The organism is Cupriavidus sp. WS (assembly GCF_000395345.1).
Classification (GTDB): Bacteria; Pseudomonadota; Gammaproteobacteria; order Burkholderiales; family Burkholderiaceae; genus Cupriavidus; species Cupriavidus basilensis_B.
In genome coordinates, this window is the sequence record NZ_AQPL01000130.1 from 1 (window position 1) to 44,776 (window position 44,776).

Sequence of the window (44,776 nt, forward strand, 5' to 3'; positions counted from 1 at the left end):
CGGCGGCGGCCTGGGCGCCGAGCCGGAACACGGCCACCGTGTCCTTGAGCTTGCCGGCCTGTTCCTCGAGCGACTGCGCGGCCGCGGCCGCTTCCTCGACCAGCGAGGCGTTCTGCTGGGTGACTTCGTCCATCTGGCTCACCGCCCGCGCGACCTGGTCGATGCCGCTGGTCTGTTCGACCGAGGCGGCCGAGATCTCGCCCATGATGTCGGACACGCGCTGGATGTCGCGGATGATCTCGGTCATGGTGGCGCCGGCCTGGTCGACCAGCGTGGTGCCGGTGGTGACGCGCGCCGAGGACTTGTCGATCAGGTCCTTGATCTCCTTGGCCGCGCTCGACGAGCGCTGCGCCAGCGTGCGCACTTCGCCGGCCACCACCGCGAAGCCGCGGCCCTGCTCGCCGGCGCGCGCCGCTTCCACGGCGGCGTTGAGCGCCAGGATGTTGGTCTGGAAGGCAATGCCTTCGATGATGCTGATGATGTCGGCGATGCGCGCCGAGCTTTCGTTGATCTCGCTCATGGTCGAGACCACGTTGCGGATCACCTCGCCGCCGTGGTTGGCGGTTCCCGACGCGGTGGCGGCCAGCGAGGCGGCCTGGCGCGCATTGTCGGCGTTCTGCTTCACGGTGCCGGTGAGTTCTTCCATGCTGGCGGCGGTCTGCTCCAGCGAGGCGGCCTGCTGCTCCGTGCGCGACGACAGGTCGACGTTGCCGGCGGCGATCTGCTTGGTGGCCGCGGCGATGGTCTCGCTGCCGGTGCGCACGGCCAGCACGGTCTGCGCCAGCCCGTCCTGCATGCGCGCGATGCCCGCCAGCAACAGGCCCATTTCGTCCTGGGAGTGCACGTGGACGGTGCGGCTCAGGTCGCCGGCGGTGATGTACTCGAAGTGCTCCAGCGCGGCCTCGAGCGGCCGCGCGATGGCGCGGCGCAGCGCCAGCCAGCTGTAGACGGCAAGCGCGAGGCCGCCGAGCAGCGCGACCACGGTGATGGTGCGGAAGCGCGAGAAGGAAGCCTCGGCATCCTCGTAGCTGGTGCGGGCGCGCTCGGTCTGCAGCTTGCTGAGCGCCTCGGCGCTGGACTGCAGCGCGGCGTAGAACGGCGTGTGCGCGACGCCGGTGGCGATGATCTTCTCATGGTCCCCCGACCTGATCGCGTCGGTGAAGGTATCGAGCGCGCCGTACAGCGCCTTGCGCTTCGCGCTCACTTCCTGGGCCAGGCGGTCTTCCTCCGCGTCGCGCGGCAGCGCCAGGTAGCGCTGCCACGCGGCATCGGCGTTGCTGAGGAATTTCACGTTGCGCGCCAGCAGCTCGGCGGCGTGGGGCGAGGCCGGGTCCAGGGCGGCGCTGAACAGCGAGGTCCGCACGCGGCCCAGCCAGCTATCGGCCTCGGCGATGGCGATGGCGCTCGGCAGCTGGTTGGCGTAGGTCGCGTGGTTGGCCTCGTTGCTGCGCGTCATGCCGAGCAGGCCGAGCGCCCCGACCACGACCAGGAGGAGGGAAAGCACGAACATCGCGATGGCGAGCCGGGCCTTGATGGTGAGCTTCGATAGCATTGCTTGATCCATGTATTGAGGAAAATCTCAATACGTATTTACGGCAGGGGCAATGCCGGCTGAAGCTGTGCCGCCGCGTGCGCGCAGCGGCGGCACGCGCCCGCGCGCGCCGGCGCTCGCGAAGCGGGTCCGCGCGCTGTGCGTATTCCTGAGGCGGCGGCTGGCGGCGCAGGCGTTGGAACCCAGCAGAATCAAGGGATTGGGGCGCGCGCGGCGGCTCCCGCGCGGGAGCGGCGCGGGCATGCGTCGTTGCCGTTGTCCGTCAGGCCGGACAATGATTCCGCCGCCCGGGACAATAATCCGGCCCGGGCGGGTGCGTCCGGCGCCTCGCCAGGCGCGGTCGTTCGGGCCTATGCTCACGGCTTGTCAGGCACGAACAGCGAAGGAGCACAAATGACGTGGTCAGCCCAGCAGTATGTGAAATTCGAGAACGAACGCACCCGCCCGGTGCGCGACCTGCTGGCCGCCGTGCCGGGGCGCGCGCCGCGCCTTGCCGTGGACATCGGCTGCGGCCCCGGCAATTCGACCGAGGTGCTGGCGGCCAGCTTCCCGGGCGCCAGCGTCACCGGCCTCGACAGCTCGGCCGACATGATCGCCGCCGCGCGCAAGCGCCTGCCCGCGCTGCAGTTCGAAGTGGCCAGCATCGAGCACTGGCAGGCCCCCGGCCCCTACGACCTCATCCTCGCCAACGCGGTGCTGCAATGGCTGCCCGACCACGAGCGCCTGCTGCCGGCGCTGGCCGCCAAGCTGGCGCCCGGCGGCAGCCTCGCCATCCAGGTGCCGGACACGCTCGACACGCCCGCGCACCGCCTGATGCGCGACGTCGCCGCCGACGGCCCGTGGGCGGCCCGGCTCGCCGCCGCCGCGCAGGCGCGCACCACGCTGGCCCGCCCGGACTGGTATTACGCGCTGCTGCGCGCGCACTGCGGCACCGTCGACGTCTGGCAGACCACCTACTACCATGCGCTGGCGGGCGGCCCGGCGGCCATTGTGGAGTGGTTCAAGGGCACCGGCCTGCGTCCGTTCCTCGATCCGCTCGACGAAGCCCAGCGCGGCGCCTATCTCGAGCGCTACACGGCGGAAGTGGCGCGCGCCTACCCGCTCCTGGCCGACGGCTCCGTGCTGCTGCCGTTCCCGCGCTTCTTCATCGTGGCGACGCGCTGAGGCGGGCCGGGCCGGCGCGGGAAAGGGTGCCGAACCGGGGCGCCGGGCTGCGCTGGCGCCGGCATCGAAGTAACATTGCGGACATGGCGCCAGCCCGCACCCGGAGACCTTCCCCATGAACACGAAAACAGTCAAGATTCCCGGCCCCGATCACCCGATCACGATCGCCGCCAATCCCGGGCGCGTCGTCGTCAGGGCCGGCGGCGCGGTGGTGGCCGATACCCGCGCGGCGCTGACGCTGTGCGAGGCGTCCTACCCGGCGGTGCAGTACGTGCCGCGCGCGGACGTGGACATGGCGCGCCTGGAGCGCACCGACCATGCCACCTATTGCCCGTACAAGGGCGATTGCGCCTACTACAGTATTCCCGCGGGCGGCGCGCGCGCCGCCCGCGCGGTGTGGACCTACGAGCATCCCTACGCGGCCGTGGCGCAGATCGCCGGCTATCTCGCGTTCGACCCGGCCAGGGTCGACAGCATCGAAGTCACCGCCGGCTGAGCGCCGGCCGATCAATCTGCGCAGGACCCGCTGCAAGTGCTTGAATGCATGAATGCGCGTGGCGACAGCCACGCACCGACGAACTGATGACAACATGGATGACCATTTTCGGCACGGGGCAGGTGCGCTGCCCATCTTGTTCCGGCTGCTTGCCAGGCTGCCGCTGCCACTGCTGCAGGCCACCGGGCGCCTGCTCGGCAAGCTGGCCTACGCGGCGCCGGGCCGCTACCGCGAGCGCCTGCGCGCCAACGCCGCCATCGCCGGCTATGCGGACCCCGCCTTCGCGCGCCACGCCGCCGGCGAAGCCGGCGCCATGATCATGGAACTGCCGCGGGTCTGGTTCCGCACCCAGCAGAGCGTGGGCCAGGTGGTCACCGACGACTGGCAGGTGGTGCAGGACGCCGTCGACGACGGCCGCGGCATCCTGTTCCTGACGCCGCACCTGGGCTGCTTCGAGATCACCGCGCGCTACACCGCCCAGCGCCTGCCGCTGACCGTGATGTTCCGCCCGCCGCGCAAGGACATCATGGCGCCGTTGCTGGACGCCGCGCGCGGCATGTCGGGCCTGCAGGTGGTGCCGGCCACCTCGCAGGGCGTGCGCGCCTTCGTGCGGGCGCTGCGCCAGGGCAACGCGGTCGGGCTGCTGCCGGACCAGGCGCCGAGCTTCGGCGATGGCGTGTGGGTGCCGTTCTTCGGCCGCCTGGCCTACACCATGACGCTGCCGGGCAAGCTCGCCATGCAGACCGGCGTGCCGATCATCCTGGCCGCGGGCGAGCGGCTGCCGCAAGGGCGCGGCTGGCGCATGCACTACGTGCGCCTGCCCGAGCTGCCGGCCGCGGCGCCGGCGCAGGCGGCGCTGCTCAACGCCGAGATGGAACGGCTGATCCGGCGCTTTCCGCAGCAATACCTGTGGAGCTACAACCGCTACAAGGTGCCGCCGGGCGCACCGCCCGCGCCAGCCGAGGCGGAGCCGGGCGTGCCGGAGGCGCTGTAGGCACTGTAGGCGCCGGGGGAGCCGGGAGAGCCACGGCAAGCGCCGCAGGCGGCACAACCGCCGCGCCGACGGAAATTTCCGCTCCCGACATGCGTTTGACGTGGGTCAATGGCCGCCGCGAGCCGTCCCGCTAAGATGGTTTCCGTCATGGAGATGCGGGGGCGCTCTTCATGACTTGTCTACCCGTTTCCAAGTACGGAAACTTAGCCCGCGCCACGCAAGTGGGGCGGGCTTTTTTCTTTGGCGGTCCATCTTGTGCGGTCTAGTCAGGTGTGGCGCGCTTGCGCGGCCTGCGCGCCGTCGCGAAACGCCGCGGCGACGGCTTCGACGATCGCCGGCCATATGCCGGGTTGCCGAAGCACGGGAATTTCCTTAGCGAGCGCGTTGCTGAGCTGGCCCTGGTTCTGCTCGATCGAGCGCAACACGCGGTCGGCCTGGTGGTCCGGCATTTCGACGATTTCCTTGAGCGCGCGGCGGGCCTGCGCGTGACTGCGCAGGTAGCGCGATTCTTCGCGCATCTGCTCGGTGAGTGTGCGTGCGATGAGGTCGGACAAGTACAACACATGGGGGCCGAGATCGGGATAGCGCCACAGGGGCCTGGCCGGGTCGGCGCCCGTGAAGGCGAAGTTCGATACGACGCCGTCCGGATACGTGGTCTGCGTGGATGCGAACGATACGTAGTCGCGCACGCCCTGCATGAGCGGTCCGGACACCTGGTCCAGCACCCTGTCGTAGTCGCGGCGGCCTGCCGCATCGTCCAGAATCGCCGCGGATACGGGCAGAATGACCGGTTCGGGAATGACGTTGTCCCGCCGCAGCACGTCGTTGATCAGGAAGCGGTGAACCCGGCCATTTCCATCGGCCAGCGGGTGTATATAGACAAAGCCGAAGGCGGCAACGGCGCTACGCATCACCGGCGACTGGCCGCGCGTGCGCGCCAGGAAGATCCGCAGTCCCTCCAGCATGGCGGGCACATCTTCCTGGACCGGGGCGACGTAATGCACGACTTCATTGAAGCGGACCGTTTCCCCCACGAACACCGGCGACTGCCGCAGGCCGAAATGCGTCAGCGTGGTCGTGTTGCCGAGAATGTCGCGCTGCAGTTCGGCTACGGCGGCGTCCGCCAGGGGCTGCTCGCCCTGAGCGGTGCGCCGCGCCATCACGTCGGCGAAGCGCTGGATGCGGGTCGTGCGATCGGCCTCTCCCTCGATGGCAAAGCTGGCCTTGCTTTCTCTCAAGGTCATCCAGGCGGCGGCACGCATGAGCAGGTCTTCGCCGAACTCGTTGGCCAGATCGTCGAACAGCCGGCGCACGTCCAGTGCCGCGGCCTGCTGGAAGGCCTCGGTCTTCACCAGCGTCGGGCAGAAGTGGCGCGTCCCGGGCAGGTTGTCGTTGATGCGCCAACGCTGGGTCTTCACGATCTGGCCGGCCGACGCGGCGACCAGCTTGGCATCGTCGAGCACGTCGACATAATTGCCGGCCAACCGCTCGGGCACCTGCAGATGGTCGCCGGTCAGCCACTCGTACAAGAAGGCCGCGCGGCGGGCATATTGCCCGGTGGGCTCGGCCATCACCCAGTCCTGGACGAAGCCGGGACCCGAGCGGGTGAACAAGCGCGCGAGGAATTCCAGTTGTGGCACTTCGTGCCGCAGGTGAAACTGCAGGTGCGCCGCGGCTTCGTCCGCCGGGCGCATGGTTTCGGGGTAGGTCTCCAGCCGGTAGCCGTCGTTGGCTTCGCTGGCGCGCCGTCCGCCGATCCGGCTGAGCACGGGCAGCCGTGCCAAGGGCATGACACTGTAGTGCGTGGCCAGCCAGGCGGCACCGGCCGGGTCATCAGGCAGGTCAGGCATGTGCAGGTTCCGGTAGGTTGACGCGTCGGCCTCGGCGCAAAAACGATCATCGGCGGGTCTTTGGGGTGTCCGCCGATTTCGGGTGAGCAAAATGGATTATAAATCCTCGGGTTTGCGCAAATTTGATTTTCTGCGGGGAGGGCACGCATGACATCGAGTGGAAATGTGGCGCCCGCGCCGTTCGCGCCGGACCGGCTCTCGGTCGGCCTGACGCTGCCGCTGCTGGGCGCGGGCCGCATCGTCGCGGATTTCGGGGAGCAGTTGAGCCTGGCCGCGCACGCGGACGCGCTCGGCTTTCGCGCGCTGTGGGTGCGCGACGTGCCGCTGAACAGCGCCGCCTATCCCGATCCGGTCGGGCATCTCGATCCCTGGGTCTTCCTCGGCGCGCTGGCCGCGCGGACCGGGCGCATCGCGCTGGTCAGCGGCGCCATCGTGCTCACGCTGCGCCACCCGCTGCATGTGGCCAAGGCGGCGGTATCGGTGGCGGCGCTGTCGCAGGGCCGATTCATCCTCGGCCTGGGTTCCGGGGACCGGCCGGCCGAATATGCCGCCTTCGGGCAGGACACGGCGGCGCGGCGCGATCTGTATCTGCGCCACTGGCAGACCGTCGCGGCGGCGGTGGCCAGGCCCTCCCGCGTGGTGCCGGACCTCGTTGCCGAAGGCGAGGCGGGCGGTGCCGAAGCCTTCTTCCTGCTGCCGGAACTCGCGCAGCCGATTCCGCTGCTCGCGGTCGGCTCCGGCGGGCAGAGCGTCGACTGGATCGCGCGCCATGCCATCGGCTGGATGACATACCACCGCGAGCCGGCGGTGCAGCGCGAGCGCTACCGCATGTGGCGCGCGGCGGTCGAGCGCGCCGCGCCGGGGCAGTTCCGCGCGTTCGGCGTGGCCATGCAGCTCGACCTCGCCGACGATCCCGGCGCGCCGCCCACGGCCATCCCGCTCGGCTACCGCACCGGTCGGCGCGGGCTGGCCGCCGTGCTCGCCGGGATGCGCGACAGCGGCACGCACCACGTCACGCTCAACCTGGGTTCGTCGCAGCGCGCGCCGCGCGAGGTGATGGAGGAAATCGCGGCGGAGGTCCTGCCGGCATTCCACGCCGGCTGAGGGCGAACGGGGCTGCAGGGGTGGTCGCGAGGCGTCATGGGCGCCATCGGCGGGCACCCCGTATGACGCGCCGGGCATGTCCATATTTCCGCGAAATCTTATGCGGAAAACGTGCAAGGATCGGCGAAACCATTCGTTCCTTTCAGATAGGCCGGTCGGTAGTCTTCTTCCCTGACACAAGCCTTCCCACGAAGGAAGGCCATGAAACGCGGCGCAAAGGCGCCATTTCACGACAGATGACGGGAGCAAGACACATGATTCGCAAGCTGGCCATCGGATTCGCGGCACTGGCCGTGATCGGTTCCACCCAGGTCGCCTGGGCCAACACCACGCTGCTCAATGTTTCGTACGACCCCACGCGCGAGCTGTACGTGGATGTCAACGCCGCTTTCGCCAAGGCCTGGAAGGCCAAGGGCGGCGACGCCGTGACCATCCGCCAGTCGCACGGTGGCTCGGGCAAGCAGGCGCGCTCGGTGATCGACGGGCTGGATGCGGACGTGGTCACGCTGGCGCTGGGCTACGACATCGATGCCATCGCCGAGAAGGGCCTGCTCAAGGCCGACTGGCAAAAGCGCCTGCCGCACAATGCCTCGCCCTATACCTCGACCATCGTGTTCCTGGTGCGCAAGGGCAATCCCAAGGGCATCAAGGACTGGAACGACCTGATCAAGCCGGGCGTGCAGGTGATCACCCCCAACCCGAAGACCTCGGGCGGCGCGCGCTGGAACTACCTGGCCGCGTGGGGCTACGCGCTGCGCCAGCCGGGCGGCAATGAGCAGAAGGCCAAGGAGTTCGTCGGCGCGCTGCTGAAGAACGTGCCGGTGCTCGACTCCGGCGCGCGCGGCGCGACCACCACCTTCGTCGAGCGCGGCCTCGGCGACGTGCTGATCGCGTGGGAAAACGAAGCGATCCTGGCCATCAAGGAACTGGGTCCGGACAAGTTCGACATCGTCGCGCCGTCCATCTCGATCCTGGCCGAGCCGCCGGTGGCGGTGGTCGACAAGGTGGTGGACAAGAAGGGCACGCGCAAGGTGGCCGAGGCCTACCTGCAGTTCCTGTACACCGACGAAGGCCAGGAAATCGCGGCCAAGAACTACTACCGCCCGATCTCCGAGAAGATCGCCGCCAAGTACGCGGCCAACTTCCCGAAGGTCAAGCTGTTCACCATCGACGAAGAGTTCGGCGGCTGGCAGAAGGCGCAGAAGGCGCACTTCGCCGACGGCGGCTCGTTCGACCAGATCTACCAGCCCGGCAAGAAATAAGCGGCGGCGTGAGCGCGGCGCCCACCGAACCCGCCGCGCCCGCTGCGCCAACCAGCCAACAAGGAAAGCCCGATGTCCATCCTGACCCTGTCCGGCAGCCCCTCCGCACCGTCGCGCTCCGGACACCTGCTGACGCATCTGCGCGGCGTGCTCGAAGCCGCCGGCGAGCGTACCAGCCACCTGGCGCTGCGGGAACTGCCGCCCGCCGCGCTGCTGGCGGCCAGGGTGGACGACCCCGAGATCGCCGCCGCCACCCGCGCGGTGGCCGAGGCCCAGGTGGTGATCCTGGCCACGCCGGTCTACAAGGCGGCCTACAGCGGCCTGCTCAAGACCTTCCTCGACCTGCTGCCCCAGACCGGCCTGCGCGACAAGGTGGTGCTGCCGATCGCCACCGGCGGCAGCCTGGCCCACACGCTGGCCATCGACTACGCCTTGCGCCCGGTGCTGTCCGCGCTCGGCGCGCGCCACATCCTGCCCGGCATCTTCGCCGTGGACCAGCAGATTGCCTATTCCGAGACGCAAGGCCTGAGCCTCGATCCCGCGCTGGATGCGCGCCTGGCCGAAGGCGTGCTGCGCCTGCGCGAGGCGCTGGCCCATGCCCGCATCGCGGTGCCGCTGGACCTGCTGCCCGGCACGGCCGCCGGCGCGGATACGTCCACCGCGCCCGCCGCATTCTCGCGCGCGGCGGCGCGCCCGGCCGCGGCCGGGCGATGTTCCGCCTGAGTTGACGCGGGCGGCGCCTGCCGCCCGCCCGCTTGCCTCGCGCCTTGATTGCCATGCCGCCTGCGGGCCGGCAGGCGGGCATGCGCGCGCCGCATCGCCTTGCTTCGCTTCGCACAGGATCATCTTCGTACAGGACCATTCCACATGACTTCGCCCATCTCCACGCCCGCCGGCCACCACAGCGCGCCCGCCGCCGGCGCCAGCCTCAAGCGCCGCCTGCTGCTGGCCGCGCTGGTGGCCGCCACCGGCCTGGCCTATGCGCTGCTGCCCGGCCGCGCGCAGGCGCAGGACACCAGCAACAAGGTGCTGCGCATCGGCTACCAGAAGTACGGCACGCTGACGCTGCTCAAGGCGCGCGGCACGCTGGAAAAGCGCCTCGCGCCGCTGGGCATCGCGGTCAGGTGGACGGAGTTCCCGGCCGGCCCGCAACTGCTCGAAGGCCTGAACGTGGGCGCCATCGATTTCGGCACCGTGGGCGAAGCCCCGCCGATCTTCGCGCAGGCCGCCGGCGCGCAACTGGCCTACATCGGCAACGAGCCGCCCGCGCCGGCGGCCGAGGCCATCGTGGTGCCCAAGGGTTCGGCGCTCAAGTCGGTGGCGGACCTGCGCGGCAAGCGCGTGGCGCTGAACAAGGGCTCGAACGTGCATTACCTGCTGGTGCGCCTGCTGGAAAAGGCCGGCGTGCCCTACAGCGAGATCCAGCCGGTCTATCTGGCCCCGGCCGACGCGCGTGCGGCCTTCGAGCGCGGCGCGGTGGACGCCTGGGCGATCTGGGACCCGTTCCTGGCCGCCGCCGAGAAGCAGCTCGACGCGCGCGTGCTGGCCGACGGCCGCGGCGCCGACGGCAAGAACGTGGTCAGCAACCACCAGTTCTACCTGGCCTCGCGCCCTTACGTGCAGGCCCGGCCCGACGTGGTCAACCTGATCCTGGAGGAGCTCGCCACGCTGGGCACCTGGGCCGAGAAGAACCCCAAGGAAGCCGTGACCGTGCTGGTCCCGCAACTGGGCCTCGACCCGGCCGTGGTGACGCTGGCGGTGTCGCGCTTTTCCTACGGCGCCAAGGCCGTGACGCCGGCCGTGCTGGGCGAGCAGCAGCGCATCGCCGACGTGTTCTACACGCTCAAGCTGATTCCCAAGCCGGTCAAGGTGGCCGACGCCGCCTGGCAGGCGCAGCGCTGAGCGGCGCGCCGGCCGCGCACGATTCCACGAGGCTGTCGCCCAGAACGGCCCTGATCCCATAGCCCCCGACAAGCTCAACAGGTGAAGACATGCAGGTTTTCTGGTTCATCCCCACGCACGGCGACAGCCGCTATCTCGGCACCTCGGATGGGGCGCGCGAAGTCAATTTCGATTACCTGAAGCAGATCGCCACCGCCGCCGACAACCTCGGCTACGAAGGCGTGCTGATTCCCACCGGCCGCTCCTGCGAAGATCCGTGGGTGGCCGCCTCGATGCTGGCCGCGGTCACGCGCCGGCTGCGCTTCCTGGTGGCGGTGCGCCCGGGCCTGATGGCGCCCACGCTGGCCGCGCGCATGGCGGCCACGTTCGACCGCCTGTCCGGCGGGCGGCTGCTGGTCAACCTCGTGACCGGCGGCGACGTGTCGGAGCTCGAAGGCGATGGCCTGTTCCTCGACCATGCCGAGCGCTATGAAGCCTCGGCCGAGTTCATCCGCGTGTGGCGCGACGTGCTGGCCGCCAGCCACGAAGGCGCCGCGGTGGACTTCGACGGCAAGCATCTCAAGGTCAAGGGCGCCAAGGTCCTGTACCCGCCGCTGCAGCGGCCGCATCCGCCGGTGTATTTCGGCGGCTCGTCGGAAGCCGCGCACGAGCTGGCCGCCGAGCAGGTCGAAACCTACCTGACCTGGGGCGAGCCGCCGCAGGACGTGGCGAAGAAGCTGGCCGACGTGCGCGCGCGCGCCGCGCGCCACGGGCGCACCGTGCGCTTCGGCATCCGCCTGCACGTGATCGTGCGCGAGACCGACGCCGAGGCCTGGGCCGCGGCCGACCAGCTGATCAGCCACCTCGACGACGAGACCGTGGCGCGCGCGCAGGCGGTGTTCGCCAAGATGGATTCCGAGGGCCAGCGCCGCATGGCCGCGCTGCACGCCGGCGGCGGCAAGCGCTCGCGCGCGGAGCTGGAGATCAGCCCCAACCTGTGGGCCGGCGTCGGCCTGGTGCGCGGCGGCGCCGGCACCGCGCTGGTGGGCGACGCGCGGACCGTGGCCGCGCGCATGCAGGAATACGCCGAGCTGGGCATCGACACCTTCGTGCTGTCCGGCTACCCGCACCTCGAGGAAGCCTACCGCTTCGCCGAGCTGGTGTTCCCGCTGCTGCCGCGCTCGGTGCAGGACAAGCTGCCGGGCAAGGTGCTGTCCGGCCCGTTCGGCGAAGTGATGGCGACCGGCATCGTGCCGCGCGCGTCGCAGAGCTGAGGAGACACGCCATGAGCGCCCCCTCGACACTCCCGCCGCGCCGCATCGCGTGGCTGCATCAGGCCGCGGCCGCCGCCGCGCCGTGGGCGGTCCCGGTGCTGCTGGTGCTGGGCTGGCAACTGGCCGCGCAGGCCGGCTGGCTGTCCAGCCGCATCCTGCCGGCGCCGCTCGACGTGGTGAAAGCCGCGTGGGGCCTGGCCGTGACCGGCGAACTGTGGCGCCACGTATGGGTCAGCAGCTGGCGCGCGGCGGCCGGCTTCGCCATCGGCGGCGGCTTCGGGCTCGTGCTGGGGCTGCTGACCGGCACCTTCCGCCCGGCCGCGACGCTGCTCGACAGCACGCTGCAGATGATCCGCAACATTCCCACGCTGGCGCTGATCCCGCTGGTGATCCTGTGGTTCGGCATCGACGAGACCGCCAAGCTGTTCCTGGTCTCGCTGGGCGTGTTTTTCCCGATCTACCTCAACACCTACCACGGCATCCGCGCGGTGGACCCGGGCCTGATCGAGATGGCGCGCAGCTACGGCCTGTCCGGCTGGCGGCTGTACCGCGAGGTGATTCTGCCGGGCGCCTTGCCCAGCATCCTGGTGGGCGTGCGTTTCTCGCTCGGCCTGATGTGGGTGATCCTGATCGTGGCGGAAACCATCTCGGCGCAATCGGGCATCGGCTACATGACCATGAACGCGCGCGAGTTCCTGCAGACCGACGTGGTGCTGGTGGGCATCCTGCTCTACGCGCTGCTGGGCAAGCTGGCCGACCTGCTGTCGCGCGGGCTGGAGCGGTTCTGGCTGCGCTGGCATCCCGGCTACCAGGCGCATTGAGCGCGCGCCAAGGAGAACACGACATGCAGAGCAATCCGATCGAACACGCGGCACTGGCCGAGGTTCCCGCCAGCGAGGCCGTCCCCGGCCTGGCGCTGCGCGTGCAGCAGGTGGTCAAGCAGTACGGCGGGCGCGAGGTGCTGCACGGCATCGACCTGCAGGCCGCGCCCGGCGAGTTCCTCGCCATCGTGGGCCGCAGCGGCTGCGGCAAGAGCACCTTGCTGCGGCTGGTGGCGGGCCTGGAAGACAGCGACGGCGGCACCGTGGCGCTCGACGACGCGCCGGGCCGCGCGCAGCGCGAGGCGGTGCGGGTGATGTTCCAGGACGCGCGCCTGCTGCCCTGGAAGAAGGTGCTGGACAACGTGGCGCTGGGTTTGCCGCGCGCGCGCCGCGCCGACGCGGCCCGCGTGCTGGCGCAGGTCGGTCTGGCCGAACGCGCCGACGAATGGCCGGCGCGCCTGTCGGGCGGCCAGCGCCAGCGCGTGGCGCTGGCGCGCGCGCTGGTCCACCATCCGCGCCTGCTGCTGCTCGACGAGCCGCTGGGCGCGCTCGACGCGCTCACGCGCATCGAGATGCAGGGCCTGATCGAAGGGCTGTGGCAGCGCCTGGGCTTCACCGCGCTGCTGGTCACGCACGATGTCTCGGAAGCGGTGGCGCTGGCCGACCGCGTGGTGCTGATCGAGGACGGGCGCATCGCGCTGGACCAGCGCGTGGCGCTGCCGCGGCCGCGCCAGCGCGGCTCGGCGGCCTTCGCGCAGCTCGAGGACGCGGTGCTGCGCCGGGTCATGCAGCGCGCCGGCGAGGAGCCGGCACCGCGCGAGGACGGCCAGGCCGACTGGCTCGCCGGGCGGACCGTGGATTCGGTGCGCTGGGCGATCTAGCGCCCGGCGGGAGGCAGGGCAGGGACAACAGAGGCGGCAGGCGGCACAGGTGGCACGGCGCACATCCCGCGTCCGTGCCGGGCGCGCCGCGGGCGCCACTCAGCGCCATCTTTTACGCATTCTTCATTTTCACTCGTACAACGGAGCTTCTATCATGAGCATTCAAGCCATCAACGTTCGCAACCAGTTCCGCGGCAAGGTCGCCGCCATCATCGAAGGCCCGGTGGTCTCGGAAGTCGACGTCGAGACGCCGGCCGGCATCGTCACCTCGGTCATCACCACCCGCTCGGTCAAGGATCTCGGCCTCACCATCGGCAGCGAAGTGGTTGCCCTGGTCAAGGCCACCGAGGTTTCGCTGGCCAAGCTCTGAGGCCCCGCCTCGGGCGGCAGGCGCAAAAGGAATTCGTCATGGCAAGCGCGGATGAAGCAGGCGTGGGGCTGGCAGCCCTCACGCATTACCTGGACGGACTGCCGCGGCAACCCGGCAGCGACCGCCAGCTATGGCGGGACGAGCACGGCCAGGTGCAGGGCCAGTTCTACAATTGTTCGCTGACCAGCGCCTTCGAGCCGCTCATCACCCTGTCGAGCCGCGACGTGGTGGCGCACGAAGGCACGCTGCGCACCTATGCCGGCGACGGCGTGGGGCTGGCGGCGTGGAAGCTGTTCGCGATGGCGGCCGACGACGCCTCGCTGGTGTCGCTCGACCGGCTCTCGCGGCTGGTGCACGCGATCAACTATTTCGCCGCGGACGGCGACCGCAAGCTGGTGCTCAACGTGCACAACCGGCTGCTGGCCGCGGTCGCGGACGACCACGGCGCGGCGTTCCGGCGCGCGCTGCAGTCGCTCGGCCTGCCGCTCGACCGCTTCGTGATCCAGGTGCCGGCCAGCGCCAACGACGACCTGCCGCTGCTGCTCCACGTGGTCGGCAACTACCGGCGCAACGGCTTCGCCGTGAGCCTGCAGGCGTCCGACCCGGCCGAGGCCGGCGCGCTGATGGCGCACGCGTTGCCCAATTGGCTCAAGCTCGACATGCGCCGCAACTGGACCGACCGCCAGCTCGCCGGGCTGCAGGCCAGCGCCGACAGCGCCGGCGTGACCCTGATCGGGCGCCGGCTGCAGAACGCCGAGCATGCCGAGCGGCTGCAGGCGGCGGGCATCGTGCTAGGGCAGGGCGTGTTTACCGGAGAGGCGGTAAGCGCACGCCGGCTGCGCGAGACGCGGCCGGACACGGAGGCGCCCGGCGCCGGCGATGCCGGCGGCGAGGCGCGCTCCGGGCCGGGCGGCGCGCCGCTGGAGTACAGCAAGGAGCCGATATGACGCAAAGCAAGGGGATGGCTGCCGCGCCGGCGGCCGAGGTGCGGCTGAAAGTGCCGAAGGGCCTGCAGATCCTCACCGTGCCCGGCCTGCACGGCAGCGGCCAGGGCCACTGGCAGAGCCGCTGGGAGCAGCGCTTTCCCGACTGGCAGCGCGTGGAGCAGCACGACTGGTCGCGCCCGAGCCTGCCGCTGTGGGCCGAGCGCGTCTCGGAGAGCATCATGCGCGCCCAGCGCGTGGCGTCGCGCGGGGCCATCCTGGTGGCGCACAGTTTCGGCTGCCTGGCCACGCTGCGCCAGGCCGCGCTCGACGCCGAGGGCATCGCCGGCGCCTTGCTGGTGGCGCCGGCCGATCCGGACAAGTTCGGCGTGGCCGGCCTGCTGCCGGCGCACCGGCTGCCGTTCCCGACCATCCTCGTGGCCAGCCGCAACGATCCCTGGATGCAGCAGCGCACCGCGTTCAGCTGGGGCACGTTGTGGGGCAGCGAACTGCACGACGCGGGCACGCTGGGTCACATCAATGCCGATTCCGGCCTGGGCCAGTGGCCGGCGGGGCTGGCCCTGCTCGATACCCTGATCCAGCGCATCGAGGCGCAAGGCAGCGCCGGCCTGGCTGGAGACCGCGCCGGGCCGTGGGATGCTGAGGTGGAAGTGTCCTCGACCATCCCTTATATCTAAAACGTCTAAGAAAATACGCAAATATTCGTTCTGTTTATAAGGACGTATCTGCAGAATTTGTCTCGTAGGCCGGTGCGTTATGCGCCGGCGTCATAAAGAAGCCGCCAGCGGTTTCCCGTTCCGCCCCCTGCAAGCCCGGCCGCCCAGTGCGCCTGCCAGGCGCGCGCAGCCGGTGCGCGCGTGACGGGCAGGGCGCGGGCGGATACAGACGGCGCTCACGAGACGATATGCCTCCCTCGATTTCCCTGGCGGACAACCCGCCCCCGGCCCGGCCGGATGCCCCGCAGGCGCACGGACGCCTGCCCGGCAAGACCAGCCGGCGGCATTTCACGGTGCTGCCCGGCTTCGGCCTGTCGCTGGGCTTCACGCTGTTCTACCTGACGCTGATCGTCCTGATCCCGCTGTCGGCCACCTTCCTCAAGACCTTCACCATGAGCTGGGAAGCGTTCTGGGGCGCGGTGACGGCACCGCGCGTGGTGGCCTCGCTGGAACTGAGCTTCGGCGCCTCGCTGATCGCCGCCATCGTCAATACTGTGTTCGGCCTCGTGGTGGCGTGGGTGCTGGTGCGCTACCGCTTTCCGGGCAAGCGCCTGATCGACGCGCTGGTGGACCTGCCGTTCGCGCTGCCGACCGCGGTGGCCGGTATCGCGCTGACCGCGCTGTATGCCGGCAACGGCTGGATCGGCCGCTACCTGGAGCCGCTCGGCATCAAGGTGGCGTTCACCCCGCTGGGCGTGGTGGTGGCGCTGACCTTCATCGGGCTGCCGTTCGTGGTGCGCACGGTGCAGCCGGTGCTGGAGGACGCGGAGCAGGAGCTGGAAGAGGCCGCCGCCAGCCTCGGCGCCACGCGCCTGCAGACCTTCGCGCGCGTGATCCTGCCGACCATCCTGCCGGCGCTGCTGACCGGCTTCGCGCTGTCGTTCGCGCGCGCCACCGGCGAGTACGGCTCGGTGGTGTTCATCTCCGGCAACATGCCGATGGTCTCCGAGATCGCGCCGCTGATGATCTATTCGAAGCTGGAGCAATACGACTACGCGGGCGCCACCGCGGTGGCGGTGGTGATGCTGGTGATCTCGTTCGCGCTGCTGCTGCTCATCAACGTGCTGCAGGCATGGACGCGCCGCCACCACACGGCCGGGCGCGCCGCCGCGGCGCAGGAACAGGAGAGCTGAGATGGCCGGCATCGTCACCAAGGGCCTGGGCGGCCGCGCCCAGCCCGCCGCGCATTTCGCGGACGCTACCGCGGAGGCGCCGTGGGTGCGCTACACGCTGATCACGGTCGCGGTCCTGTTCCTCGCGCTGTTCCTGTTCATCCCGCTGGCCTCGGTGTTCTACGAGGCGCTGCGCAAGGGCGTGCAGACCTATTTCGATTCGCTGGTCGAGCCCGACGCGGTGGCCGCGATCGAGCTCACGCTGCTGGTGGCCGCCATCGCGGTGCCGCTCAACGTGGTGTTCGGCGTGTCGGCGGCATGGGCCATCGCCAAGTTCGAGTTCCGCGGCAAGAACCTGCTGACCACGCTGATCGACCTGCCGTTCTCGGTCTCGCCGGTGATCTCGGGGCTGGTCTACGTGCTGCTGTTCGGCGCGCAGGGCTGGCTCGGACCGTGGCTGGAAGCGCACGACATCAAGATCATGTTCGCGGTGCCGGGCATCGTGCTGGCCACCATCTTCGTGACCTTCCCGTTCGTCGCGCGCGAGCTGATCCCGCTGATGCAGGCGCAGGGCAGCGAGGAGGAAGAGGCCGCCATCGTGCTGGGCGCGTCCGGCTGGCAGACCTTCCGGCGCATCACGCTGCCCAACATCCGCTGGGGCCTGCTGTACGGCGTGATCCTGTGCAACGCGCGGGCGATGGGCGAGTTCGGCGCGGTGTCGGTGGTGTCGGGCCACATCCGCGGGCTGACCAACACCATGCCGCTGCACGTGGAGATCCTCTACAACGAATACAACTTCGCGGCGGCCTTCGCGGTGGCCTCGCTGCTGACGCTGCTGGCCCTGGTCACGCTCGGCATCAAGACGCTGGTGGAATACCGGGCGCGCCGCGAGCACGCCGAAGACGAGAATATCGCGCCGGAGAACCCGGGCGCGGGCAATTTGCAAGGACAGGCATCATGAGCATCCAGGTCAGGAATGTGCAGAAGCGCTTCGGCAATTTCGTCGCGCTCGACGACGTCTCGCTCGATTTCGACGAAGGCCAGCTGACGGCGCTGCTGGGGCCCTCGGGCTGCGGCAAGACCACCCTGCTGCGCATCATCGCCGGGCTGGAGCGCGCCGACGCGGGCCAGGTCCTGCTGGAAGGCCGCGATGCCTCCAACCAGCACGTGCGCCAGCGCCAGGTGGGCTTCGTGTTCCAGCACTACGCGCTGTTCAAGCACATGACGGTGTTCGAGAACGTGGCCTTCGGCCTGCGCGTGAAGCCGCGCGGCGAGCGCCCGGCCGAGGCGCAGATCCGCGAGAAGGTGCGCTCGCTGCTGGAGCTGGTGCAGCTCGACTGGCTGGCCGACCGCTATCCGCCGCAGCTGTCCGGCGGCCAGCGCCAGCGCATCGCGCTGGCCCGCGCGCTGGCGGTGGAGCCGCGCGTGCTGCTGCTCGACGAGCCGTTCGGCGCGCTCGACGCCAAGGTGCGCAAGGAACTGCGCCGCTGGCTGCGCCGCCTGCACGACGAACTGCACGTGACCAGCGTGTTCGTCACCCACGACCAGGAAGAGGCGCTCGAGGTGGCCGACCAGGTGGTGCTGATGAACCGCGGCCACGTGGAGCAGGCCGGCACGCCGGAGGCGGTCTACAACCACCCGGCCACGCCGTTCGTGTTCGGCTTCCTCGGCAACGTCAACCTGTTCCACGGCCGCCTGGAAGTGGGCGAGCGCGGCGGCCTGCTGCACACCGGCGAGGCGATCCTGCCGGTGGTCGGCAGCGGCCACGAGACCGCCGGCGACGCGGTCGCCTACGTGCGCCCGCACGACCTCGACCTGGAGCGCTACGCGCCGGGCGCCGAGGGCATCGCCGTGACCCTGCGCCGCGCGCTCACGCTCGGCCCGGTGGCCCAGCTCGAGCTCGAGCGCGAGGACAACCAGGAAGTGATCGAGGTGGCCCTGCCGCTCGAGCGCTTCCGCCACCAGGGCTTCCGCGAAGGCGAGCTGCTCGCGGTGCGGCCGCGCCAGCTGCGCGTCTTTGTCCAATCCGAATCGTCAACCCGCGCGCCGGCCAAGCCCGCGCCCGCAGGAGCCGCACAATGAACTTCCAGCAACTGCGTTCGATCCGCGAGGCGGTACGCCGCCAGTTCAACCTGACCGAGGTCGCCAACGCGCTCTATACCTCGCAGCCCGGCGTGTCGCGCCAGATCCGCGAGCTCGAGGAAGAGCTCGGGGTGGAAATCTTCGAGCGCTACGGCAAGCGCCTGACCGGCCTGACCGAGCCCGGCCGCGAGATCGTGCGGATCGTGGAGCGGCTGCTGCTCGAGGCCGAGAACCTGCGCCAGGCCGGCGACGAGTTCGCCGGGCGCCACACCGGCCGGCTGACCGTGGCGACCACCCACACCCAGGCGCGCTACGCGCTGCCCAAGGTGGTGCAGAGCTTCCGCCGCGCCTATCCGCACGTGACGCTGGCGCTGCAGGAAGCCTCGCCGGCGCATATCGTGGAGCTGCTGCTGACCGGGCAGGCGGACATCGGCATCGCCACCGAGGCGGTGGCCAGCGAGGCCGGCCTGACCTCGTTCGAGGCCTATAGCTGGCAGCACGTGCTGGTGGTGTCGCCCGGGCATCCGCTCACGCATGTGCCCGAGCCGACGCTGGAAGACATCGCCGGCTTCCCGATCATCACCTATGACGCCGGCTTCACCGGCCGCCGCAAAATCGACGGCGCGTTCGCCGCCGCCGGCCTGCAGCCGGAGATCGTGCTGACCGCGATGGACGCCGACGTGATCAAGACCTACGCCGAGCTGGACCTGGGCGTGGGCATCATCGCCTCGATGGCCTACGACGAGCGCAAGGATGCCGGCCTGGTGCGGATCTCGGCCGACCACCTGTTCGAGCCCAACACCACCAGCGTGGCCGTGCGCCGCGGCGCCTACCTGCGCGGCTACGCGCACGCCTTCATCAACATGTTCGCGCCGCACCTGTCGCGCGACACGGTCAGCAACGCGCTGTCCGAGCCGGCCGGCGGCCCCGCGGTCGAGGCCTGAGCACCGGCGCCGGCCACGGCGCGCACGTTCTCCGGGCTGTTGCGCCGCCGCCGTCACTGGCGGCGGCGCCGTATCGGGCGGTGCCGCTCGCGCCGCATCCTCGCGCTTCGCGCTCCCGATCCTCCATTCGTCGCACGCCACTTCCGCCATGCACGCGGCAGGCGTACAGTTCGTGCAGTACGTGGCGGATCACTCTGGCGCCGCACCATGCGGCGACACGACCGCGGAAAGACGAACGAGGCGAGCGCAATATGACACGAGGCCGTGGCGGCAGGGGGCTGCTGCTCCCCATCATCCTGATCGCGCTGGGCGCGCTGTTCCTGGCGCACAACGCCGGCATGCTGCCCGCGCGCGCCGTTCGCGACGGCTGGCCGCTGATCCTGGTCGCGCTCGGCGCCGGGCTGCTGGCGCGCCGGCTGGTGCCGCGCCGCGCCGCGCGGCGGGAGCCGCGGCCGTGAGCGCCCGCCCTGCATGGCTGCGCAGCGCGTGCCTGCGTGCCGGGGTGGGCGGGCATGCACGGAGGCCGGCCGTCGGCGGCGCATGGCGATGAGCCTCCCTTACAATAGGTTTTCGCCGGCCCGCCCGCGGCACCCGCGCAGGCCGGCGCGGCTTCTGTTCTTACCGATGTCACCGATCCTGCTGATTTCGCCGGCCTGGCCGGCACCCGAGCCTCGTATGGAGCTTCCGTCCTCATGAAATCGCTGGGCCGCTGTCCGGCCGCCATGCCTTCGCGCGTTTCCATCCTCGGGCGCGACCTCGTGTTCGTGCTGTGCATGAACACCGTGATCGCCGTGAGCCTGAACTATGGCTTCCGCACCGGCGGCTCGCTGTTGCACAACTTCGTCTACAGCCACCTGATCGGCCTGTCGATCTGGCTGCTGATCGACGTCGCCCGCGTGCTGATCTGGTGGAACGAGCGCCCCACGCGCTGGCCGTTCATCTGCCTGGCCGCGGTCGCCGTGCCGCTCGGGGTGCTGCTGGGCAGCTGGGCCACGCGCATCGTGCTGGGCGAGCCGGCCAAGTCCTTCCAGGAAGCCAGCGACATGCTGCGCATGTGCCTGGTGGTGGGCATGCTGGCGGCGGCCAGCATGATCTATTTCTACTGGTCGCGCGAGAAGCTGGCGCACCTGGAGCGGCAGGCCGCGCTGGACGCGCTGCAGCGCGAGGAGGCCGAGAAGCAGCTGGTGCGCGCGCAGCTGATGGCGCTGCAGGCGCAGATCGAGCCGCATTTCCTGTTCAACTCGCTGGCCAACCTGGACTGCCTGATCGCCACCGACCAGAAGGCCGCGCGGCGCCTGCTGCAGCGGCTGATCGGCTTCCTGCGGATGTCGCTGGCGCACACGCGCGCCGAGCAGTGCACGCTGCGCCAGGAGTTCGAGCTGCTGCGCAGCTATCTCGACATCCAGGGCCTGCGCTTCGGCACGCGCCTGAACTACAGCATCGACCTGCCGCCGGAACTGGCGGAAGTGGAGATCCCGCCGATGCTGATCCAGCCGCTGGTGGAAAACGCGGTCAGCCACGGCATCGAGCCGTGCATGCATGGCGGCAGCATCGCGCTGTCCGCGCGCGCGCTCGGCGCCGGCGCGGTGCAGGTGGTGATCGCCGACACCGGCGTGGGCTTCGGCCACGCCGTGACCAAGGGCTCGGGCCTGGGGCTGACCCACGTGCGCGAGCGCCTGGCGCGCATCTTCGGCGCGTCGGCCGGCATGCAGATGGAGGAGAACGCGCCGCGCGGCGTGATCGTGCGCCTGACGCTGCCGGTGATGCGCGCGCCGGCCGCCGCCGTGCCCACGCCAGCACAGTCGCAGGCGCCGGCCGGCGGCATCGGCGCCGGGCTGGCCCCGGTGGCGCGTGCCGCCGTGCGCGGGGCCGCTCCGGCCTCGCATTCCTGACGCGCCGGGCACCGCCGGCGCCGTCCCGTTTTCCGACAGTCCATTACCGTTGCCATGTCCCCGACCTTGTTGATCGCCGACGACGAGCCGCTGCTCGCGCGCGCGCTGCATGCCGAACTGAGCGGCCTCTGGCCCGAGGCGCGCATCGTCTCCGTGGTGCACGACGGCGTGTCCGCGCTGGAGGCGGCGCGCCAGCACGGGCCGCAGGTGGCCTTCCTCGACATCCGCATGCCGGGCATGAGCGGCATGGACGTGGCGCGCGAGCTGATGGCGTTCGACCGGCCGCCGCTGGTGGTGTTCGTCACCGCCTACGACCAGTTCGCGCTAGAGGCCTTCGAGCGCGAGGCCGTCGACTACGTGCTCAAGCCGGTGCAGCCGGACCGGCTCGAAGCCACCGTGCAGCGTCTCAAGGGGCGGCTGGCCGAGCATGCCCAGGCCAGCGAGGAAGCCGGCGCGGGCGGGGCGGCGCTGGACGCCGCGCGCCTGGCGCAGCTGCTGGCGCGGCTGGAGACGCTGGAGCCCGGCGGCGGCGGGCAGCCGCCGGCCGCGGGGCCGGCGCAGCACGGCTACCTGCGTTTCATCAAGGCGCTGGTGGGGCAGGAGATCCGCATCATCCCGGTCGACGAGGTGATCTACCTCGAAGCCACCGACAAGTACGTCAACGTGGTCTCCACCGGCGGCGAGGCGCTGATCCGCACCAGCCTGCGCGAACTCTCGCAGCAGCTCGATCCCGAGCGCTTCTGGCAGATCCATCGCGGCACCGTGGTCAACATCGACTGCGTGGCCAGCGCCGTGAACCAGTCGCTCGGGCGGCTCGCGCTGAAACTGCGCAACCGCTCCGAGACCCTGGCGGTGGCGCGCCAGTACGCCTACCTGTTCAAGCAGATGTAGTGCCCGGGGGCATGCCTGCCGCGGGCGGTTTTCCTCTATGATGCGGCCCGATACCCGATGCTTTTTCCACTCTCACGAATCAGGAGCCGCCCATGAACTTTGCAACCACCGATCTGTGCGATGACAACGAAGACCGCCTGGCCGACGGCACGCTGCGCGTGCTGACGCCGGGGTTCCGCCATTTCGGCAAGCGCGCGGTCTTCGCCGGCCCGGCCGCCACGCTCAAGGTGTTCGAGGACAACTCGCTGGTGCGCGAGGCGGTGGAGTCGCCCGGCAACGGCCGCGTGCTGGTGGTCGACGGCGGCGGCTCGCTGCGCTGCGCGCTGGTGGGCGGCAAGCTCGGCGTGCTGGCCGAGAAGAACGGCTGGGCCGGCATCGTCGTCAACGGCTGCGTGCGCGACAGCGCGGAGCTGGACGCATGCGACATCGGCGTGCGCGCGCTGGCGCTGCATCCGCAGAAAAGCCAGAAGCGCAACATCGGCGAGCGCGAGGTGGCGGTGCAGATGCCCGGCGCGGTGGTGCGCCCCGGCAACTGGATCTATGCCGACGCCGACGGCGTGCTGGTGGCGGACGGCAAGCTGGAGGGCTGAGCATGCCGGTGGTCTTTGTCTACGGCACGCTGCGCGCCGGCGAGGTCAACGACCTCAACGCCGCCGCGCGCCGGCACGGCATCGCGGCGCCGCGCCTGCTGGGCGGCGCCACCGTGCCGGGCCGGCTCTACGACTTCGGCAGCTATCCCGGGCTGGTGCCGGACGCCGCCGCGCCCGGCGTGGCCGGCGACCTCTATGAAGTGGACGCCGCGCTGGTGCCGGTGCTCGACGAGATCGAGGAGGTCTACCCGGGCCAGGCCTCGCTGTTCGTGCGCGAGGAGCGCGCGGTGTCCGCCGCGGGCGGGCCGGTCGTCTGCCTGCTGTATCCGGTGGCCGAGTCCGCCGTGGCCGGGCTGCCGCGCATCGCGTCGGGAGACTGGGTGGCGTACCGCCGCGCGCGCGAGGCCGGCCTGCGCCAGGCCTGAGCGCGCCGCCGTTTCAAACGGCATGGCCGGTGCTCGCCGCGCCCGCGCGGCTGGCGTAGCATCGGCAACCATTCCATCACCCGATGTCATGGTCCGCGCATGCTTTCTTCCCCGCTTCCCTCCGAGGCCGCTCCCGCCCGGCTATCCGTCCGGTCCGGCGATGTCCGCCTCGCCGTCCAGACCTGGGGCGACCCGTCGCGCCGCGCCATCGTGCTGGTGCACGGCTATCCCGACAACAGCGCGGTCTGGCACGGCGTGGCGCCGCTGCTGGCCGATGACTACCACGTGGTTGCCTACGACGTGCGCGGCGCGGGCGCGTCGTCGGCGCCCGCGGGCGTGGCCGCCTACCGGCTGGAGCGGCTGGCGGAGGACTTCGGCGCGGTGATCGATGCGGTGTCGCCCGGCGCGCCGGTGCATCTGGTCGGGCACGACTGGGGCTCGATCCAGTGCTGGGAGTTCGCCACCGAGCCGCGCCTGCGCGGGCGCATCGCCTCGTTCACCTCATGCTCCGGCCCCTGCCTCGACCATGCCGGCCACTGGATGCGCGGCAACCGCCGGCTCTCGCGCGCGGCGCTGGCGCGCTCGCTGCGGCAGGCGCTCTCGTCCTGGTACATCTATGTGTTCCACCTGCCGTGGCTGCCGGAGCTGAGCTGGCGGCTGTGGATGGGCCGCGCGTGGCCGCGCTACCTGAAGCTGTCGGAGGGCGTGGCGGCGCGGCCCAGCCCCACGCAGGTGGCCGACGGCTGCCACGGCCTGGCGCTGTACCGCGCCAACATGCTGCGCCGGCTGCTCGCGCCGGGCGAGCGCCATGCGCACGCGCCGGTGCAGGTGATCGTGCCGCTGCGCGACCGCTACGTCAGCCCGGCGCTGTCGGCGGACCTGTCGCGCTGGGTGGGACGGTGGTGGCGCCGCGAGGTGGCGGCGCGACACTGGCTGCCGCTGGCCGACCCGGCCGGCATGGCCGCCATGATCCTGGAGCTGGCCCGGCATGTCGACGGCGCTCCCGAGGCGCAGGCGCTGCAGCGCGCGCGCATGCCGGACGGGCAGGGCGCCGGTGCGGCGGCGGCGTGATCGCCCCGCATGCCATCTTCCACTTTTTCACAATGCGGAATGTCGTTTTGAGCCACAAAAAATGTGGCTGCGTAGCACAACGGTCGTTTCTCATGATGGGAGATGTCGTGCCGTATCGTGAAATTACATTTGCAAGATACTGATTTTATTGAATAAAAAAACTTAGCAAGGACTGCATTCCGACCTGTTGCGACGCGGGACGTTTCCCTACACTCTTATATAAGACACATGACCTGAGACGCGAAAAACGGGGGTGGCGAGGCAGCAGGAAACGGCCTCCGCAAGCACCCCCGCGGCGTCCCGGTCGGCTGCCAGGCATCGGTGCCCGGCAGGCCTGTCGCAAGTTTTCTTACGCCATACCCGTCTCAATCACTAGGAGAGTGCAATGTCCCGCGAACAAGAAATCCAGAAGCTGCAGAAGGAATGGGAAACCAACCCGCGCTGGAAGGGCGTGAAGCGCAACTACAGCGCCGCCGACGTGGTGCGCCTGCGCGGCTCCGTGCAGGTCGAGCACACCCTGGCCCGCCGCGGCGCCGAGAAGCTGTGGCACCTGCTGAACACCGAGCCGTTCGTCAACACGCTGGGCGCGCTGACCGGCAACCAGGCCATGCAGCAGGTCAAGGCCGGCCTCAAGGCCATCTACCTGTCGGGCTGGCAGGTCGCCGGCGACGCCAACCTGGCTGGCGAAATGTACCCCGACCAGTCGCTGTACCCGGCCAACTCGGTGCCGCAGGTGGTCAAACGCATCAACAACACCTTCCAGCGCGCCGACCAGATCCAGTGGAGCGAAGGCAAGGGCGACACCGACTACTTCGCGCCGATCGTGGCTGACGCGGAAGCCGGCTTCGGCGGCGTGCTGAACGCCTTCGAGCTGATGAAGTCGATGATCGAAGCGGGCGCGGCCGGCGTGCACTTCGAAGACCAGCTCGCCTCGGTCAAGAAGTGCGGCCACATGGGCGGCAAGGTGCTGGTGCCGACGCGCGAAGCCGTCGCCAAGCTGACCGCCGCGCGCCTGGCCGCCGACGTCTCCGGCGTGCCGACCCTGGTGATCGCCCGCACCGACGCCGAAGCGGCCGACCTGCTGACCTCGGACGTCGACGACAACGACAAGCCGTTCTGCACCGGCGAGCGCACCGTGGAAGGTTTCTACCGCGTGCGCAACGGCCTGGAGCAGTCGATCTCGCGCGCGCTGGCCTATGCCGAAGTGGCCGACCTGGTGTGGTGCGAAACCGGCAAGCCGGACCTGGAATTCGCCAGGAAGTTTGCCGAAGCCGTGCACGCCAAGTTCCCGGGCAAGCTGCTGGCCTACAACTGCTCGCCGTCGTTCAACTGGAAGAAGAACCTCGACGACGCCACCATCTCCAAGTTCCAGAAGGAACTCGGCGCGATGGGCTACAAGTTCCAGTTCATCACGCTGGCCGGCTTCCACTCGCTGAACTACTCGATGTTCAACCTGGCCTACGGCTATGCCCGCAACCAGATGAGCGCCTTCGTCGAACTGCAGGAAAACGAGTTCGCCGCGGCCGAGAAGGGCTTCACCGCCGTCAAGCACCAGCGCGAAGTCGGCACCGGCTACTTCGACGCCGTGACCCAGACCATCGAAGGCGGCCAGTCGTCGACCACCGCGCTCAAGGGCTCGACCGAGGACGAGCAGTTCTTCGACAAGAAGGTGGCCTGAGTTTCCCGGGGCCCCGGCCCCGGAGTTGCAGCATGGCAGGATAACCAGAACGATACCTGCTCACCTTGAAGGACGTGCGACCATCGCGTCCTTCAATTAGGCGCCGCGCCGTGTCTCCTTCAGAGGGACGGCGCGGCTTTTTGTTTTCCGGCGCGAGGATGTGGATCAGGGGCTAGGAAAGATCGCGTGGGTCGATGCGAAATATCCGAAAAATATTAAAAATTGTGTCGTTGTCGATTCAGACGTTTCCAATTCACTTGCGATGATTTCGGCGATATGATGCCGCTGCGTGTCCGGAAGAGCACGCAGGGAAGCGCCGGCGAGCCACCGGCGCCGTCCCTTGGGGGCAAGCCTTCGGGCCATGCCTCCGGGTCGTTCATTCGCGTCATCCATCCGTGTTGCCGGCGCAGTTTCCGGCCGGTGCGCATCCAACAAGACAACTCCATGAAGCACACACTTTCCCTCGTGGCCGTCGCCGGCCTTTCCGCTCTCGTGGTCGGCTGTGCCGGCACCAATGTCGACGGCATGGTGGGCGCGGGCACCTCGATGTTCAAGGCGGCCTCGCTCGGCGATGCGGACGTCAAGTCGATGTCCGACCAGGCCTGCGCCGAGTCCGACAAGACCAACAAGATCGCCGCGGCCAACAGCGCCTATGGCAAGCGCCTGGCCAAGATCATGGCCGGCCTGCAGTCGACCGACATCTCCAACGTTAACGCCAAGGTCTACCTGACCAAGGACGTCAACGCCTGGGCGATGGCCAACGGCTGCGTGCGCGTGTACAGCGGCCTGATGGACATGATGACCGACGACGAAGTGCGCGGCGTGGTGGGCCACGAACTGGGCCACGTGGCGCTGGGCCACACCAAGAACAAGATGCAGGTGGCCTACGCCGCAATGGCCGCGCGCGGCGCGCTGGCGGCCAGCGGCAGCGGCGCGGTGGCCACGCTGTCGTCCTCGCAGCTGGGCGAGCTGGGCGAGCAACTGATCAACGCGCAGTTCTCGCAGACGCAGGAAAGCGCCGCCGACGACTACTCGTTCGACGTGCTGACCAAGAACAAGGCCAACACCCGCGGCCTGGTCACGGCTTTCCAGAAGCTGGCCAAGCTCGACGGCGGCAAGTCCAGCATGTTCTCGTCGCACCCGGGCTCGGCGGACCGCGCCAAGCACATCGAGGACCGCATCAAGCAGGGCAGCTGACCCGGCGCCGGCCTCGCGCCGGCGTCTTCCGCGCATGCAAGAAAGGCTGGCCGCCCATTACCGGGCGGCCAGCCTTTTTTCCTTGTTTCCGCCGCCGTGGGCTACAAGCCAGCGCCGGAGGAAGGCGGATCAGCGGTACACGATCACGGGAATGTCGGTATGCGTGAGCACCTTCTGCGTCTCGCTGCCGAGCAGCAGGCCAGACAGGCCGCGCCGGCCGTGCGAGGCCATGAAGATCACGTCGCAGCCGTGGCGCTCGGCCGCGTCGATGATGCCGAGGTAGGGCACCGCGAAGGTCGTCATGTCGCAGTCGAAGGCGATGCCGTCGGCCGCGGCGGCGCTTTCCACTTCCTTCAGGTACAGCCGCGCCTGGCTCTCGACGCGGTCCTTGAAGGCCTGCGGGGCTTCCACCACGATCTCGCTGAAAGGCGTGTAAGGGTATTCCTCCAGGCACACATAGGCGGTGACGCGCGCCTTGATCGTCTTGGCCAGTTCCAGCGCGCCGTCGATGGCTTTCTTGGACAGTTCAGAACCGTCGGTGGGTAGCAGGATGTGCTTGAACATGCTGGACTCCTTTGGGGCAACGAGGCAGTAAGGGGGCGGTGCGCCGCATCAGGAGCAGGTCCAACGGCGCCTGCCCTTGATGCATTGTAGGCAGAGGTGGCGCATGGGTCATTGGCCTATATCAAATTCCTCCGCGGCGTGGGCCTCGCCGGCCCGGCGCCAGTAGGCCGGGTTGCCGTAGGTGTTCTTCAGGTGGTCGATGAACAGCCGCACGCGCAGCGGCAGGTGCTTGCGCTGCGGGAAGACCGCGTGGATGCCGATCGGCGGCGCCTGGAATTCGTCCAGCACCGTGACCAGGCGGCCGCTGGCGATCTCCTGCCCGACCTCCCACCAGGAGCGCCACGCCAGCCCGTGCCCCTGCAGGCACCAGGCATGCAGCACCGCGCCGTCGGTGCATTCCATCGAGCCGCCCACCTTGACCATGAGCGGCTTGCCGCCTTGCTGGAAGGCCCAGCCGCGCTGCACGTTGGCGCTCGCGCCGAAGGCCAGGCAGTTGTGCCGCGCCAGGTCCTCGGGCGCGGCCGGCACGCCGGTGCGCGCCAGGTAGGCGGGGGCGGCCACCACCACGCGGCGGTTCTCGGCCAGGCGGATGGACACCAGGCTGGAGTCGGGCAGGTCGCCGAGCCGGATGGCGCAGTCGAAGCCCTCGTTGACGAGGTCGACCACGCGGTCCGACAGGTCCAGCGTGAGCGTCACGTCCGGGTGCGACTCGATGAACAGCGGCACCAGCGGCGCCACGTGCCTGCGGCCGAAGCCGGCCGGCGCGGTCACGCGCAGGTGGCCGCTGGCCTTGACGCCGCCGGCCGAGACGCTGGCCTCGGCGTTGTGCAGGTCGTTGAGGATGCGCTGGCAGTCTTCCAGGAAGGCCGAGCCTTCGAAGGTCAGGCTGATCTTGCGCGTGGTGCGCAGCAGCAGCTTCACGCCCAGGCGCTCTTCCAGCGCGTCGATGCGGCGCCCGATGATGGCGGGCGCCACGCCCTCGGCGGCGGCGGCGGCGGACAGGCTGCCGCGCGCGGCGACCGAGACGAAGGTCTCCAGTTGCTTGAAATGATCCACGAATCTCGCCGGTGTGTGCCTGATGCCGCCCGGCGAGCAGCGTGCCGGGCAATGGAGTGGATTTGGTGCCTATTCTTATTGGCGTCAGCGAAGATTAGTGGTGTAAAAGTAAAAGATCAAGTGACCCGCAACGGCTATGCCGCGGTGCAGCGCCTACCTACAATGCATGCATTCACTGGTGTACAGGCCGCGCGGCACGGATGAGCGATGCGCGCCGGCCTGACGCGATCGTCCGAGGAAGCCCCAGGCTCATGCACAAGATCCGCGCAGTCGTCTTCGATGCCTACGGCACGCTGTTCGACGTGTATTCCGTCACCGCGCGCGCCGAGCAGCTCTTTCCCGGCAAGGGCGAGGCGCTGGCGCTGCTGTGGCGCGAGCGCCAGATCGACTACACCCGCATCCGCTCGCTGGCCGGCCCGGACGGCGCGCACTACAAGCCGTTCTGGCCGATCACGGTGGACGCGCTGCGCTACGCCGCCGAGCGCCTGCAACTGGACCTGGGCCCGGCCGCCGAAGCGCAACTGCTCAAGGAATACGCCTGCCTGTCGGCGTTCCCGGAGAACCTCGGCGCGCTCAAGCGCCTGCGCGCCGCCGGGCTGCCGCTGGGCATCCTCTCCAACGGCAACCCGGAGATGCTCGACATCTCGGTCAAGAGCGCCGGCATGCACGGCCTGTTCGAGCACGTGCTGTCGGTCGACGCGGTGCGCCTGTACAAGACCGCGCCGGCCGCCTACGCGCTGGCCCCCGCGGCCTTCGGCGTGGCCCCGGCCGAGATCCTGTTCGTCTCGTCCAACGGCTGGGACGCATGCGGCGGCGCCTGGTACGGCTTCACCGCTTTCTGGATCAATCGTGCCGGCCATCCGGCCGAGCGGCTCGACGTGAGCCCTGCCGGCACCGGGCACGACATGAACGACCTGCTGCAATTCGCCCGCACCCGCGGCGTGGCGCTCTGACGGCAGGCAACCCGAACCAACCATCGAACACAGGAGAACACAGATGGCCATCACGCTGCCTGCGGGCATGAAGATCACCGGCGAGATCCTGCCGGCCTATGAAGACATCCTTTCGCCGGCGGCCCTGGCCCTGGTGGACAAGCTGCACCGCGCCTTCGAGCCGCGCCGCCAGGAACTGCTGGCCGCGCGCGTCGAGCGCACCAAGCGCCTGGACGCCGGCGAGCTGCCCGACTTCCTGCCGCAGACCAGGAGCGTGCGCGAAGGCGACTGGAAGGTCGCGCCGGTGCCGCCCGCGCTGCATTGCCGCCGCGTGGAGATCACCGGCCCGGTCGAAGCCAAGATGGTCATCAACGCGTTCAACTCGGGCGCCGACAGCTACATGACCGACTTCGAGGACTCCAACACTCCCAACTGGCACAACCAGTTGCAGGGCCAGGTCAACCTCAAGGCCGCCGTGCGCCGCACGCTCACGCTGGACTCGAACGGCAAGCACTACAAGCTGAACGACAAGATCGCCACGCTGCAGGTGCGCCCGCGCGGCTGGCACCTCGACGAAAAGCACGTCACCATCGACGGCCAGCGCGTCTCCGGCGGCATCTTCGACTTCGCGCTGTTCGTGTTCCATAACGCGAAGGAACAGATCGCCCGCGGCGCCGGCCCGTTCTTCTATCTGCCGAAGATGGAAAGCCATCTCGAAGCGCGCCTGTGGAACGATGTCTTCGTCATGGCGCAGAACGAGATTGGCCTGCCGCAGGGCACCATCAAGGCCACCGTGCTGATCGAGACCATCCTGGCCGCGTTCGAGATGGAAGAAATCCTGTACGAGCTGCGCGAGCACAGCGCGGGCCTGAACGCCGGGCGCTGGGACTACATCTTCTCGTGCATCAAGAAGTTCAAGGTCGACAAGAACTTCTGCCTGGCCGACCGCGCCAAGGTCACGATGACCTCGCCGTTCATGCGCGCGTATGCGCTGCTGCTGCTCAAGACCTGCCACAAGCGTGGCGCGCCCGCGATCGGCGGCATGAGCGCGCTGATCCCGATCAAGAACGATCCGGAGAAGAACGCGGTGGCCATGCAGGGCATCATCAACGACAAGAAGCGCGACGCCACCGACGGCTACGACGGCGGCTGGGTGGCCCACCCGGGCCTGGTCGAGCCGGCCATGAAGGAATTCGTGGCGGTGCTGGGCGACAAGCCCAACCAGTTCGGCAAGCAGCGCGACGACGTCAGCGTGTCGGCCAAGGACCTGCTGGACTTCCAGCCGGAAACCCCGATCACCGAGGCCGGCCTGCGCATGAACATCAACGTCGGCATCCATTACCTCGGCTCCTGGCTGGCCGGCAACGGCTGCGTGCCCATCCACAACCTGATGGAAGACGCCGCCACCGCCGAGATCTCGCGCTCGCAGGTGTGGCAGTGGATCCGCTCGCCCAAGGGCAAGCTGGAAGACGGCCGCAAGGTGACGGCCGAGATGGTGCGCGGCCTGATCCCCGAGGAACTGGCCAAGGTCAAGGAAGTGGTCGGCGGCGAGACCAGGACCTACGACCGTGCCGCCCAGATCTTCGAGCAGATGTCCACGTCGGAAGACTTCGCCGAATTCCTGACGCTGCCGCTGTACGAAGAAATCTGATGCCGTAGCCATGCGCCGGGACCATCCCGGCGCATGGCAAGCCGGCCACGCCGCGCCGCCCCTGGACAGGGGGCGGCGCGTTTTTTTTGTCCCGGCTACGCGGATGCCGGGAAGGTTTCCTGCAGCAGCGCGCGCACCGTGTCGGCCACGCCGTGCTGGCTGCCGCGGCGCCATGCCAGGTGCAGCTCCACGTCCAGCCCCGCGGCGTCCTCGAGCGGGCGGAAGGCCACGCCGGCATACCCGAGCCGGTGCGCGGACTGCGGCACCAGCGCCACGCCCATGCCGGCGTCCACCAGCGACAGGATGGAGTGCGTGTGGCTCAGCGTCTGCACGGTCTCGGGCGCCACGCCCTCGGCGCGCAGCCGGCCCGCCACCACCTCGTACAGGTAGCGCGACTCCGACGGGCAGAACTCGATGAACGGCTGCCCCTCCAGCGACCGCAGCGTGAGCGCGGCGCAGGTCATCAGCGCGTGCCCGACCGGCGCTGCCAGCACGAACGGCTCGCGCAGCAGCGGCGCCGACAGCGCGAAGCTGCGCGGTGCGAACGGCCGCACCACGCCGAGCTCGATGCGGCCCGCGCCGATCGCCTCCAGTTGGGCGTCGGTCTGCATCTCGCGCAGCGACACGTGGACGTCGGGGAATTTCGCGCCGATGGCCGACAGCAACTGCGGCAGCAGCGTGAAGCTGGCGGCCGGGATGAAGCCCATCGTCACGCTGCCGGCGTCGGCCCGCATGGCGCGCCGCGCGGCCAGCGTGGCGGCCTGGCTGCGGCGCAGGATGTCTTCCGCCTCGCGCAGGAAGGTGGCGCCGGCCAGGGTCAGCCGCACGGTGCCGCCCGAGCGCTCCAGCAGGCGCACGCCCACCTCATGCTCGAGCAGCTGGATCTGCCGCGTGAGCGGCGGCTGTGTCATGTTCAGCAAGGCAGCCGCCCGGCCGAAATGCAGCTCCGTCGCCACGGCGACGAAGCTGCGCAGATGCGAAAGCTGGAACACGATTCAATTCTTGTATTGCGGCATCGCCTGTTTGAATTGGACGCCGCGCCCGCTTCCTTCTTAGAGTGGCACCTCCTGACTCTTGCGTCTTTTGAGTCTTTTCCCCTGGGAGATAAAGGTGGCAACTTTCGAAGGCCCGGCGCTGCGCAGGGCGCTTGACGGCATTTCCGGCATTCTGGTCACGCCCTTCGACGCAGATGATACCGTTTCGCCGGCGCCGCTCGCGCCCGTGGTGGATCGCGCGGTCGAAGCCGGCGTGCACGTGCTGGTCGCCAACGGCAACACCAGCGAGTTCTACGGGCTGCGCGAGCAGGAAGCCGTGCAGATGGTGCAGGTGGCCGCCGAGTGCGTGGCCGGCCGCGTGCCGCTGCTGGCCGGCGTGGGCCGCAGCGTGCACGAGGCCTGCGCGCTGGCGCGCGCCTCGCGCCAGGCCGGCGCCGACGCGCTGATGGTGCACCAGCCGCCCGATCCGTTCGTGGCGCCGCGCGGCGTGGCGGCCTACGTGCGCCGCATCGCCGAGGCGGGCGAGGGCCTGCCGCTGGTGCTCTACCTGCGCAACGACAACATCGGCCTGGCCGCGATCGAGGAGTTGTGCCGCATCCCCGGCGTGATCGGCGTGAAGTGGGCCTCGCCCACGCCGCTGGTGCTGGCCGAAGCCATGCGCCGCACCGCCGATCTCGGCCTGGCCTGGGTCGGCGGCCTCGCCGAGGTCTGGGCGCCGCCGTTCTACGCGGTCGGCGCGCGCGGCTTCACCTCGGGCCTCATCAACGTGCTGCCGGAGCGCTCGGTGGCCATCCATGCCGCGCTCGAAGCCGCCGACTACGCGCAGGCGATGCGCCTGATCGGCGAGATGCTGCCGTTCGAGGAACTGCGCGCGCAGGAGAACAACGGCGCCAACGTCACGGTGGTCAAGGCCGCGCTGCGGATCATGGGCAACGACTGCGGCGCCACGCGGCCGCCCTCGGCGTGGCCGCTGAACGCGGGCCAGCAGGCGCAGTTGCAGGCGCTGCTGGCGGGCTGGGGCCTGGCCCGCTGATCCGGCGATCCGCCGATCCGCCCGTTTTCCCCGATTCCCGCATCTCCGACCCCCGGCGGGGGCATCGTTTCCCCGCCGGCCCGAAGCACGACACAACACACCGGTTTCACCCGCAGGAGACAACCCATGCAGATCCACCGCCCGCTGCTTGCCATGCTGGCCGCCCTGTCGTTGAGCGGCGCCGCCGCCGCGCAGGGCTATCCCACCCATCCCATCACGATCGTGATCGGCTCCAGCCCCGGCAGCGCCACCGACGGTCTCGCGCGCGCCATCGGCATGGAAGTGACCAAGCTCACCGGCCAGGCCGTGGTGGTCGACAACCGCGCCGGCGCCTTCGGCGGCATCGCCGCCCAGACCGTGGCGCGCGCCGCGCCCGACGGCTACACGCTGTTCATGACCACCAACACCACGCAGGCCGCCAACCCGCACTTGCTCAAGAAGCTGCCCTACGACCCGATCAAGGACTTCGCGCCGGTCTCGCTGCTGACCAAGGGCTACCAGCTGCTGGTGGTCAACCCGCAGGTCAAGGCCCACAGCGTGGGCGAGCTGGTCGCGCTGGCCAAAAAAGAACCGGGCAAGATGAGCTACGGCTCCGGCAGTTCGTCGGCGCAGGTGGCCACCGAGCTGTTCCAGCAGGCCACCGGCACCAAGTTCACCTACGTGCCCTACAAGGCCAATCCGCAGGCGGTGATCGACCTGGTGGCCGGGCAGACCGACCTGATGATCGTCGACCTCGCCGCCAGCCTGCCGCAGGTCAAGGCCGGCAAGCTGCGCGCGCTCGGCATCAGCAGCCCGAAGCGCTCGGCGCTGGTGCCCGGCGTGCCGGCCATCGCCGAGACGCTGGCCGGCTACGAGGCCGGCTACTGGAACGCGCTGTACGCGCCCGCCAGCACGCCCGCGCCGGTGGTGCAGCGCCTCAACGACCTGATGCGCCGCGCGATGGCCGCGCCCGAGGTCAGGCAGGTGGTCGAGCAGACCGGCATGGAGGCCGCGCTGTCCTCGCCCGAGGAACTGGGGCGTTTCCAGCTGGCGGAGCTGAGCCGCTGGGGGCAGATCATCAAGACGGCCGGCATCCAGCCGGAGTAAGGGCGTAGCCGGTAGTGTGGCGGCGCGGCGGTCCCGCGCCTGCCGGCCCCGGGGGGGCCTGTGCGGCGGTTGTCGGCGCGGTTGCCAGTGACTATGCTAGTCGGGCACATGGCCCGGCTTCCCGGGCCGGCCCGGGCAGACCGGACAGGAGACGATCAAATGCAGGTTTCGATACTTGTTCCGCCGCGTGCCCCGGTCTCGCGGCGCGCGCGCTTAATGTCCGCCGCGTTCGCCGCGCTCGCCGGCCTTGCGGCGGCCACGGCGATGGCGGCGCCCGTTTCGTTCACGGTGCCGCTGACCGGCGCGCAGCAGGTGCCGCCGGTCCAGGCCGCGGGCAGCGGCTCCGCCGACCTCACCTATGATCCCGCCACGCGGGTGGTCGCCTGGACGATCAGCTTCAGCGGCCTGTCCAGCGCGCCGACGATGGCGCATTTCCACGGTCCCGCCGCGGCCGGCAAGAACGCCGGCGTGCAGGTCTGGCTGGCCGAGAAGGGCGCCGCGCTGGCCAGTCCCGTCAAGGGCCAGGCCACGCTGTCGCCGGACGAGGCGAAGGAATTCGCGTCCGGCGAGATGTACATCAACGTGCATACCAAGGACCATCCGTCCGGCGAGATCCGCGGCCAGGTGCTGCCGCCCAGGAGCAACTGACGCGACTGACGTAACGGACGGCCGGCACGGCGCGCGTATCAGAGATACGCCGCCAGCAGCGCCGCCGCCGCCGCGCCCGCGGCCAGCATGAGCAGCGCCAGCGCCACGGGCGCGCGGCGCGGCGCGGGGATGCGCGCGGGCAGGAGCTTGCGCCCGGTCAGCATCGGGCGCAGCAGGTTTTGGCCCTTGGCCGTCGCGTACAGCGCGATGGCCAGCACGTGCAGCGCCACCGCCGCCAGCAGCGCATCCCACAGCAGCGCGTGCAGCGCCGAGATCGCATTGGCGAGCGGCGCCGGCACCCATTCGCTCAGCGGCCCTTCGTTGGCGATGTCGTTGTTGATGTAGAGCCCGCTGAGCGTCTCGCCGAGCAGCAGCGCGAGCAGCAGCAGCACCATCCAGCCGCCGGCCGGGTTGTGGCCGACCTGCAGGTCGGCCTCGCGGCGGAACAGGTGGCGCAGGTGGCGCCAAGCGGCGGCGGGCGAAGCCATGAAGCTGCGAAAGCGCGCGGTCTCGCTGCCGCAGCAGCCCCACAGCAGCCGGAAGAAAACCAGCGCGAGCAGCATCTCGCCGGCCCGCGCGTGCCAGTCCATCCAGTTCAGCCGGGCGGTGACGTAGGCCACGGCCACCAGCACCACCGCCAGCCAGTGGAACAGCCGCGTGGGCGCGTCCCAGACCGTCACGGGGCGGCCCGCGGGCGGCGCCAGCGGCGCGGCCGGGTCGTCAGGTTTCATCGCTCGGCTCCGTCGGGCATCCGGCCCTTGCCGGCCTTTACTTTAGGCCCGCCTGCCGCCGCGGCCTAGCGCTGCGTCAGCTCGGCCGCTGGATTCCACAGCGCCGGGTCGAACGGGTTGATCTGCCGGCCGACCTCGGCGGTCTCGCGCTGCATCAGCTCCACCACGATGGGCAGGCGCTCCGGGCTCAGCCGCTCGATCAGCGTGCCGACGCCCAGCGCCGCCACCGCGCGGCCTTCGCGGTCCAGGATCGGCACCGCCACGCCCGCCATGCCGTCGAGCAGCCCGGCGCGGCGCGAGGCGTAGCCGCATTCGCGGACCTGCTCGATCTCGCTGCGCAGCGACACTTCGTCGAGCAGGCCGTATTCGCGCAGCCGCGGCAGGTTGAACTGCAGCACCGCCTCGCGCTCCTCGTCGGGCAGGAAGGCGAGGATGGCGGTGGCGGCCTGGCCCACGCCCAGCGGCACGCGCCCGCCGATGCCGCCGGTGAAGGTGCGGATGGCGTAGGGCCCTTCGTTGCGGTCCAGGCACACGGCGTCGAAGCCGCTGCGCACCAGCAGGAAGATCGCGTCGTTGAGGCGCGCCCCCAGCCGGAGCAGCACCGGGCGGCAAAGCTGGCGCAGCCCGCTCAGGTTGCCGGCCTGGGCCGCCAGCGCGAAGAACTCGATGCTCAGCCGGTAGCGCTTGGAGCGCGTGTCCTGCTCGACCATGCCTTCCTTGACCAGCGATTGCAGCAGCCGGTGCGTGGTGGCCTGCGTCAGGCCGGTTTCCTGTGCCACGTCCTTGACGCGCGATGCGCTGTGCTGGTGCAGCGCCAGCGCGCGCATCACGGCAAACAGCCGGGCGGCGCCGCCGGCGGCGGGTTCCGTTACGTCTTCCATACAGTCGGCATCTCTTTCGTCGGAATTGAAGCAACGGCAGAAGGTCGCTTGATTTCAATCAATGGAATTTTACGAATAAAAATCCCACTGAACAGAATTATCTCACCGAACGGGTATGTTTCCTGCTCAAAATAAGCCGTCTCCTAACGGTTCGGATCCCGCCCCCAACGATGCGCCGGATGCCGCCGCCGCCACCCAGGAAAAAGCGCATGTCCTTTCTTACCTTGAGCAATGTGAGCAAGTCGTATGGCGACAACCAGGTCGTCAGGTCGATGAACCTGTCGGTGGAGCGGGGCGAGTTCGTGTCCCTGCTGGGCCCCTCGGGGTGCGGCAAGACCACCACGCTGCAGATGATCGCGGGCTTTGCCACCGTCAGCAGCGGGCGCATCGCGCTGGACGGGCGCGACATCACCCATGCCCGGCCCAACACGCGCGGCCTCGGCATCGTGTTCCAGACCTATGCGCTGTTCCCCCACATGAGCGTGGAGGAGAACGTGCGCTTCGGTCTGGAGATGCGCAAGGTGCCGCGCGCCGAGCAGGCCGCGCGCGTGGCGCGCGTGCTGGAGCTGGTGCACCTGCGCGGCTACGAGGCGCGCTATCCGCGCGAGCTGTCGGGCGGCCAGCGCCAGCGCGTGGCGCTGGCGCGCGCGCTGGTGATCGAGCCGCCGGTGCTGCTGCTCGACGAGCCGCTGTCGAACCTGGACGCCAAGCTGCGCGAGGAAATGCAGTTCGAGCTGCGGCGCATCCAGCGCACGGTCGGCACCACCACCATCATGGTCACGCACGACCAGCACGAGGCGATGTCGGTCAGCGACCGCGTGGTGGTGATGGAGCAGGGCGTGCTGGTGCAGGTGGACAAGCCCTACGCGCTCTACGAGCAGCCGCGCACCGAGTTCGTCTCGTCGTTCGTCGGCAAGAGCAACCTGATCCCGGGGCGCGTGCTCGAAGGCGGCGCGCTGCCGCGCATCGAGCTGGCGGGCCAGCCCGCGCTGGTGGTCGGCCTGCCCGGCGCGGCCTGCCAGGCCGGCGCCGCGGTGCTGTTCAGCCTGCGCCCGGAGAAGGTGCATCTGGTGGCGCCCGGCGCGGGCCGCTTCGACGGCCGCGTGATCGAGCGCTTCTTCATGGGTAGCCACTGGCTGCACCGCATCGCCAGCCCGCTCGGCGAGCTGCTGGCGATGCAGAGCAACGACGGCCCGCCGCCGCAGCAGGACGGCGAGCAGGTCGGCATCACCTGGCGTGACGACAGCGCGCGCCTGCTGCCGGCCCCGGCAGCCACCGGCGCGGCGGCGCCGGCAGCGGTGCAGGCGGTGGCGGCATGAGCACCGCCGCAACCCTGCAAGGGCCGCCCAGGGCGCGCCCGTGGCCGTGGCTGATGACGGCGCCCGGCCTGGTCCTGTTCCTGGTGATGCTGGTCACGCCGCTGGCGCTGACCGCCATGCTGGCCTTCAGCGTGTTCGACCACGACACCGGCAGCGTGGCCGGCGGCGTCACGCTGGCCAACTTCCTGGCCATCGTCACCGATGCCTATTACTACGAGATCCTGTGGCGCACCTTCTGGATCGCGCTGGTGACGACGCTGGTGTGCGTGCTGGTGGGCGTGCCGCAGGCCTTCATCCTGAGCCGCATGCGCAATCCGTGGCGCTCGGTGCTGCTGGTGGCGGTGCTGGCGCCGCTGCTGGTGTCGGTGGTGGTGCGCGCGTTCGGCTGGAGCATCCTGCTGGGCAACGCCGGGCTGGTGAACCAGATGCTCGGCGCGCTCGGCATCGCGCCGGTGCGCATCCTCTACACCAACCTCGGGATCGTGATCGGGCTGGTGCACGTGATGCTGCCGTTCATGATCATCCCGGTGTGGACCACGCTGCAGAAGATCGACCCGAGCGCCGCCGATGCCGCGCTCTCGCTCAACGCCTCGTTCCTGACCACCATGCGCCGCATCGTGCTGCCGCAGATGACGCCGGGCATTCTCTCCGGCAGCCTGATCGTGTTCGGCCTGAGCGCCAGCTCGTTCGCGATTCCCGGCCTGCTCGGCGGGCGCCGCCTGAAGATGGTGGCCACGCTGGTCTACGACGAATACCTCAACACCCTCAACTGGCCGCTCGGCGCGGCCATCGCCATCGTGCTGCTGCTGGCCAACCTGCTCATCATGCTCAGCTACAACCGCCTGCTCGAGCAGCGCTACAAGAAGCGCCTGGGGTGAATGCCATGAACAAGAACGGACCTCTCGCCCTGTGTTTCAACGCGCTGGTGATCGCCTTCACCGTGGCGCCGCTGCTGGTCGTCTGCCTGGTGGCCTTCACGCCCGGCGAAACGCTGAGCCTGCCGACCACCGCGTTCTCGCTGCGCTGGTTCCGCACGCTGCTGGAGCACGACGAATTCCTGCAGTCGTTCTGGACCAGCCTGGGGCTGGCCGCGGCCAGCGCCACGCTGTGCTGCCTGATCGCGGTGCCGGCCGGCATCGCCATCACGCGCCATGCGTTCGCGGGGCGCAACCTCGTCAACAGCCTGCTGCTGTCGCCGCTGCTGATCCCGCACCTGGTGCTGGGCGTGGCGCTGATGCGCATGTTCTCGCTGGTCGGCGGCGCCGGCAGCCTGGGCTGGCTGCTGCTGGCCCACACCATGGTCATCACGCCCTACGTGCTGCGCCAGGTGGTGTCCGCGCTGACCGGCTTCGACGCCAGCGCCGAGCAGGCCGCGGTGTCGCTGGGCGCGAGCCGCGCCACGGTGTTCCGCCGCATCGTGCTGCCGATGATCCTGCCCGGCGTCACCGGCGGCTGGATGCTGGCCTTCATCAACAGCTTCGACGAAGTCACCATGTCGATCTTCGTCACCTCGCCGTCGACGGTCACGCTGCCGGTGCGCATGTACATGTACGCGACCGAGTCGCTGGACCCGATGATGGCCGCGGTGTCCGCGCTGATGATCGCGTTGACCGCGGCGGCGATGCTGGTCATCGACCGCGTCTACGGCCTCGACCGCATGCTGGTGGGGCGCGCATGAGCACGCCATCCGATTCCGCGCGCGGCGCCGGCCAGTTGCGGCGGCTGCAGGAGCAGCGGCGCGCCGTGCTGCGCTTCGAGCTCGACGGCGTGTTCTGCGAAGGCCTCGAGGGCGACACCGTGCTGACCGCCATCCTGGTCCAGCGCCGGCGCCTGCGCGACAACGAATTCACCGGCGCGCCGCGCGCCGGCTTCTGCCTGATGGGCGCCTGCCAGGACTGCCTGGTGTGGCTCGAGGGCGGCGAGCGCGTGCGCGCCTGCGCGACCCCGCTGCGCGCCGGCATGCGCCTGCGCACGGCGCCGGTGTTCGCCGCGGCGCAGGCCGAGCCAGCGGAGCAAGCGGAGGAGCGGGCATGACGCGCGACGGCAACACGGTCATCGTCGGCGCCGGCCCGGCCGGCGTGCGCGCGGCGCAGACGCTGGTGCGCCACGGCCTGCGCCCGGTGGTGATCGACGAGGCGCCGCGCTGGGGCGGGCAGATCTACCGGCAGCAGCCGGACGGCTTCCGCCGCAGCGCGCGGCAGCTGTACGGCTTCGAGGCGGGCCGCGCGCGCGCGCTGCACGAGGCCTTCGCGGCCTTGCTGCCGCACGTCGACTACCGGCCCGGCCAGCTGGTCTGGAATGCCGACGGGCACGTGCTCGACCTGTGGGAAGCCGTCAGCGGCCGCCACGCGAGCCTGCCGTGGCGCGACATCATCCTGGCCACCGGCGCCACCGACCGCATCCTGCCGGTGCCGGGCTGGACCACGCCGGGCGTGTATTCGCTGGGCGGCGCGCAGGTCGCGCTCAAGTTCCAGGGCTGCGCCATCGGCCAGCAGGTGGTGCTGGCCGGCAGCGGGCCGCTGCTGTACCTGGTGGCCTACCAGTACAAGAAGGCCGGCGCCGACGTGCGCGCCGTGCTCGACTACGCCAGCACGGCGGAGCAGGCCGGCGCGCTGCTGCCGATGTGCCGGCTGCCGGCGGTGCTGGCCAAGGGGCTGTACTACGTGGCGTGGCTGCGGCTGCACGGCGTGCCGATCCACGCGAACGCGCGCCTGGCGCGCGTCGAGGGCGAACATGGCGTGGAGGCCGTGCACTGGGTCTCGCGCACCGATCCGTCCGCGACCCACCGCATCGCCTGCGACGCGCTCGGCTTCGGCTACGGCCTGCGCCCGGAGAGCCAGCTGGCCGACCTGCTCGGCTGCGGCTTCGCGTTCGATCCGCAGCAGCGCGCGCATCTGGTCGCGCAGCAGCAGGGCCGGGCGAGTGTGCCGGGTGTGTTCGTGGCCGGCGACGGCGCGCGCATCATGGGCGCCGACGCGGCCGAGCTGGCCGGCGAGCGCGCGGCGCTGACGCTGCTCGCGCAGCGCGGCATCGCCGTCGACGCGGCGCGGGCGGCGAAGCTCGATGCGCGGCTGGCGCGCATCGCCGCGTTCCGCGCCGGGCTGGAGCGCGCGTTTCCGTTTCCGCGCGACTGGGCCGCGCAGGTGCCCGATCACACCGTGGTGTGCCGCTGCGAGGCGGTCACGGCGGGCGAGATCCGCCGCGCGGCGCGCGAGCAGGGCGCCGACGAGATGAACCGCATGAAGGCGCTGTGCCGGGTCGGCATGGGCCGCTGCCAGGGCCGCATGTGCGGCGTGGCCGGCGCCGAGCTGCTGGCCGATGCCTGCGCGCGGCCGCTCGAGCTGGTGGGCCGCATCCGCGGGCAGGCGCCGGTCAAGCCGGTGCCGATCTCCGGCCTCGCCGCCGGCGAGGAGGGCAATCATGGCTGAAACCCTGCAAGCCGACGCGCTGGTCGTGGGCGGCGGCATCGTCGGCGCGTCGGCCGCGCTGGCGCTGCGCGCGCGCGGCCTGTCGGTGGTGCTGCTGGAGCGCGACCTGTGCGGTTCGCGCTCCAGCGGCGTGAACTACGGCGGCGTGCGGCGCCAGGGGCGCGCCTTCGCGCAGCTGCCGCTGGCGCAGCGCGCGCACCGCATCTGGCAGGACCTGCCGGCGCTGCTCGGCACCGACGGCGAATACGTGCGCAGCGGCCACCTGAAACTGGCGCGCACGGCGGACGACATGGCCAAGCTCGAGCGCTATCGCGACGGCGCGCAGCCTTACGGCCTGGCGCTGGAGCTGCTCGGCCCCGGCGACTTGCGCCGGCGCTATCCGTGGCTCGGCGCCGGGCTGGCCGGCGCCTCGCTCTGCCCGGACGACGGGCAGGCCAATCCGCGCCTGGTGTCGCCGGCCTTCGCGCGCGCCGCGGCGGCCGCCGGCGCCGTCATCCGCGAGCGCGAGGCGGTGCTGCAGGTGGAGCACGGTGGCGCCGGCTTCGTCGCCACCACCGCCTCGGGCCTGACCGTGCGCGCGCCCAACCTGCTCAATTGCGCCGGGGCCTGGGCCGGGCCGCTGGCCGCGCGCTTCGGCGACGCGGCGCCGCTGACCCAGGGCCACCCGGCGATGGCCGTCACCGAGCCGCTGCCGTTCTTCCTGCCGCTGAGCCTGGGCATGGAGGGCGGCGACGTGTACTGCCGCCAGGTCGCGCGCGGCAACGTGGTGCTGGGCGGCGGCCGGGTCGAGCCGGGCGCGTCCGGCGTGGACGCGATCCGCTCCACCACCGCCGCGATCCTGGCGCAGATGCGCCGCATCGCCACGCTGATCCCGCGCCTGGAACAGGCCCAGATCATCCGCACCTGGAGCGGCATCGAAGGCTACCTGCCCGACCGCCAGCCGGTGCTCTGCGCCAGCCCGCGCGTGCCGGGCCTGTTCCACGGCTTCGGTTTTTCCGGCGCCGGCTTCGAGGTCGGCCCCGCCGCCGGCGCGGTGCTGGCCGAGCTGGTGGCCGACGGCGCCACCACGACCCCGATCGCCGCCTTCGACCTGCGCCGCTTCGCGCCGGGTACGGGCGTGCCTGCTGCTTCCCCCGCTGACTCACCCCGCATCGCCAAAGGAGTGCATTGATGACCAGACCGTTCGCTAAACAGATCCGGGCCGCCGCCGGCATGGCCGCCGCTTCGCTGCTGCTCGCCGCCGGCGCGCATGCCGCGACGCGCACGCTGTACGTCGGCATGAACGGCGGCTCGATGGAAAAGACCTACACGGACTTCGTGTTCAAGGCCTTCGAGAAGGCCAACGACGTCAAGATCGTGGTGGTGCCCGGCACCTCGTCCGACATCATGGCCAAGGCGCTGGCCGCCCGCGCCAAGCCGCAGATGCACGTGATGTTTCTCGACGACGGCCTGATGTACCGCGCCATCCGCATGGGCCTGTGCGAGAAGCAGCCGGCCTCCGCCGCCGGCAAGGCGCTCTATCCGCAGGCCCACATCGAGGGTGACATGGCCACCGGCGTGACCATGAGCATGACCGGCCTCGGCTACAACACGCGCGTGTTCAAGGAGAAGAACTGGGCGCCGCCCACCTCCTGGCAGGACCTGGCCGATCCCAAGTACAAGAACAAGGTGGTGTTCCAGTCGCTGCCGTCGTCCACCTTCGGCCTGCACGGCTTCCTGATGCTCAACCGCATCCGCGGCGGCAGCGAGTCCAACGCCGAGCCCGGCTTCAAGGCGTGGCCGCAGACGGTCGGCCCCAACGTGCTGGAGTACGTGTCGAACTCGGCAAAGCTGTCGGAGATGGTGCAGTCCGGCGAGGCCGCGATCTTCCCGTTCACGCCCAGCATGACCACCATCTTCCAGGGCAAGGGGCTGCCGGTGGCCTATGCCCAGCCCAAGGAAGGCGCGGTGGTGCTGATGGTGGCCCAGTGCGTGATCGCCAACAACTCGGAGCCGGAGCTGTCGCAGAAGCTCGCCGCCTACCTGCTGACCGCCGCCGCGCAGAAGGCCGCGCTGGAAGGCGGCTCGTACAACCCGACCAACACCGAGGTGACGGCCACCGGCAAGGCCGGGCAGGAGCTGGCGCGGATGAAGGAATACCTCAAGACCGCGGTGACGGTCGACTGGAGCCAGATCAACCAGAACCGCGCCAACTGGGACCGGCAGTGGAACCGGCTGGTCGAGCGTTGAGCGGCGCCGCCGGGGTTTGCGCATGATCCTGCTGATCAAGTCCGGCGGCGCGCAGGCGCTGCCCGAATGGCGCGATGCGTTTGCCGCCGTGCTGCCCGAGGCCGAGGTGCGGCTGTGGGGCGACCCCGGCGTGCCGGCCGCGGCGGTGCGCTACGCGCTGGTGTGGGAACCCGAGCGCGGCGCGCTGGCGCGCTACCCCAACCTCAGGCTGGCGATCAGCGCCGGCGCCGGCATCGAGCACATGCTGGCCGACGACCTGCTGCCGCCCGGCCTGCCGCTGGCGCGGCTGGTGCTGCCGGAGACGCAGCAGGGCATGGCCGAGTTCGTGGCGATGGGCGCGCTGATGCTGATGCGCGGCATGGGTGGCAGCGCGCGCGACCAGCAGCAGCGCCGCTGGCGCGCGCCGCCGCCCACGCCGCTGGCGCAGCGCACGCGCGTGGGCGTGATGGGGCTGGGCGCGCTCGGGCTGCACGCGGCGCGCTACCTGGCGGGCATGGGATTCTCGGTGCAGGGCTGGTCGCGCTCGGCCAAGGCCATCGACGGCGTGGCCACGTACCACGGCATGGCGCAGTTGCCGGATTTCCTGGCGCGCAGCGACATCCTCGTCAACCTGCTGCCGCAGACCGCCGGCACGGCCGGCTTGCTCAACCGCGAGCGCCTCGCCATGCTGCCGCGCGGCGCGCAACTGCTCAACGCCGGGCGCGCCGCGCACGTGGTGCAGGGGGACTTGCTCGATGCGCTCGACAGCGGGCACCTCGGTGGCGCGCTGCTCGACGTGTTCGATGTCGAGCCACTGCCGGAGTCTTCGCCGCTGTGGGATCACCCCAGGGTCATCGTCACGCCGCATTGCGCGGCGACACCTTCGCGGCGGGATCGGGCGCGGCGGGCGGCGGAGTTGATTCGCATGGCGGAGGGTGGGGGGGAGGTGGAGGATGTTTATGAGGTGGGGAGGGGGTATTAGGGGGAGGGCATATAGGTCAAAGGCTTTAACGTCAAAATCAACTGCTTAACTTCAAAGTCAAAGTCAAAGGC

General features: G+C 70.2%; 45 protein-coding genes. 38 read left to right on the plus strand and 7 right to left on the minus strand.

Annotated features, from left to right (window positions below; translation table 11 throughout):
* Window positions 1–1,552: methyl-accepting chemotaxis protein (locus tag K206_RS0112125; protein WP_020202682.1), on the minus strand; the 1,552-nt coding region annotated here is incomplete at its 3' end.
* Window positions 1,553–1,945: 393 nt separating this feature from the next.
* Between K206_RS0112125 and tam the strand changes: the two genes are divergently transcribed.
* The 3 genes from tam to K206_RS0112140 all read left to right on the plus strand — a co-directional run bounded on the left by tam (window position 1,946) and on the right by K206_RS0112140 (window position 4,206).
* Window positions 1,946–2,716 (plus strand): trans-aconitate 2-methyltransferase, encoded by a 771-nt coding sequence (gene tam, locus K206_RS0112130; protein WP_020202683.1) that lies wholly within the window; start codon window positions 1,946–1,948, stop codon window positions 2,714–2,716.
* A 115-nt stretch (window positions 2,717–2,831) separates the two neighbouring features.
* Window positions 2,832–3,212, plus strand: coding sequence for a DUF427 domain-containing protein (locus tag K206_RS0112135; protein WP_020202684.1), 381 nt, complete (start codon window positions 2,832–2,834; stop codon window positions 3,210–3,212).
* A 94-nt stretch (window positions 3,213–3,306) separates the two neighbouring features.
* On the plus strand, window positions 3,307–4,206 hold the full coding sequence (locus K206_RS0112140) for a lysophospholipid acyltransferase family protein (RefSeq protein WP_020202685.1): 900 nt from the start codon (window positions 3,307–3,309) through the stop codon (window positions 4,204–4,206).
* A gap of 266 nt (window positions 4,207–4,472) precedes the next feature.
* On the opposite strand, the gene K206_RS0112145 is transcribed toward K206_RS0112140, so the two are convergent.
* Window positions 4,473–6,056, minus strand: a complete 1,584-nt coding sequence (locus tag K206_RS0112145; RefSeq protein ID WP_020202686.1) for a Fic family protein — start codon at window positions 6,054–6,056, stop codon at window positions 4,473–4,475.
* 147 nt (window positions 6,057–6,203) lie between these two features.
* Between K206_RS0112145 and K206_RS0112150 the strand changes: the two genes are divergently transcribed.
* From K206_RS0112150 to K206_RS0112255, 22 genes are all read left to right on the plus strand, one after another.
* A complete protein-coding gene (locus K206_RS0112150; RefSeq protein WP_029043537.1) occupies window positions 6,204–7,160 on the plus strand; it encodes a TIGR03571 family LLM class oxidoreductase in 957 nt (318 codons plus the stop codon).
* Between the two features lie 254 nt (window positions 7,161–7,414).
* Complete coding sequence (locus K206_RS0112155) at window positions 7,415–8,422, plus strand: sulfate ABC transporter substrate-binding protein (protein WP_020202688.1); 1,008 nt, start codon at window positions 7,415–7,417, stop codon at window positions 8,420–8,422.
* Window positions 8,423–8,494: 72 nt separating this feature from the next.
* Window positions 8,495–9,145, plus strand: a complete 651-nt coding sequence (gene ssuE / locus K206_RS38075; protein ID WP_020202689.1) for an NADPH-dependent FMN reductase — start codon at window positions 8,495–8,497, stop codon at window positions 9,143–9,145.
* A 144-nt stretch (window positions 9,146–9,289) separates the two neighbouring features.
* Window positions 9,290–10,324: a sulfonate ABC transporter substrate-binding protein gene (locus tag K206_RS0112165; RefSeq protein ID WP_020202690.1), complete on the plus strand. Its 1,035-nt coding sequence runs from the start codon at window positions 9,290–9,292 to the stop codon at window positions 10,322–10,324.
* Window positions 10,325–10,413: 89 nt separating this feature from the next.
* Complete coding sequence (gene ssuD / locus K206_RS0112170; RefSeq protein WP_020202691.1) at window positions 10,414–11,577, plus strand: FMNH2-dependent alkanesulfonate monooxygenase; 1,164 nt, start codon at window positions 10,414–10,416, stop codon at window positions 11,575–11,577.
* Window positions 11,578–11,588: 11 nt separating this feature from the next.
* On the plus strand, window positions 11,589–12,398 hold the full coding sequence (ssuC, locus tag K206_RS0112175) for an aliphatic sulfonate ABC transporter permease SsuC (RefSeq protein ID WP_020202692.1): 810 nt from the start codon (window positions 11,589–11,591) through the stop codon (window positions 12,396–12,398).
* 23 nt (window positions 12,399–12,421) lie between these two features.
* A complete protein-coding gene (locus K206_RS0112180; RefSeq protein WP_020202693.1) occupies window positions 12,422–13,279 on the plus strand; it encodes an ATP-binding cassette domain-containing protein in 858 nt (285 codons plus the stop codon).
* A 154-nt stretch (window positions 13,280–13,433) separates the two neighbouring features.
* Complete coding sequence (locus K206_RS0112185; RefSeq protein WP_006161487.1) at window positions 13,434–13,649, plus strand: molybdopterin-binding protein; 216 nt, start codon at window positions 13,434–13,436, stop codon at window positions 13,647–13,649.
* A gap of 38 nt (window positions 13,650–13,687) precedes the next feature.
* A complete protein-coding gene (locus K206_RS0112190) occupies window positions 13,688–14,596 on the plus strand; it encodes an EAL domain-containing protein (RefSeq protein ID WP_020202694.1) in 909 nt (302 codons plus the stop codon).
* Window positions 14,593–15,270 carry an alpha/beta hydrolase gene (locus K206_RS0112195; protein ID WP_020202695.1) on the plus strand — a complete coding sequence of 226 codons (678 nt, stop codon included), beginning with the start codon at window positions 14,593–14,595 and terminating at the stop codon, window positions 15,268–15,270. The genes K206_RS0112190 and K206_RS0112195 overlap by 4 nt, the downstream gene beginning before the upstream one ends.
* A 227-nt stretch (window positions 15,271–15,497) precedes the next feature.
* The gene (gene cysT / locus K206_RS0112200; RefSeq protein ID WP_020202696.1) at window positions 15,498–16,442 is read left to right on the plus strand and encodes a sulfate ABC transporter permease subunit CysT; all 945 of its coding nucleotides are present in this window, start codon (window positions 15,498–15,500) and stop codon (window positions 16,440–16,442) included.
* A 1-nt stretch (window position 16,443) separates the two neighbouring features.
* Window positions 16,444–17,382 (plus strand): sulfate ABC transporter permease subunit CysW, encoded by a 939-nt coding sequence (gene cysW, locus K206_RS0112205; RefSeq protein WP_020202697.1) that lies wholly within the window; start codon window positions 16,444–16,446, stop codon window positions 17,380–17,382.
* Entirely contained in the window at window positions 17,379–18,503 is a 1,125-nt protein-coding gene (locus tag K206_RS0112210; protein WP_020202698.1) for a sulfate/molybdate ABC transporter ATP-binding protein, read from the plus strand. The genes cysW and K206_RS0112210 overlap by 4 nt, the downstream gene beginning before the upstream one ends.
* Window positions 18,500–19,447 (plus strand): CysB family HTH-type transcriptional regulator, encoded by a 948-nt coding sequence (locus tag K206_RS0112215; protein WP_020202699.1) that lies wholly within the window; start codon window positions 18,500–18,502, stop codon window positions 19,445–19,447. Before K206_RS0112210 ends, K206_RS0112215 begins: the two co-directional genes overlap by 4 nt.
* Window positions 19,448–19,698: 251 nt before the next feature.
* Window positions 19,699–19,905 (plus strand): LiaI-LiaF-like domain-containing protein, encoded by a 207-nt coding sequence (locus K206_RS0112220; RefSeq protein WP_020202700.1) that lies wholly within the window; start codon window positions 19,699–19,701, stop codon window positions 19,903–19,905.
* A gap of 234 nt (window positions 19,906–20,139) precedes the next feature.
* A complete protein-coding gene (locus K206_RS0112225; RefSeq protein WP_020202701.1) occupies window positions 20,140–21,339 on the plus strand; it encodes a sensor histidine kinase in 1,200 nt (399 codons plus the stop codon).
* Window positions 21,340–21,393: 54 nt separating this feature from the next.
* Window positions 21,394–22,230, plus strand: coding sequence for a LytTR family DNA-binding domain-containing protein (locus tag K206_RS0112230; RefSeq protein WP_020202702.1), 837 nt, complete (start codon window positions 21,394–21,396; stop codon window positions 22,228–22,230).
* Window positions 22,231–22,322: 92 nt separating this feature from the next.
* Complete coding sequence (rraA, locus tag K206_RS0112235) at window positions 22,323–22,820, plus strand: ribonuclease E activity regulator RraA (RefSeq protein WP_020202703.1); 498 nt, start codon at window positions 22,323–22,325, stop codon at window positions 22,818–22,820.
* A 2-nt stretch (window positions 22,821–22,822) separates the two neighbouring features.
* Window positions 22,823–23,245 carry a gamma-glutamylcyclotransferase gene (locus K206_RS0112240; protein WP_020202704.1) on the plus strand — a complete coding sequence of 141 codons (423 nt, stop codon included), beginning with the start codon at window positions 22,823–22,825 and terminating at the stop codon, window positions 23,243–23,245.
* A gap of 99 nt (window positions 23,246–23,344) precedes the next feature.
* Entirely contained in the window at window positions 23,345–24,316 is a 972-nt protein-coding gene (locus tag K206_RS0112245) for an alpha/beta fold hydrolase (RefSeq protein WP_020423760.1), read from the plus strand.
* 385 nt (window positions 24,317–24,701) lie between these two features.
* Window positions 24,702–25,994, plus strand: coding sequence for an isocitrate lyase (aceA, locus tag K206_RS0112250; RefSeq protein ID WP_020202706.1), 1,293 nt, complete (start codon window positions 24,702–24,704; stop codon window positions 25,992–25,994).
* Window positions 25,995–26,438: 444 nt separating this feature from the next.
* A complete protein-coding gene (locus K206_RS0112255; protein ID WP_081651378.1) occupies window positions 26,439–27,191 on the plus strand; it encodes a M48 family metallopeptidase in 753 nt (250 codons plus the stop codon).
* A gap of 129 nt (window positions 27,192–27,320) precedes the next feature.
* On the opposite strand, the gene K206_RS0112260 is transcribed toward K206_RS0112255, so the two are convergent.
* Both K206_RS0112260 and K206_RS0112265 read right to left on the minus strand, forming a co-directional pair.
* Complete coding sequence (locus tag K206_RS0112260; RefSeq protein ID WP_020202708.1) at window positions 27,321–27,755, minus strand: universal stress protein; 435 nt, start codon at window positions 27,753–27,755, stop codon at window positions 27,321–27,323.
* Between the two features lie 108 nt (window positions 27,756–27,863).
* Window positions 27,864–28,811, minus strand: coding sequence for a substrate binding domain-containing protein (locus K206_RS0112265; protein WP_020202709.1), 948 nt, complete (start codon window positions 28,809–28,811; stop codon window positions 27,864–27,866).
* A gap of 251 nt (window positions 28,812–29,062) precedes the next feature.
* Here K206_RS0112265 and K206_RS0112270 point away from each other — a divergent pair, with 251 nt between their 5' ends.
* Both K206_RS0112270 and aceB read left to right on the plus strand, forming a co-directional pair.
* Complete coding sequence (locus tag K206_RS0112270; RefSeq protein WP_020202710.1) at window positions 29,063–29,764, plus strand: haloacid dehalogenase type II; 702 nt, start codon at window positions 29,063–29,065, stop codon at window positions 29,762–29,764.
* A gap of 43 nt (window positions 29,765–29,807) precedes the next feature.
* Entirely contained in the window at window positions 29,808–31,394 is a 1,587-nt protein-coding gene (gene aceB / locus K206_RS0112275; RefSeq protein WP_020202711.1) for a malate synthase A, read from the plus strand.
* Window positions 31,395–31,489: 95 nt separating this feature from the next.
* Here the strand turns inward: aceB and K206_RS0112280 are convergent, their stop codons facing one another.
* Entirely contained in the window at window positions 31,490–32,386 is an 897-nt protein-coding gene (locus tag K206_RS0112280) for a LysR family transcriptional regulator (RefSeq protein ID WP_020202712.1), read from the minus strand.
* A gap of 118 nt (window positions 32,387–32,504) precedes the next feature.
* Between K206_RS0112280 and K206_RS0112285 the strand changes: the two genes are divergently transcribed.
* From K206_RS0112285 to K206_RS0112295, 3 genes are all read left to right on the plus strand, one after another.
* Complete coding sequence (locus tag K206_RS0112285) at window positions 32,505–33,422, plus strand: dihydrodipicolinate synthase family protein (RefSeq protein WP_020202713.1); 918 nt, start codon at window positions 32,505–32,507, stop codon at window positions 33,420–33,422.
* Between the two features lie 126 nt (window positions 33,423–33,548).
* Window positions 33,549–34,508 (plus strand): tripartite tricarboxylate transporter substrate binding protein, encoded by a 960-nt coding sequence (locus tag K206_RS0112290; RefSeq protein ID WP_020202714.1) that lies wholly within the window; start codon window positions 33,549–33,551, stop codon window positions 34,506–34,508.
* Window positions 34,509–34,724: 216 nt separating this feature from the next.
* Entirely contained in the window at window positions 34,725–35,156 is a 432-nt protein-coding gene (locus K206_RS0112295; RefSeq protein WP_020202715.1) for a CHRD domain-containing protein, read from the plus strand.
* 38 nt (window positions 35,157–35,194) lie between these two features.
* Here the strand turns inward: K206_RS0112295 and K206_RS0112300 are convergent, their stop codons facing one another.
* Window positions 35,195–35,887, minus strand: coding sequence for a cytochrome b/b6 domain-containing protein (locus K206_RS0112300; protein ID WP_020202716.1), 693 nt, complete (start codon window positions 35,885–35,887; stop codon window positions 35,195–35,197).
* Between the two features lie 65 nt (window positions 35,888–35,952).
* A complete protein-coding gene (locus K206_RS0112305; RefSeq protein ID WP_020202717.1) occupies window positions 35,953–36,768 on the minus strand; it encodes an IclR family transcriptional regulator in 816 nt (271 codons plus the stop codon).
* Between the two features lie 209 nt (window positions 36,769–36,977).
* Here K206_RS0112305 and K206_RS0112310 point away from each other — a divergent pair, with 209 nt between their 5' ends.
* From K206_RS0112310 to K206_RS0112345, 8 genes are read left to right on the plus strand one after another with little or no spacing between them, the layout of a single operon-like run.
* Complete coding sequence (locus K206_RS0112310) at window positions 36,978–38,087, plus strand: ABC transporter ATP-binding protein (protein ID WP_029043538.1); 1,110 nt, start codon at window positions 36,978–36,980, stop codon at window positions 38,085–38,087.
* Window positions 38,084–38,965 (plus strand): ABC transporter permease, encoded by an 882-nt coding sequence (locus K206_RS0112315; RefSeq protein WP_020202719.1) that lies wholly within the window; start codon window positions 38,084–38,086, stop codon window positions 38,963–38,965. The genes K206_RS0112310 and K206_RS0112315 overlap by 4 nt, the downstream gene beginning before the upstream one ends.
* A 5-nt stretch (window positions 38,966–38,970) precedes the next feature.
* The gene (locus K206_RS0112320; RefSeq protein ID WP_020423762.1) at window positions 38,971–39,765 is read left to right on the plus strand and encodes an ABC transporter permease; all 795 of its coding nucleotides are present in this window, start codon (window positions 38,971–38,973) and stop codon (window positions 39,763–39,765) included.
* Entirely contained in the window at window positions 39,762–40,121 is a 360-nt protein-coding gene (locus K206_RS0112325) for a (2Fe-2S)-binding protein (RefSeq protein ID WP_020202721.1), read from the plus strand. Before K206_RS0112320 ends, K206_RS0112325 begins: the two co-directional genes overlap by 4 nt.
* A complete protein-coding gene (locus tag K206_RS0112330; protein WP_020202722.1) occupies window positions 40,118–41,515 on the plus strand; it encodes an NAD(P)/FAD-dependent oxidoreductase in 1,398 nt (465 codons plus the stop codon). Before K206_RS0112325 ends, K206_RS0112330 begins: the two co-directional genes overlap by 4 nt.
* The gene (locus K206_RS38080) at window positions 41,508–42,686 is read left to right on the plus strand and encodes an FAD-binding oxidoreductase (protein WP_020202723.1); all 1,179 of its coding nucleotides are present in this window, start codon (window positions 41,508–41,510) and stop codon (window positions 42,684–42,686) included. Before K206_RS0112330 ends, K206_RS38080 begins: the two co-directional genes overlap by 8 nt.
* The gene (locus tag K206_RS0112340; protein WP_020202724.1) at window positions 42,686–43,744 is read left to right on the plus strand and encodes an extracellular solute-binding protein; all 1,059 of its coding nucleotides are present in this window, start codon (window positions 42,686–42,688) and stop codon (window positions 43,742–43,744) included. The genes K206_RS38080 and K206_RS0112340 overlap by 1 nt, the downstream gene beginning before the upstream one ends.
* A 22-nt stretch (window positions 43,745–43,766) precedes the next feature.
* The gene (locus K206_RS0112345; RefSeq protein WP_020202725.1) at window positions 43,767–44,705 is read left to right on the plus strand and encodes a glyoxylate/hydroxypyruvate reductase A; all 939 of its coding nucleotides are present in this window, start codon (window positions 43,767–43,769) and stop codon (window positions 44,703–44,705) included.
* Window positions 44,706–44,776 lie beyond the last annotated feature (71 nt).

Bases quoted from the DNA above. Each gene is read 5' to 3' on its own strand.
- tam (WP_020202683.1), top strand. From the start codon at position 1,946: ATGACGTGGTCAGCCCAGCAGTATGTGAAATTCGAGAACGAACGCACC.
- K206_RS0112135 (WP_020202684.1), top strand. From the start codon at position 2,832: ATGAACACGAAAACAGTCAAGATTCCCGGCCCCGATCACCCGATCACG.
- K206_RS0112140 (WP_020202685.1), top strand. From the start codon at position 3,307: ATGGATGACCATTTTCGGCACGGGGCAGGTGCGCTGCCCATCTTGTTC.
- K206_RS0112145 (WP_020202686.1), bottom strand. From the start codon at position 6,056: ATGCCTGACCTGCCTGATGACCCGGCCGGTGCCGCCTGGCTGGCCACG.
- K206_RS0112150 (WP_029043537.1), top strand. From the start codon at position 6,204: ATGACATCGAGTGGAAATGTGGCGCCCGCGCCGTTCGCGCCGGACCGG.
- K206_RS0112155 (WP_020202688.1), top strand. From the start codon at position 7,415: ATGATTCGCAAGCTGGCCATCGGATTCGCGGCACTGGCCGTGATCGGT.
- ssuE (WP_020202689.1), top strand. From the start codon at position 8,495: ATGTCCATCCTGACCCTGTCCGGCAGCCCCTCCGCACCGTCGCGCTCC.
- K206_RS0112165 (WP_020202690.1), top strand. From the start codon at position 9,290: ATGACTTCGCCCATCTCCACGCCCGCCGGCCACCACAGCGCGCCCGCC.
- ssuD (WP_020202691.1), top strand. From the start codon at position 10,414: ATGCAGGTTTTCTGGTTCATCCCCACGCACGGCGACAGCCGCTATCTC.
- ssuC (WP_020202692.1), top strand. From the start codon at position 11,589: ATGAGCGCCCCCTCGACACTCCCGCCGCGCCGCATCGCGTGGCTGCAT.
- K206_RS0112180 (WP_020202693.1), top strand. From the start codon at position 12,422: ATGCAGAGCAATCCGATCGAACACGCGGCACTGGCCGAGGTTCCCGCC.
- K206_RS0112185 (WP_006161487.1), top strand. From the start codon at position 13,434: ATGAGCATTCAAGCCATCAACGTTCGCAACCAGTTCCGCGGCAAGGTC.
- K206_RS0112190 (WP_020202694.1), top strand. From the start codon at position 13,688: ATGGCAAGCGCGGATGAAGCAGGCGTGGGGCTGGCAGCCCTCACGCAT.
- K206_RS0112195 (WP_020202695.1), top strand. From the start codon at position 14,593: ATGACGCAAAGCAAGGGGATGGCTGCCGCGCCGGCGGCCGAGGTGCGG.
- cysT (WP_020202696.1), top strand. From the start codon at position 15,498: ATGCCTCCCTCGATTTCCCTGGCGGACAACCCGCCCCCGGCCCGGCCG.
- cysW (WP_020202697.1), top strand. From the start codon at position 16,444: ATGGCCGGCATCGTCACCAAGGGCCTGGGCGGCCGCGCCCAGCCCGCC.
- K206_RS0112210 (WP_020202698.1), top strand. From the start codon at position 17,379: ATGAGCATCCAGGTCAGGAATGTGCAGAAGCGCTTCGGCAATTTCGTC.
- K206_RS0112215 (WP_020202699.1), top strand. From the start codon at position 18,500: ATGAACTTCCAGCAACTGCGTTCGATCCGCGAGGCGGTACGCCGCCAG.
- K206_RS0112220 (WP_020202700.1), top strand. From the start codon at position 19,699: ATGACACGAGGCCGTGGCGGCAGGGGGCTGCTGCTCCCCATCATCCTG.
- K206_RS0112225 (WP_020202701.1), top strand. From the start codon at position 20,140: ATGAAATCGCTGGGCCGCTGTCCGGCCGCCATGCCTTCGCGCGTTTCC.
- K206_RS0112230 (WP_020202702.1), top strand. From the start codon at position 21,394: ATGTCCCCGACCTTGTTGATCGCCGACGACGAGCCGCTGCTCGCGCGC.
- rraA (WP_020202703.1), top strand. From the start codon at position 22,323: ATGAACTTTGCAACCACCGATCTGTGCGATGACAACGAAGACCGCCTG.
- K206_RS0112240 (WP_020202704.1), top strand. From the start codon at position 22,823: ATGCCGGTGGTCTTTGTCTACGGCACGCTGCGCGCCGGCGAGGTCAAC.
- K206_RS0112245 (WP_020423760.1), top strand. From the start codon at position 23,345: ATGCTTTCTTCCCCGCTTCCCTCCGAGGCCGCTCCCGCCCGGCTATCC.
- aceA (WP_020202706.1), top strand. From the start codon at position 24,702: ATGTCCCGCGAACAAGAAATCCAGAAGCTGCAGAAGGAATGGGAAACC.
- K206_RS0112255 (WP_081651378.1), top strand. From the start codon at position 26,439: ATGAAGCACACACTTTCCCTCGTGGCCGTCGCCGGCCTTTCCGCTCTC.
- K206_RS0112260 (WP_020202708.1), bottom strand. From the start codon at position 27,755: ATGTTCAAGCACATCCTGCTACCCACCGACGGTTCTGAACTGTCCAAG.
- K206_RS0112270 (WP_020202710.1), top strand. From the start codon at position 29,063: ATGCACAAGATCCGCGCAGTCGTCTTCGATGCCTACGGCACGCTGTTC.
- aceB (WP_020202711.1), top strand. From the start codon at position 29,808: ATGGCCATCACGCTGCCTGCGGGCATGAAGATCACCGGCGAGATCCTG.
- K206_RS0112290 (WP_020202714.1), top strand. From the start codon at position 33,549: ATGCAGATCCACCGCCCGCTGCTTGCCATGCTGGCCGCCCTGTCGTTG.
- K206_RS0112295 (WP_020202715.1), top strand. From the start codon at position 34,725: ATGTCCGCCGCGTTCGCCGCGCTCGCCGGCCTTGCGGCGGCCACGGCG.
- K206_RS0112300 (WP_020202716.1), bottom strand. From the start codon at position 35,887: ATGAAACCTGACGACCCGGCCGCGCCGCTGGCGCCGCCCGCGGGCCGC.
- K206_RS0112305 (WP_020202717.1), bottom strand. From the start codon at position 36,768: ATGGAAGACGTAACGGAACCCGCCGCCGGCGGCGCCGCCCGGCTGTTT.
- K206_RS0112310 (WP_029043538.1), top strand. From the start codon at position 36,978: ATGTCCTTTCTTACCTTGAGCAATGTGAGCAAGTCGTATGGCGACAAC.
- K206_RS0112315 (WP_020202719.1), top strand. From the start codon at position 38,084: ATGAGCACCGCCGCAACCCTGCAAGGGCCGCCCAGGGCGCGCCCGTGG.
- K206_RS0112320 (WP_020423762.1), top strand. From the start codon at position 38,971: ATGAACAAGAACGGACCTCTCGCCCTGTGTTTCAACGCGCTGGTGATC.
- K206_RS0112325 (WP_020202721.1), top strand. From the start codon at position 39,762: ATGAGCACGCCATCCGATTCCGCGCGCGGCGCCGGCCAGTTGCGGCGG.
- K206_RS0112330 (WP_020202722.1), top strand. From the start codon at position 40,118: ATGACGCGCGACGGCAACACGGTCATCGTCGGCGCCGGCCCGGCCGGC.
- K206_RS38080 (WP_020202723.1), top strand. From the start codon at position 41,508: ATGGCTGAAACCCTGCAAGCCGACGCGCTGGTCGTGGGCGGCGGCATC.
- K206_RS0112340 (WP_020202724.1), top strand. From the start codon at position 42,686: ATGACCAGACCGTTCGCTAAACAGATCCGGGCCGCCGCCGGCATGGCC.
- K206_RS0112345 (WP_020202725.1), top strand. From the start codon at position 43,767: ATGATCCTGCTGATCAAGTCCGGCGGCGCGCAGGCGCTGCCCGAATGG.